Consider the following 55,587-nt stretch of genomic DNA (forward strand, 5'->3'; position numbering starts at 1 on the left):
TGCTATAACCGGACACTGATTATGTTGATAATATCTTTTATTGATGGAAGTTAGCGTGGAAGTTAGATAGGGTTTCTCTGTTCCTTATTAAATACGCAGTGAGATGATGCGAGCTAGAACTCTTCCTTTTTTGATTATAAGCGCCATTGCTGCTGCGGTTAGTTTGTATTTCATTACATACTCCTATTTTAAGGACGAAGAGTTTTCAAAAATCATGGGGCGCTTATCGCTTTATGAAAATACTTTGGTAAGTGAAATAGAACGGTTTTCGTATTTTCCTTATGTCCTGTCTCAGGATTCTTTTGTTATCAACTCTCTTGAAAATGGGAATTTAAACGGCCTAAATGAGCGTTTAGCGGCCTTTGTTGATAAATCCGGTTTGGCTTATATTTATCTGATGGATAAGAATGGCGTCACCGTTTCTGCATCGAATTATAAATCAAAAAACAGTTTTATTGGCCGGAGTTACAAATTTAGGCCCTATTTCAAACAGGCTATTCAGGGCAGCCGCGGGGAGTTTTACGGTATTGGTGTGACGACCTTTTTGCCGGGGTATTTTATTTCTGCCCCTGTGCGCAAGGTAAATGGGGAAATTATTGGTGTTGTCGCCATTAAAATCGACTTGCGCAAACTGGAAGAAATATGGGCAAGCGCTGGCGAAAATGTGTTGCTCACCAACCGGGACGGGATTGTCTTATTGTCGTCAAATAAGGCTTGGCGCTATCGCTCTTTATTTCCCATTTCCGATAAAAGGCGCATAGAAATACGAGAAGAACGTCAGTTTGCAAATCAACCCCTTAAGTCTTTAAATTGGAGGGTCTGGAACGAAACTGAAGCGGTGGTTGAAGGGCAACATTTTCTGATTGAACAAAAAGAGCTGCAACAACGAGAATGGACCTTGCATTATTTTGCCAGCGATCGCCCGGTTCAAGAAAAAACCTGGTTGGCATTGATCTCTATTATCGTTGTTCTGGTCATCATTTTTTCCTATCTCCAATTGCGTCGTTCCTTAAAAATTGGTCAGGCCTTACGAGACTCTCAAGCTGATTCAGCTGAATTGCGTGAAGCCAACCTGCGTCTTGCCCATGAGGTAGAAGAGCGAAAAGCAACCGAAGAAAGACTGAAAAAAACACGTAGTGAACTGTCACGTGCCAGCCGATTAGCCGCTCTTGGTCAGCTTTCTGTTTCTGTCACTCATGAACTGGGGCAACCCATTGCTGCCATGCGCAATTATTTGACCGCTGCTGAATTTGCACCCGTGCCACCTGAAGCCAGCTTTTTAGAAAAAATGACCAATTTGGCTTTGCGAATGGAAAATATCACCAAGCAGCTTAAGTTTTTCGCCCAACCTGGAGAGCTCCGGTTTGAACAAGTGAATATGCATGATGTGATTGCAGGTGCACAGGAACTCGTCATGCCAAATCTGGGGGCATCTTGTGCGCAATTAAAGAAAGAGTTGGTTGAGAGAGCTGTTTATGTAAGGGGAAATCAACTCCGCTTAGAACAGGTCCTAACGAATTTAATGCGAAATGCCCTAGATGCAATGGAGGGGACTGATCAGTCCTTTCTTATTATTCGAATGACATGCACCACAGACAAAGCCATTATTGAAGTGCTTGATACGGGCAGTGGATTAGAAGGTGCAACTTTGGAAAAACTGCAAGAACCTTTCGTAACATCAAAAGCGTCGGGTAAAGGGATGGGCCTTGGCCTTTCAATTTCAACTGAGATTGTCAAAGAGCATAATGGCGCGTTAAAAGCACGAAACAGAGACAAAGGCGGGGCGGCTTTTTCCATTGAACTCCCTTTAAGTGATGAGGAATAAGGCATGAGTACTGATAATAAGCCGACTTTCCGCGTGATTGTGATTGATGATGATAAAGAAATGCGAGAATCCCTCGTTCACCTGCTAGAAACAACAAGCTGGCAGGTTGATACCTTCACCCGCGCAGACAGCTTTCTGGAACGTATCGATAGTCTCGAGCCTGACGTGATCTTGTCAGACTATAGAATGCCCGGTATGGACGGCATGGAAATGTTGCGCCAATTAAAGCTCAAAAATGTCCGTGTTCCGGTTGTTCTGATTTCGGCCCATGGGGATATCCCCATGGCTGTGGAAGCTATGCAGATTGGGGCTTATACTTTTTTAGAAAAGCCGTTTGATCCGCGCCGATTGCTCAGTGTGTTGAAACATGCTGCTGAACAACATCGCTTAAATGAAGATGCTGAACGCCTAAAGGCTCGATTGGCACAATTGTCTGGTCTGGACCGCATCCTGATTGGTCAAACAGAGGAAATTAGCCGCTTGCGCGAAGATATCCTTAATTTTTCCGATGTGGATGCGCCGATCATGCTTCTTGGTGAAACAGGGACCGGAAAAGAAGTCGTTGCGCGTGCCCTGCATGACCTTAGTAACCATGCCAATGGTCCATTTGTTGTTTTAAACTGCGCAACCATTCCTGCGGAGCGGTTTGAAATCAGCATGTTTGGTGAAGCTGCAACAAGCCCGGGTGTGCTGGCAAGTGCAGATGGGGGCACACTTTTCTTGGATGAAATTGGGGCGTGTCCTGCACCTGTGCAAGCAAAACTGTTAAGGGCGATTGAGACCCGCGAATATATACCTGTGGGCGGTGAAAAAGCTATTCCGACAAATATGCGCATCCTTTCAGCCACCAATGAAAATTTAGAGGCGGGGGTGGCAAATGGGGATTTTCGTGCCGATTTGCTTTATCGCTTAAATACGCTTGTGTTGAACCTTCCCACATTGCGCGAACGGCGCTCAGACGTCGTCTTGCTGTTCTCTCATTTTCTGGCTGAATATGGTGCTGTCTATGAAGTTGGCCCCCCAGAATTAAAACATGAGGATGTATCAGCACTGATGAGCCATGACTGGCCGGGAAATGTGCGCGAATTGCGCCATGTTGCAGAACGCCTTTTGCTGGCAGCACGACGCGGACGTGGCAGTGTGGCAGAAGCCATAAAGCCGGACCATGATCACGGCGATGTTCCCGACACTTTAAGAGAAGCTGTGGCTGCCTTTGAGCGTGAACTGATCGCAAAAGCCATTAAAACCCATCAAGGGAAAATGGACGCCGTGGCAGAAAGCTTAGGCATTGGACGGCGCACTTTAAACGAAAAAATCGTAAAATTGGGGCTGGATAAAAACGCCTTAATTTAGCCTTGCGGATTTCCGCTTGTTCTTTTTCAACGGGCCTGCGGTTTTCTTCATGAGTCTCCTTCAATGAAATCTGTAACCTTCTTGGTGAGGTTAAATTGAATTTTCATTCTGGGAGTTAAGTTAATGAAAAAGTTTCTTGGTAAAGCATGTTTGACGGCTATGGCACTCACATTTACAGGGGAGGCCGTTGCGGCAGATTGGAATGTTTCCCTATGGGGTAAACGTCGTGCATTTACTGAACATGTTGAAAAACTAGCTGAATTGGTTGAACAGAAAACCAAAGGCGAGTTTAAGCTGAATATTTCTTATGGTGGCCTGTCCAAAAACAAAGAGAACCTAGACGGCATTTCCATTGGTGCATTTGAAATGGCGCAATTCTGCGCAGGCTATCACCGTGATAAAAACCCGACCATCACTGTTGCTGAGCTACCATTCCTTGGTGTCTCCAGCCTAGTTGAAGAACGTAAAATTTCTCAAAAATTATATAAGCACCCCGCCGTTATCAAAGATCTTGCACGCTGGAATGCAACACTTTTGATGCCTTCGCCAATGCCACAATATAATATTGCGGGTATCGGTGATGCACCAAAATCTTTAGACGATTTTAAAGGCCTGTCTGTTCGTGCCACAGGTGGTATTGGTGCTGCGATGAAGGCCGTTGGGGCCGTTCCAACGTCCATGTCTGCTTCTGAAGTTCGCCAAGCACTCGATGGCGGTGTGATTAAAGCTGTTGCCTTTGCCCAACATGCCCATATGGCTTTTGGCACCGTTGAAAAAGCAACATGGTGGACGACAAATTTAAACCCGGGCACGGTAAACTGCCCAGTTGTTGTCAATACCGATGCCTTGGCTGACCTTAAACCAGCTCATCGTGATGCATTGCTTGGTTCTGTTGATGAAGCACTAGATCACTACATCGATAATTACAACAACAAAACCATGAAAAAATGGGGCCCAACCCTAAAAGAACGTGGCATTCAAGAAGTGACCTTTGGTGATGCAGCACTTACAGGCCTGAAAGCCAAAGTTGCAACCCCGGCTGCACAAAGCTGGATCAAGCAAAACACAGAAAAAGGCCTTCCGGCACAAGAACTCTATGACTTCTTTACCGGTATGATCGGCAAATAACCTTACCTGCAAAACAAGAGGGGTGTCAGCGAGGCACCCCTTTTTTGATAATTTAAAAAGGAAGAAAGTCATGGCTGGTAGTGCAAATGTGCTTACAGATGACAGCCTGTTAAGCCAACTGGATCAAAAGCTCAATGTCGTTGGGAAGTTTCTTGCCCTGATTAGTGGCCTTGCGGTTTTTTCACTGATGATCTTGGCGGTTATGTCGGTGGGGGGACGGAATTTTTTCAACCATCCACTCCCTGGCTATGTGGATTGGATTGAACAGGCCATGCCGCTAATTGCCTTTATGGGAGTGTCTTACGTTCAAAGAAATGGCGGCCACATCCGCATGGATATGGTGGTGAGCCGCCTTAAAGGGCGTTTTCTCTATGCTGCGGAACTTATTACCACTCTCGCCATTTTAATTGTGATGGTGCTGGTCGTGTGGGGCAGTTGGGAACATTTTCTGCGCAGCTTCGATTTTAGCGCCCCGCTGTGGAGCCGTGACAGCTCTATGGATATTGCATTGCCTCTCTGGCCTGCAAAGCTCTTAGCCCCTGTGGCCTTTGGTGTTTTATGCCTGCAACTGATTTTACAAGCTTGGGGTTACCTTTGGGCTTTAATTTCAGGAACCAACAGACCCGTTGGCGTGCCTTTGATTGAAGATGTTGCAACACAAGCCGCCAATGAAGCTGAACATGTCAGCGGACATGATACGTAAGGAATTGATTAATGGAACCTATTGAAATTGGATTGATCGTTTCCGGCGGTATGCTTGTTCTGGTCATTTTGGGAATGCGCGTGGCATTTGCTGCGGGTCTGGCGGGTGTTGTTGGCCTGATTTGGATTTTCTGGGCGAAAAAAGGCTATGACCCTGAAGCCTTTATATGGGCTGTTGGGATTGCAGCTAAAATTGCCGGACAGGTGCCCCATTCCAAGGTGGCAAATCAGGCGCTTTCGCTTATTCCAACCTTTATTCTCATTGGTTATCTTGCCTATTATGCCGGGCTAACCAAGGCCTTGTTTGAGGCTGCTAAACGTTGGATTGCTTGGGTGCCGGGTGGCTTAGCGGTTGCAACTGTCTTTGCCACAGCCGGATTTGCTGCCGTATCAGGTGCCTCCATTGCAACATCAGCTGTTTTTGCCCGTATCGCCATCCCGGAAATGTTGAAGATTGGTTATGATAAACGCTTTGCAGCCGGTGTGGTTGCCGCAGGGGGCACACTGGCTTCCTTGATCCCGCCATCTGCCATTTTGGTGATCTATGCGATTATCGTAGAACAGGATGTGGGGAAACTGTTATTAGCCGGCTTTATTCCCGGTGCGTTTTCTGCCTTAATTTATGGGGGCCTGATCATCGGTATGGCCATGACCATTAAGAATTTTGGCCCACCGGTAAAGGGATATAGCTGGAAAGATCGTCTGGTTTCCTTGCCACCTGCTTTGCCGATTTTCTTTGTTGTTTTCATCATTATTGTCTTTATCTACAACCCGTTTGGCGGGGATGCTTGGGGAACGCCAACCGAAGGTGGGGCGTTAGGCGCGTTTGTCGTGTTCTGTATGGCGGCCTATAAGGGGATGCGCTGGGCAGAACTCAAAGATGCTTTGCTGGAAACCGCAAAACTATCGGTCATGATCTTTACCATCATCTGGGGTGTGCTTATTTATGTGCGCTTCCTTGGGTTTGCAAAACTGCCCAATGCATTTTCTGACTGGATTACATCACTGGATTATTCCCCCATGTTGATCCTCATCATGATCCTGCTGGCCTATGCCGTCTTGGGTATGTTTATGGATGCCATTGGCATGTTACTTTTAACCCTGCCTGTGGTTTATCCTGCCGTCATGGCGCTCAATGGTGGTGAAGCGGTAAGTGCCGCACAAAGCACCTTTGGCATGAGTGGGGCCATGTGTGCCGTCTGGTTTGGAATTTTGGTGGTGAAAATGGCAGAGTTCTGTCTCATCACCCCACCCATTGGATTAAACTGCTTTGTCGTTGCCGGTGTGCGTGATGACCTAAGTGTTCAAGATGTTTTTAGAGGCGTTACTCCCTTCTTCATCGCGGATGCTATTACCATTGCACTCTTGATCGCATTTCCTGCGATTGTCATCTGGTTGCCAAGCATGGCAGGATAAAGTGGAGCTGAGGGAGAGGTTTACTCTTCCTCAGTTTTTTTATGAGAGGAGGCCTCCAATACTTGATGTCATAAAACTTCTATCTTTTCGCCATCAAACCTTTATCTGCCTGAAACATTACTGCACGACAAATTGTTTAAATTCGCAATATTGATAACGTACAGTGAAGATAGAGATGACAAACGATCAAGAAGGTAACCTCGAAATCCGTTTGGCAAAAACAGCCGAAGATATTCTTGCAGCACAACGCCTACGCTATCGTGTCTTTTTTGAAGGCATGGGAGCTGTTGCGAATGAAGATGTTGCACGTTCCAAACGCGATTTTGACCAGTTCGACGCTTATTGTGACCACTTGCTGGTTATTGACCCTAATAGAACGGGTGATCAAGCCATCGTTGGCACTTATCGTCTCTTGCGTCGCAGCGTTGCACAGAAACATCAAGGTTTCTATTCTGCCAATGAGTTCGACCTTTCCTATCTTGAAAACTATCCCGGTGAAATCGTTGAATTGGGGCGTTCCTGCGTTGATCCAAACTATCGTGGGAAGGCGGTGATGCAACTGCTATGGCGCGGAATTGCAGAATATATAGCTGAGCATAAAATTTCACTCATGTTCGGTTGTGCCAGTTTCCCTGGTACAGACCCGGACTCTATGAAAAGCGCCCTTTCCTATCTGCATCACTACCACAAAGCACCCTCACAATGGGCACCCAAAGCTATAGAGGGCCGATTTGTGGACCTTAAACTATTGAAGAAAAAGCAAATTGACACCCGCCAAGCTTTGCGTGAAATGCCACCATTGATCAAAGGTTACTTGCGTGTTGGTGGTGTAATTGGCAAAGGTGGTGTGATTGACCATGAATTCAACACTCTGGATGTCTGCCTGTTAGTCGAAACAGGCAATGTAACGGGGCGCTATCGTCGTCACTATTTACAAAGCAATGAATCCTCTTCAACCGAGGTTGCGACTCAATGATGTCTCTTCTGAGAGGTTCGCTGCGGACTATTCTTTTCCTAATCTGGACAGCTCTATTGCTGGTGCCTTATCTGTTGGTGTTTCCCTTGGGCTGGCGCTTTAGACGTGGATTTGTCAGCCTATGGCACAAAGGGGTCTGCGCACTTCTCTTTATTAAAATTCATCAACAGGGTCTTCCCGTAAAAGACCAACGTGTTTTATTGGCTGGAAACCATCTTTCTTATTTGGATATCCCCATCATAGCTTCCTGTTTAGATGTAACCTTTGTTGCCAAATCAGATGTGGCAAGCTGGCCCCTTTTTGGGTTTCTTGCACGGATTTCCCAAACGGCATTTATTGATCGCAAGCCTTCCATGGCGCGCCTTCAGAAAAATGAGTTGAAGGAACGTTTGATCAAAGGGGAACGCATTTTGATCTTTCCCGAAGGGACGAGTACAAACGGTAAAAACGTTAAGCCCTTTAAAACGTCACTGTTTGAAATTGCGATGGATGAAGAGATACGTGAACACTGTATGGTGCAGCCCATCACGATCAGCCCAAGCGCTAATAAAGACGGTTCTGCCTTAAGCAGTGAACAAAGGGATCAATATGCTTGGTATGGGGATATGACACTTCTGCCGCATCTTTGGAAAGTTTTTTGTCAAAAGGCAATGAATGTAGATGTTATCTTTCATGCACCCCTCTTGGCCAGTGAGTTTCCCGACCGTAAGCTTTTGGCTAACTGGGCTGAATGTCGTTCAAGAGCTGGATTAGAGAAAGTTTCTAACCCTATGAAGCAGTCCTCGTTCACAACTGACGAGACAACACAGGCCTATCTTTCATAGTCAGAGATTAAATTGCACCCGTTATTATTGGTTTAACAGAGGCCTGCTCCGTTATCGTTTCACTTAGAAAAGCAAGATAACGGCTTAATAGTCGTGTACTTCCTATAAGGATGGGCCTCTTTTGGAATCGACCATCGGAAATAGAATACACCGTGTCGTGACTGTGTAAGGTATGTAGGATTATGCATAACATATGTCTCACCTTGGTGTCCCACCAACAGAGTTACATGTCTAAAGCATTGATATAAAAGGAAGTGGTAGGGCAGACAGGACTCGAACCTGTGACCAGACCGTTATGAGCGGTCGGCTCTAACCAACTGAGCTACTGCCCCACACCAAAGAGAAGTGGCGTGAATTTACTGGAAACTCACGCCACGTCAAGTCTATAGATTTGGATTAATAATCCAAGAAGCTGCGCAGTTTACGTGAGCGGCTTGGGTGTTTGAGTTTACGCAAGGCTTTGGCTTCAATCTGACGAATACGTTCACGTGTTACGGAGAACTGTTGGCCGACTTCTTCCAAAGTGTGGTCTGTGTTCATGCCGATCCCAAAACGCATGCGCAGGACACGTTCTTCACGTGGTGTCAGGGAGGACAGCACACGTGTTGTGGTGTTGCGCAGGTTGGACTGAATGGCCGCATCCAAAGGCTGAACCGCGTTTTTATCTTCGATGAAATCACCCAAGTGACTATCTTCTTCGTCACCAATTGGGGTTTCAAGAGAAATTGGCTCTTTCGCAATTTTAAGGACCTTGCGGACCTTTTCTTGCGGCATAGAGAGCTTTTCAGCCAGTTCTTCTGGTGTGGGCTCGCGACCGATCTCATGCAACATCTGACGGCTTGTACGCACCAGCTTGTTGATGGTTTCGATCATATGCACCGGAATACGGATCGTGCGGGCCTGATCGGCGATAGAGCGCGTAATGGCCTGGCGAATCCACCATGTGGCATAGGTCGAGAATTTATAACCGCGACGATATTCAAACTTATCAACCGCCTTCATCAGGCCGATGTTACCTTCCTGAATAAGGTCAAGGAACTGTAGGCCACGGTTGGTGTATTTTTTCGCAATGGAAATTACCAAACGCAGGTTGGCCTCGATCATTTCTTTTTTCGCACGGTTTGCTTCGCGTTCACCTTTTTGAACGGTGGAAACAATACGGCGATATTCTGCAATCGGCAGGCCGACTTCTGTAGCGACTTCTGTAATACGGTTGCGCAGTTTTACAATTTCGTCATGGTGACGCTCAGCAAAACGCTGCCAGCCTTTGGCCGGAAGTGCTGAGACACGCTCAAGCCAGTTGGGGTCGAGCTCGTGACCATAATATTGTTTAAGGAAATCAGCACGAGAGACGCGACAGCCCGTTGCCAAGCGCAACATACGGCCTTCGCAGTTCATCAAGGCTTTGTTCAACCCATAAAGGTGATCCATCAACTCTTCGATACGACCATTGTTGAGGTGAACTTCTTCCATAAGCACAACAAGTTCATGGCGCAGTTTTTCAATGCGGCGCTCAATCGTTGCGGAAACTTTTTCGCCCTTACCCAATGTGGCAAGGCGCTGCTCCTGTGACTTATGCATTTTGTCATAAGTCTTGGCGATTTTCTCAAAGGTTTCAATCACTTGTGGCAGAAGCTGTTCTTCCATAGCTGCCAAAGAGACATTGTTCTCTTCTGCGCTATCATCACTGGATTCAGTTGTGGCTTCACCTTCAGTACCTTCAGTTGTTTCTTCGAGGTTCTCTTCCCCTTCAGAACCAGCATCCACACCTTCAGGGGCTTCAATCTCTGCATCGTCTTCATCATCATCGGATGCATTGTCTATATCGGCACTTAAGGTGCTTTCATCAACTTCTTCTTCCACTTCTTTGGCGGCAGCTTCAACTTCTTCTGTGTTGGGGCCACCACCGTATGTGGTTTCCAGATCGATAATATCGCGCAGTAAAATATCGCCATTGATCAAGGCATCATGCCATTCAACGATGGAGCGAATGGTAATCGGGCTTTCGCAGATGCCGCCGATCATCATTTCACGGCCGGCCTCAATACGTTTGGCAATGGAAATTTCGCCTTCGCGTGAGAGTAGCTCAACACTACCCATTTCGCGCAGGTACATACGTACAGGGTCATCTGTGCGTCCGGTATCATTTTCATCAATGTTACCAGCGGCTTTTTCTTCTGTAGCATTGTCGTTGCTATCATCGTCGGATTCTTCATTCTCAACGACGTTGATACCCATTTCTGACAAGGCAGACATGGTGTCTTCAATCTGTTCTGAAGACATTTTGTCCGGCGGTAGAGCCGTATTTAATTCATCATATGTAATGAAGCCGCGCTCTTTGCCTTTGGCGAGCATTTTTTTAACGGCAGCACCAAGGGAATCAAGAAGTGGGCCGTCACCGCCTTCTTCTTGTTTGGTTTTTGCTTCGGTTGTATTTGCAGCTTTCGCAGACATGCGATTCCCCAATGAAACTCTAAAAATCTTTTTCGCGCACTGTCCTTAACTAAAGAAAGGACAGACTCCTTTAGTTAATATGCGCGACAAATATGTAAAGACCGTTAATCAAACAAATCTTGTTCATCATTTTTGTAAGAATATCCACTTGCCTCATCTTCATCGGCGTCAATAATCCCCATCAGCTTTTGGTGAGCCTGAAATTGACTCAGAGCCTGAGGGGTCATTTCTTCCTTAAGGCGGCGTTTCAATTCTTTGAACTCCGCAGCGAGGTCCCGTTCCATCATATAGAGCTTGAACGTATGTTCCCAACCACGTAGCACATCTTCAATTGGGCGATCAGGATGCAAAAAAGTCTCATGCCCAATAAACTTCCCGCCGTTTGGGGCGTGAAATTGGCTAAGCAGAGATTTTAGCGGGCCTGAAAACCCATTTTTTTCGAGGTGACTTTGAAGCGCGCGCGAATCAAGGCCTAAATCCCCATCGACGGTCTTTAAAACTTCCTGACGAAGTTTGTCAAGCGACTCGGAGGTGAAAATCAACAAGCCAAGCCGCTCTCCAACCTCGTCAATCAGTTCTGGATGTAAGATCACGGCGGCGATAAGCAAGGTCTCGCGCCATTTTTCAGCATTAATTTTTGTATTTAAACTGCTTTTGGCTTCCAAATGAGTGTGATGATTTTTTTTCTCATTTTTCCAATCACGGCGCGGCTGGAAGGGTTTTGTCTCTTTTTTAGCGCGGATTTCTTTCCACATACGGTCTTTTAAGGCCGATAAAAAGTGATGTTTTACCGATTCGTCTTCAATTTGAAAGGCATGTTTTTTTAAACTGTCTTCCAACAGGGCGCGATCTTCAGCCGTTTCAAAATTCTTGCCTTCACTTTCCATGCGCCAAAGAAGTTCTGATAAAGGAATGGCTTCATCCAGCACCGTCTGCATGGCGGCTGCGCCTTCTTCTTTAATCAGGCTGTCGGGGTCTTCACCTGCGGGTAGATGGACGAAATGGAGAGAATATCCGGGTTTAAGGTGGGGCAGGGCGCGCTCAGCCCCGCGTGCAGAGGCACGTTGACCCGCCGCATCGCCATCAAAGCATAGCAGCGGTGTTTTACACATTTTCCACAAAAGCTGGATTTGTTCTTCCGTTAAGGCCGTGCCAAGCGGCGCAACCGCATTGCAAAAGCCGCCTTGGGCAAGGCCGATCACATCCATATAGCCTTCGGTGACAATGATCTGATCACGCTTATAGGCTTCTTCGCGCGCTTGGGCGAGGCCGTAAAGGATCGTGCCTTTATGAAATAGCGGTGTTTCTGGTGAGTTGAGATATTTCGGTTTGCCATCACCGAGAATTCGCCCCCCAAAGGCAATGACCTTGCCGCGCCGATCGGTGATGGGAAACATCACACGTTCACGAAAACGCTCATAAGGTTTTCGATTGGGATCATCAGGTTGAATGAGCAGACCCGCTTCAATCATTAAATGATCTTCAATGCCGTCACGTTTAAGTGCGGCTTTAAGCCCGCCTTGAATGTTGGGTGAATAACCAAGGCGAAAACGCTTGATAATCTCTTCACTTAGGCCGCGCTCACGCAGGTAAGAAAGACCGATTTGCCCCTCAGGCATGCGAAGTACACGCTCATAATACGCGCAGGCCGCTTCCATCACATCATAAAGCGTGTTGCGTTTTTCAATGCGTTCGCGCTGTTGCGGGGTGTCTTGGGGGACTTCCATACCAGCTTGTACAGCCAAGCGTTCAACCGCTTCGGGGAAGTTGAGCCCTTCGGTATTCATGACGAAATCCAGCGCACTACCATGGGCACCACAGCCAAAGCAGTGATAGAAACCTTTATCGTCATTTACGGTAAAGGACGGCGTTTTTTCGTTATGAAAGGGGCAAAGGCCGGAATGTTCTCGCCCCTTTTTGATAAGCTTTACCCGTTTGCCGACAATCTCTGAAACAGAGGTTCGGTTTCTTAATTCATCAACAAATCCGGGAGGTATAGCCATTTATTTACTTGCCATCTTCACATAAAAGCAAAGACCTGTAGAAATGAGGTCCCCGCACACAGGTTGGGCGAGGACGACATTACATATTAAACCAGACGTGCCTTGATAATAGCACTGGCCTTGCCGAAATCCATTTGGCCGGCATAACGATCTCGCAGTGCTTTCATGGTGGGGCCCATGTCTTTTAGGCCCGTTGCGCCAAGTTCCGTAATCAGGGCTTCAACCACTTCACCGATTTCTTCCTCGCTCATTTGTTTGGGGAGGAATTCTTCGATGATGGTGATTTCTGAGGCTTCCTGTTCAGCCAGCTCTAAGCGACCACCATTTTCATACATGGTAATACTGTCACGGCGTTGTTTCACCATGGACTGTAACAAAGAGAGAATCTCTTCATCAGAAATGCCATCAGGCTTATCTTGGGTGCGCGCCGCAATGTCACGGTCTTTCAAAGCCGCCATAATCAGGCGAAGTGTCGATACTTTATGGCTGTTTTTAGCCACCATTGCCTCTTTTAAGGCGGATTTAATCTGCTCGCGAAGCATAATTTTGACATCAGTTGTTTTTAGGGAAGCAAGAAACTTATACCAAATGGAACCAAAAAGCAATAAATTACTGTTTTGTAACGCCTTGAAATATAAGGAAAAATTTTATTTTAGACTCCCTCTTGACGAAGGGTTAAGATTTCTTTATCAACGCGCCAATTTGCCTGAACGCACTAGCGTGAATTTAAGCAAATAGACTTTTTATATATAGCTCTTTGTAGATGAAGGACACGTCGATATGTCGCAGACACAAGCACCGGTCGCGCCCATGCCGCCCAAAGCCCGTCCCAAAAACGCCAATGCCGCATTGGTTCTGACGGATGGAACTGTTTTTTGGGGGAAGGGAGTCGGTGTTGAAGGTGTCGCCATTGGCGAAGTATGCTTCAACACATCCATTACTGGTTATCAGGAAATAATGACAGACCCGTCTTATGCCGGGCAGATCATTACCTTTACATTCCCCCATATCGGGAATACAGGCACAAACGCAGAAGATATTGAAACTGCCAAGCCCGCAGCTCGCGGGTGCATTTTGCGCGCCGATATTACAGAGCCTGCCAACTGGCGTGCAGCTGAACATTTCGATGCTTGGATGAAAGCCTCCAACCTTGTGGGAATTTCCGGTATTGATACACGTAAGCTGACCCGTTACATCCGTGATAACGGGGCACCGGGCGGTACGGTCATTCACCTGCCAAAAGGTCAGGATATTGATCTGGATGCGCTTAACACCATGTCAAACTCCTTCCCCGGCCTTGAGGGTATGGATCTGGCAAAAGACGTCATGTGTGAGGCCCCTTATGAATGGGATGAGGCCGCTTGGACCATGGGTGAAGGCTATGCCACACAGGCGGACCCTAAATACCATGTGGTCGCGGTTGATTTTGGTGCCAAACGCAACATCCTGCGCTGTTTGGCGGCAAGCGGGTGTCGCGTAACTGTAGTGCCGGGTAAAACCTCAGCTGAAGAAATTCTAGCTTATAACCCTGATGGGGTGTTCCTTTCTAACGGTCCGGGTGATCCGGCTGCAACTGGTGAATATGCCGTGCCGATGATCCAGAAAGTCATGGAAAGCGGCAAGCCGATGTTTGGGATTTGCCTTGGTCACCAGATGACGTGCTTGGCACTGGGGGCGAAAACCTTCAAGATGCATTTGGGCCATCGTGGTGGTAACCATCCGGTGAAGGATTTGGAAACAAGCAAGGTTGAAATCACCTCTCAAAACCATGGTTTTGTGGTGGATGAAGACACATTGCCTGCCAATGCCAAAATCACGCACCGTTCACTCTTTGATAAAACGATTGAAGGTATTGCACTTGAAGACAAGCCAGTCTTTTCTGTGCAGCACCATCCTGAAGCCTCACCGGGGCCGCAGGATAGCCACTATCTGTTTGATCGTTTCGTTGAGTTGATGGCGAAGGCAAAATAAGATTATGTCTCTTTCCCAAGATGCGAACAAACTGCTTAATGCCATGGCTGAAGATGATCAGCTCCCGGGCGGGGCGTTTCGCGATGTGGAAGGGATTTGTGAAGAATTTAGGGTGAGCTTTGAAACTCAGGATGAGCTTGCCAAATGGATTGAAGAACTTGCCCAAGCTGGCGCAGTTATTTTAGAAGATCATGAATTGCACGTGTCCCCGACACCGCCCTTCATGGCCTCCATCACATTGCACGGGCTGGATATGGCAGGCTATTTGAGCCGATAGGAAATACCGTCATCCTCGTGTAAACGGGGATCAGGTGGAATGAGGTCCCCACATTCGTGAGGACGACAAATTTGATAGGACGATAAGGTTAGTCATGCCAAAACGTACAGATATTAAATCAATTATGATTATTGGTGCCGGCCCGATTGTAATCGGTCAGGCTTGTGAATTTGATTATTCAGGGGCTCAAGCTTGTAAGGCGCTACGTGAGGAAGGCTATCGTGTCATTCTGGTAAACTCCAATCCTGCAACGATTATGACTGATCCGAGCATGGCGGATGCGACCTATATTGAACCGATCACACCGGATGTTGTGGCTAAAATCCTTGAAAAAGAAAAGCCAGACGCCTTGTTGCCAACAATGGGTGGTCAGACAGCGCTGAACACAGCTTTGGCTCTTTATGAAAATGGCACATTAGAACGCCTTGGTATCGAGATGATCGGTGCAACGGCTGATGCCATTGATAAGGCAGAAAACCGGGAGCGTTTCCGCGAAGCCATGACCAAAATCGGTCTTGAGAATGCGCGCTCATATGTGTGTCACACACGTGCTGAGGCAAATGTTGCGCTTGAGGCCATGGGCTTCCCGGTTATCATCCGTCCATCCTTTACATTGGGTGGCACAGGCGGTGGTGTTGCCTATAACAAAGAAGAGTTTGAGCAAATCGTCGCTTCCGGTCTGGCTGCGTCTCCAACTTCAGAGGTTCTGGTTGAAGAATCGCTTCTGGGCTGGAAAGAATATGAGATGGAAGTTGTCCGCGACAAAAAAGACAACTGTATCATCATCTGTTCTATTGAGAACGTAGACCCGATGGGCGTGCATACAGGTGATTCTATCACGGTTGCACCCGCAATGACGCTGACTGATAAAGAATATCAGATCATGCGTAATGCCTCTTTGGCCGTGTTGCGTGAAATTGGTGTGGATACGGGCGGATCAAACGTACAGTTTACCGTAAACCCAAAAGATGGTCGTGTGATCGTTATTGAGATGAACCCACGTGTGTCGCGTTCTTCTGCATTGGCGTCTAAAGCAACGGGTTTCCCGATTGCAAAGATCGCAGCCAAGCTGGCGGTGGGCTACACGCTGGATGAGCTTGATAACGATATTACGGGCTGCACGCCTGCATCGTTTGAGCCTTCAATCGATTATGTCGTGACAAAAATTCCACGTTTCACTTTTGAGAAATTTGCCGGCACGGATGATACGCTTTCAACAGCGATGAAATCTGTGGGCGAGGCCATGGCAATCGGTCGTACTTTCCAAGAATCGCTGCAAAAAGGTTTGCGCTCTATGGAAACAGGCCTGACGGGCCTAAATGAGATCGAGATTGAAGGCGCAGATGGCCCTGATGGCAAGATGGCTGTAATCAAAGAGCTCGGCAAGCCAACGTCTGAGCGCTTGTTGGTGATTGCACAGGCTTTCCGCCATGGCCTAAGCGTAGATGAAGTTAAGGCTGCAAGTAAGTATGAGCCATGGTTCCTCAATCAAATCAAAGGCATTGTGGATGCGGAGCAAGAGCTGATTGAAAAAGGCCTGCCCGGTGAAGCCGATGACTTACAACGTATCAAGAAAATGGGTTTCTCTGATGAGCGCATTTCCGAGCTGACAGGCAAGGACCTTGAAGTTGTTTCTTATCGCCGTCACGTGCTGAATATTCACCCGACTTATAAGCGTGTGGATACTTGTGCTGCAGAATTCCCGTCTAAAACATCTTACATGTATTCAGCTTATGAAGGCGATGGCATTACGGTTCCAGAATGTGAATCTGAGCCTTCTGATCGTGAAAAAGTTGTGATCCTTGGCGGTGGCCCAAACCGTATCGGTCAGGGTATTGAGTTTGATTATTGCTGTGTTCATGCCTCATACGCCTTGAAAGAAGCGGGTTATGAAACCATCATGGTCAACTGTAACCCTGAAACGGTTTCAACGGATTATGACACCTCAGACCGTTTGTATTTTGAGCCCCTGACACAAGAAGATGTGATCGAGCTCATCCGTGTTGAACAAAGTAACGGTAAAGTAAAAGGTGTGATCGTACAATATGGCGGTCAGACACCATTGAAGCTGGCCCATGCTCTGGAAAAAGCGGGTATTCCAATTTTGGGAACCTCTGTTGATGCCATTGATTTGGCAGAAGACCGTGAGCGTTTCCAACAGCTTTTAGCCGAGCTTGGTCTTAAGCAGCCTTCAAACGGCTTGGCCCGTACGGAAGAAGAAGCTTTTGCGGTTGCTGAAAGCATTGGCTTCCCGCTTGTCATTCGTCCCTCATATGTTTTGGGTGGTCGCGCCATGGAAATCGTTCATTCCATGGATCGCTTGAAGCGTTATATGAAAGAGGCGGTTCAGGTTTCTGGTGACAGCCCTGTTCTTCTTGATAGCTTCTTGCAAGATGCCATTGAGATTGATGTGGATGCGGTTGGTGATGTGGACGGCAATGTCTATATCGCGGGTATCATGCAACATATTGAGGAAGCCGGTATTCACTCTGGTGACTCCGCTTGTTCTTTGCCACCTTATTCCCTAAGCGAGAAAATCATCGATCAATTGACGGATCAGGCGGTTTCTTTGGCAAAAGCCTTGAAGGTTGTCGGTTTGATGAACGTTCAGTTCGCTGTCAAAGATGATGTGATCTATATTATTGAGGTGAACCCACGGGCATCACGTACAGTGCCGTTTGTGGCAAAAGCAACAGGCATTCCAGTTGCAAAAGTTGGTGCACGTGTGATGGCGGGTGAGAAGCTGGCAGACTTTGGTTTGAAAGGCCGTATGCCAGAGCTGGACCATGTTGCGGTGAAAGAAGCCGTCTTCCCATTTGCCCGATTCCCTGGCGTTGATGTCCTGTTGGGCCCAGAAATGAAGTCCACGGGCGAAGTTATGGGTTTGGATAAAGATTTCCCAACCGCCTTCTTAAAAGCACAAATGGGCGCGGGTTCACACTTGCCAACACAAGGTTGTGCGTTTGTTTCTGTGAAAGAGCGCGATAAAGACAAGATTGTGCCCATTGCGCAGAAACTTGTGGATATGGGCTTTAGCATTTTGGCAACAAGCGGTACCTCTAAGTTATTGGAAGAAAAAGGTATTTCTTCTAAGCCTGTGAATAAAGTGATTGAAGGTCGCCCCCATTGTGTGGATGCGATTTTGAACGATGAAGTTCAACTGGTCATTAATACAACGGAAGGTCTACAAGCGATTGAGGATAGTTATTCTATCCGTCGCGAGACCCTGACACAGGGTGTTCCGTACTACACGACAATGGCGGGGGCGACGGCAGCAGCTGATGCAATTGCAGCTTTGCGTGCAGAAACGCTTGAAGTTGGATCGCTTCAGTCGTATTTTAAATCATCCTTCTAATACAGAAGGAAGTGAATTAATCGTCACGCCCTCACTTGATGTGGGGGCGTGTCGTATTTTTTATTGTTCGTTTTTTGGAAAAAGTTATGGATCGTATCCCTATGACGGCTGAGGGTTGTGCTCAGCTAGAAGAAGAGTTGAAGAATCTGAAATCTGTTGAGCGCCCAAATGTGATTGCGGCGATTGCAGAGGCACGTGAGCATGGCGACCTTTCAGAGAATGCTGAATATCATGCCGCGCGTGAAAAACAGGGTTTCATTGAAGGCCGCATTAAAGAGCTGGAAGCTGTGATTAGTGTGGCTGAGGTGATTGACCCCAAGGCACTGTCTGGTGATGTGGTGCGTTTTGGCGCAACGCTTTTGGTTGTTGATGAAGACACTGATGAAGAGACTGAATATCAGATTGTTGGTCAGTATGAAGCCAGCCTTGAAGAAGGTAAAATTTCCGTCGGCTCACCGCTTGCACGTGGTTTGATTGGCAAGACACTGGGTGACAGCGTTGAAGTGCGCACCCCAGCTGGAAGTAAGTCTTATGAGATTTTAGAAGTCGAATATAAGTGATGTATCTCTGATACATATATCCTCAGTCATGAGGATGATAAGCACAAAAAAACCGCCTCATGATAGGGCGGTTTTTTTGTTTTATTCTTCATCCTCATCGGGCACATCAACCTTGATGGGCACGCCGGGGGTGGTTTTGGCACTGCGAATGGTCATGGAGGATTTAACATGGGCCACATTGGGTGCCGCTGTCAGATTTTTAGTGAGAAACTGTTGGTAAGAATCCCAATCTTTTTCAACAATTTTCAGCAGGAAATCCGTTTCACCAGCCAGCATATGACATTCACGTACCTCAGGCCATGAACCAACCAGCTCTTCAAAGGCGTTCAGGTCTGCTTCTGCCTGACTGTTTAGACCAACATGGGCAAAAACCGTTACGTTAAAGCCAAGGGCAGAAGGGTCAAGCTCAGCATGGTATCCACGCACAAAACCTGCTTCTTCCAAGGCGCGCACCCGGCGTAAACACGGAGGAGCCGAAATACCAGCACGACGCGCAAGTTCCACATTTGTCATGCGACCATCATCTTGCAGGTCAGCAAGGATGCGGCGGTCGATTCGGTCAAGTTTGACCTTTTGCATAATAATTCTACTCCAAAAATTCCCTGTTTGACGCAATGATATTACAATGTTGTGCCTCTTAAGCCAAGAGAAGCTTATCAATTTTTTGAAATAAAGTTTCGCTTTTTGTTGTTTATCTTAAAAGATAGAAAATAAAAGTAATTGAGTTATGAGTGTTTAGCGCGTTGTTTAGAAAATTCATTCCGTTTCTGTAATTACCTATGATGCAGTTTTGAGTGATTTTAATCAAACAAGCTATGGCCTTGATAAATAAAAGACGTTAGAGTTCACATACTTACAGATATTCATTTCCGTTCTTGCAAACAGGGGGGAAGGGAGTATAGTCTGTAGCTAGTTTTGAATTATTCTAATCTAAAGGAAGAAATAATGTCTCAAGTTCTCGTGGGCCAAGAAGCACCAGACTTCACTGCACCAGCTGTAATGGGTGATAACTCTATCGAAGGTGAGTTTAACCTGAAATCTTACCTGGACGGCTCTTACGGCGTACTGTTCTTCTATCCGTTGGACTTCACATTCGTATGTCCTTCTGAAATCATCGCTTTTGACCACCGTGTAAAAGCATTTGAAGAGCGCGGCGCTAAAGTAATCGCTTGTTCTATCGATTCGCACTTCACACACTTGGCATGGAAAAACACACCGGTAAATGAAGGTGGTTTGGGTCAAGTTCAGTTCCCGATGGTTGCTGATATTACTAAAGACATCGTTACTGATTATGGTGTGAAAACGGGTCCTGGTATTGCCTTCCGCGGTACATTCATCATCGACAAAAATGGTCTTGTTCGCCACCAGTTGGTAAACGACCTACCATTGGGCCGTAACGTTGATGAAACATTGCGTACACTTGACGCTTTGATGTTCCATGAAGAGCATGGCGAAGTTTGTCCAGCAGGCTGGAACAAAGGCGATTCTGGCATGACAGCTACTCCAGACGGTGTTGCTGCTTACCTGTCTGAAAATGCTGAAGAACTTTAAGACTGTTAAGTCTTTAAGAATAAAGGGAAAAGGGAGGCTTCGGCTTCCCTTTTTTCTTAACAGCTTGCACGATGGTGTCGAGCTGCCTAGATTATGCGCCCAAAGAAATTTCTCCCCATATAAAAGATAAGGATGTCTTCAATGTCCGAACAGCACCATTCAAAAGTCCTCATTCTGGGTTCCGGCCCTGCTGGTTATACGACTGCAATTTATGCAGCGCGTGCAAACCTGAAACCAATTTTGGTGAAAGGCCTGCAACCGGGTGGACAGCTGACCATTACAACGGATGTTGAAAACTATCCCGGTTTTGCTGACCCGGTTCAGGGCCCTTGGTTGATGGACCAGTTCCATGCTCAAGCTGAAAATGTCGGCACAACCATGTTTGATGACACCATTATTGAGGCTGACCTTTCATCGCGCCCCTTTAAGCTGACAGGGGACTCCGGTACTGTTTATACGGGTGATACACTTGTAATCTGTACAGGCGCTTCTGCGCGTTGGTTAGGCCTTGATTCAGAACAGAAATACCAAGGTTTTGGTGTGTCAGCTTGTGCCACATGTGATGGTTTCTTCTATCGTGATAAAGAAGTTGCTGTTGTGGGTGGCGGTAATACAGCGGTTGAAGAAGCGCTCTATCTGACCAATTTTGCTTCAAAAGTTTATCTCATTCACCGTCGTGATGAGCTGCGCTCTGAAAAAATCCTGCAAGACCGTCTTCTCAAGCATGAGAAAGTCGAAATGGTCTGGGATAGTGTTGTTGATGAGATCGTTGGTGCTGATGACCCATTTGGTGTCACAGGTGTTAAGGTCAAAAACGTAAAAACCGATGAGACAAAAGTCATTCCGGTTCACGGCACTTTCATTGCCATTGGTCATGATCCAAACACAGGCTTGTTTAAAGGCCAGCTAGACATGGATGATGAAAACTACATCATCACCAAATCAGATAGCACACAGACCAGCATTCCCGGTGTTTATGCCGCAGGGGATGTACAAGATAAGACGTATCAGCAAGCGGTCACAGCAGCGGGTACGGGCTGTATGGCGGCATTGGAAGCCGAGCGTTTTATCGGTGAGAACGAAGGTTGATCTTCAGTTTTTGAAGTGAAGCGTTAATTCTTAAGGCGAAAGGGCATTTTTCCCTTTCGCCTTTTTTATCTATGCGCTATATGCATACCATCTATGCGCTGGATGAATGGAAAATAAAAATGCATTGGGATAAATTACGTGTGTTTCATGCTGTGGCAGAAGCGGGAAGCTTCACACATGCAGGGGAAAACCTCAATTTAAGCCAATCGGCCGTGAGCCGCCAAATCAGCGCCTTAGAAGATAGCTTACAGGTCAGCCTGTTTCACCGTCATGCCCGTGGCCTGATCCTGACGGAACAGGGCGAAATGCTCTATAAAACCGCCCATGATGTATTTGCCAAACTGGCCATGGTTGAAAGCCAGCTTGTTGAAAGTAAGGAAAAGCCCCAAGGTACGCTCAAGATCACCACGACGGTTGCTTTTGGCTCAACATGGTTAACGCCAAAACTGCGTGAGTTCCTCGAGCTTTATCCTGAAATTGAAGTGAGTGTGGTTCTAACCGATACCGAGCTTGACCTTTCCATGCGCGAAGCTGACGTTGCCATTCGCATGAGCCCGCCCAAACAGCCTGACCTGATCCAGCGTCATTTATGGAGCATGCCGTATCATATTTATGGGGCGCCAGAGTATTTGAAGAAATATGGCATGCCAACAAATGCACAGGATTTGGATAATCACCGTATTATTGTTTATGGGGATGATGTCAAACAACCAGTACAAGGCTTAAACTGGCTGCTTTCAGCAGGGCGCAGTGATGGCACCAAACGTACAGCTGCTTTGCGGGTTAATAACGTTTATGGCATTTATCGCGCAGTACAAAGTGGAATCGGTCTTGGTGCTTTGCCCGAATATATGAGCCGGGAAGTGGGCAATCTTGTGGAGATTCTCCCAGAAATGCGGGGTCCGGTGATTGATACCTATTTTGTTTACCCTGAGGAGTTGAGAAACTCGAAAAGAATTACTCTTTTTAGAGACTTTATAGTCCGCAAAATGGGACAGGCCCTTTAATCTAAAATTGACTAGAGAGACAATAATCGGCTGAAAGCTGTTGTTTTCTCACCGGTATGCAAAAAACGCATGTCTGCTTTGAGAAAATAATAATGGTCATTGTTGTTTGGAAATTATACAAAGGCTTTATCGCTTTGTTGCGTTGCAGCAAAGCATCTTCCCCTCAGGGTTTCCCTGAGTGTGAGGGTCCCCTCTAAGGGTTGACCCTACGTCTCCCAGACGTGAAGCCTCCCTGTTAAAACTTGCCGGATCCTTTTGGATCCGGTTTTTTTTTGGTCTTTTGGCGTAATTCTTTAGTATAAGATTGTTTTATATCAATATGTTATATGCATGTCATGCGTCTAGTGCATGGTGGGGTTGTGAAAAAAAGACTAGATAAAATTTTATAAAAATAATATACATAATTCATCAAATGCTGCAGCGCAGTATTTAACGAGTTTCCGAGGGTCTTTCCTCGGTTCCTGAGGGCCATCTTTTTGGTCCTACGTCTCCCAGACGTAAAGCCTCCCTGTTATAAACTTGCCGGATCATTCGTGATCCGGCTATTTTTTTGCCCAGTCGAAATAAAGCTCGCGCAAATGCATGGTGATTTCCCCAATCGCAAACTCCTGATTCTCTAATTTGGTAAGTGGGCCGACTTTAAAATAATTACCCGTCCCAAATATCTCATCGGCTTCAAACAGCTCGTCAAACTCAATCGCTTTTTCAATCACATCTAAGCCATCATGTTTGGCAAGCTTGATAACGCGCTGGCGCGTGATGCCATTGAGGAAAGTTCCGTTGGCTTGTGGCGTAAAAATTCGTCCATCTTTCACATAGAAGAGATTGGTATAGGCAAATTCAGCAACATTGCCCACAGGATCAAGAACAACCGCAGTATCAAAGCCCTTTTCGTTGGCTTCAGCAACGCATCGCCCCACATTTGGGTAAAGGCAGGAGGCTTTGGCATCTGTTGGCGCCATGTCGCGCGCAGGGCGACGAAAACTTGATTTGCATGCACTAAACCCATTGGGTTGGGGAAGGGGGGCTTCAAATACAGACAGGACAAAACGTGTGCTGGCTGGGTCTGGTGTGATAAACCCCGTTTCGCCATAAAACATGGGACAGACATAAAGCTCACTGCCTGAGGGGAATTTTGTCACACCCTCCCAGGAAAGATCAGCAATTTCTAAGGCGCTTAACATGGGAGCCATGCCAAGGATACGTGCAGAATTAATCGCACGTTGGCAATGTAAGTCGAGATCAGGGATCACCCCGTCAAAGGCCCGCGCGCCATCAAATACAGTTGAAGAGAGCCAGACCCCATGGGTTCGTGGCCCCATAATATGTGGGTTTCCCTTTGTCCATGCGCCATCAAAGTAGGTCCATGTGAGCCCACTGCCAATGTTTCCCATTATATGCTCCCTGTTTTATATGCTTCTTTATTTATGTTGGGGGCGCATTGGGGTTTTTGAAGGGGTTTTTATGGCTTTGCGTTTTTTAAGGCGATTAAAGATGAGCTGATCCATCAGCAGTCTTTGCTGAAAAGGGCGCTGTGGAACAGGTGCAAGCAGATGCTTTGCAATAGGTCCATTGAAACGCAATTCTAATGAGGTCATTTCTTTTCCTTTTTTAGGGCTTAGGAAAATAGACCTAGTATGGATTTTTCAAATGTAAAGGGCTGATGGCTTATTGAGAGGCCCAAATGATGCGATGAATCCAGACAATCTCGTCCATTTCAAAGAAACGGTCTTCATAATCTGGGTTTAAAGATTGTAGCTCGATCTTGCGCGCAGAGCGTCGGCGAAGCTGTTTTGCCATGACTTCGCCCTCAATGGTTTTTACAACTACACGATCGCCTCGGCGGATATTGGCATTGGGAGAGACCAACACAAGGTCCCCATCACGATAAACCGGCTCCATACTCGCCCCGGTGATTTCAAGTGCATAGGCATTGGAATCGGGCACATCGGGAAAGGGGATTTCATCCCAGCTTCCCCCGGTTGGATAACCTGCATCATCAAAGAAACCTTGAGATCCCGCTTGGGCAAGACCAATAAGGGGAACGTTGCGAATCACCCCGCGTGCGCCTTCACCTTGAACATAATTGATAAATTCATTCAGGTTAGAGCCCGTGGCTTCTAAAACTTTTGCGATGCTTTCCGTGCTGGGCCAGCGGGCTTTGCCCTCGCGGGTTACACGTTTGCTTTTATTAAATGTGGTCGGGTCCAATCCGGCCTTTTTAGCAAGGCCAGAAGCGGATAAACCATATTCCTGAGCAAGGCGATCAAGCGCGCGCCATATATCTGCATGTTTTAACATGGGAGCATTATCCTAGATGTAGGATGGGAATGCTATAGGAATTTATTGAAAACTTTAAGTTGACATGGGAATGTTTTGCTGTAAATAAATGTTCCTGTTGTGTTCTTATTTTAAATGCACCAGATAGTTTCAAGAAAGAAGGATTTGATATGTCAACCACGAGAAGAATTGTATTGCCCCCCACCCATGATGTTGAAACCGTTCCTTTTGCAGACGGGGAAGAAGCTTGGTTCTGGTTTTCGCGCTGCCAGTTGATGCGCCATGATGGGGCGCGTTTTGTTGCTGGCATGGTGGAAACACCGCGCCCCTGTGACCCTGATGATGTTTATCGTGCGGTCATGGATATTTATCGCCAACGTCTTATTGAAAACCCGCATTTGCAGGTTTTGGGCAGTTATGGCGAAAAACTAACCCCACCGGATCAATATGCCCGTGAAGAAAAGCGCGATGTCCCTTTATGGGAAGAAGCACTGGGCCAACTGGCTGACGCCTTGCGCAAGAAAGGGATAGTGAGATGAGCCGGGCCTTAATTGTATATAGTGATAATACGGGTGTCTGGTGGTTGCGTTTTTTGCGCGCTGGGTTTCGCCATTGTTTTATCATTTTGGAAACCGACCGGGGAACCATCTGGGTGGACCCGTTAAGTAATAACTTAACCTTGAAAATTCTGGAAGGTTATGAGCTGGCAGGCCTGATCCGTTGGTATCGCGATATGGGCATGCATGTTCAGTCGGTTTGCCTCGATGATAATAAGGTGAAGAGTTTTCCATGGGCACCTATGACATGTGTGGAAGTGGTTAAGCGTCTTGTGGGTATTCGCAATCCTTTCATTATCACGCCCTATCAGCTTTATTTATCTATAAAAGGAACAAAAAGTGAAAATATAGGAAAAAATATATTGACATTAGGGTGAGAGGCTGCTACATATAGCCTCAGTCAACAGGAGAAGTGTGACCAAAGCCCTTTGAGGAAACTCAAGAGGGCTTTTTTATTGGGCGAATTCTGCCCGCATATCTTTGAAAATTTAAGAGGAGAGTCTCATGGGAGGAATGTTTTCTAGCCCGGAACCACCTGCGCCCTTGCCAGAACCACCTGCACCGCCTGATCCGGCTGAAGCAGAACGTGAAGAACGACTGAAAAATATGGAACGTCGTCGTCGTGGTCGCCAAGGCACCGTCCAAACTTCGTGGCGCGGTCTGGAACAAAGCGATCAAGCCCCGCAAACGGGCAAGCAGTTATTAGGAGATTAATATGAGCGAACTCACACCGAAAGATGTGCTGGAACGCTATCAAAAAGCAAAGAAAGACGCGGTGTCTGGGAAGGTCACTGGCAGGAATGCTATGATTATGCCTTACCCCATCGAAGTGGCTTTTTTAGTGGGGGCACCGCTGGTGAAAAACGCGCAGATAAGCTGTTTGATGGCACTGCACCAGATGCGGTGGACCAGCTTGCCGCCAGCATGTTGGCCCATCTCACCCCGCCATGGGCGCGCTGGTTTGGCCTAACGGCTGGCCCAGATGTGGAAGAAGGCGAAATCGAAAGTCTTAATCAAGACCTTGATAAAGCCTCAGCTATGTTACAAACCCATTTTGAGCGCTCCAACTTTTCAATTGAAATGCATCAATGTTTCCTTGATTTGGTCACGGTTGGTAGTGCGTGTTTATTGTTTGAAGAAGCCCCACCAGGTGAGGCATCTGCCTTTCGTTTTACAGCCGTTCCCTTATCCCAAGTGATGATGGAAGAAGGCGTAAACGGTATGTTGAGCGATACCTTTAGGCGTAGTGAAATGAGCCTTGATCATTTACGTGCGCGTTTTGCTGAAAGCAAATTGCCACATGATATGGTTGCGCGGGCTGAAAAAAATAAGGATGAGCTTTTCAGCGTTGTTGAAGCCGTCATCGAAAATGGCCCACGCTTTGAATATATGGCTGTTTTAGAACATGGTCATGGGGGCTTGGGTGAACCAACCTTGTTGCGCCGTGGTGTGTTTAGCCATTCTCCCTTTATTGGGTTTCGCTGGCTTAAAGCACCGGGGGAAAGTTATGGTCGCTCCCCTGTGATGAAGGCATTGCCGGATATCAAGACAGCCAATAAAGTTGTTGAGCTGGCGTTGAAAAATGCCTCTATTGCAGTGACGGGGATTTGGCAGGCTGATGATGACGGGGTGTTAAACCCGGCAACCATCAAGCTTGTGCCGGGAACAATTATTCCTAAGGCCGTGGGCTCAGCAGGGCTCACACCTTTGCAAAGCCCGGGAAGTTTCGATCTGTCACAAGTGGTGCTGGAAGAATTGCGCAAACGTATCCGCCATGCCTTATTAGCTGATAAGTTAGGCGCAACTGAATCCAAGCAAATGACAGCCACTGAAGTGCTGGAACGCTCTGCTGAAATGGCGCGTATTTTAGGTGCGACCTATGGGCGTTTACAGGCTGAATTGCTCACCCCACTTGTGGTGCGGGCCTTGGCGGTCCTTAATCGCCGTGGTGAGATCAATGGCCTGCGCATTGATGGGCGCTATATCGACCTTCAATATAAATCTCCATTGGCACGTCAACAGACTCGCAAAGAAGCCCAAGACATTCTGGCATGGATCCAATCCTTAAACAGTTTGGGGCCAGAAGCCATGGGGTTGATTGACCCGCTAAAGGCCGCACGTTTTCTTGCCAAGGCCTATGGTGTGCCCGGTGAGATTTTAAGAAGTGAAGAAGACATGCAACAGGCTGGCCAAGGTCAACTGCCCGGTATGCCTGCCAATATGGATATGGGGCAAATTGGCGAGATGGCGCAAGAGCTCATGCAAAACCCTGAACAAATGCAAGAAATGATGAAGGAGTTAAATAATGTCCAACAGCAGTGACCCGGGATGGGGCTGGTTTGAAAAAGCCATGAGTGAGGAGATCACAGGGGAGGCGGGGGAAGATGTGCCTGCACGTTTTGCCCGATGTTTTTCCGGTGTGGATGGGGAGGCAGCACTTTCTCATCTAGCTGAAATGACCTTGGCACGCCCGCTTGGGGCAAATGCCCATAACGGGATTTTGCGCCATCTTGAAGGCCAGCGTTATCTGGTGTCCTACATCATGGGTTTGGTGCGCCAAGGCCGTGAAGGTAAATAAATAGAACAAAAGGTGAATTATGAATAAAGAAATTGAAATGGAAGTTAAACAATCCTGTGACTGCCCGTCTTATCTGCCCAAGAAATTCTGGGATGAGCAAAAGGGGGAAGCCCGCCTTGAACCGATGGCACGTTCTTATCGTGAGATGGAGCGCAAAGTCGGGGCAGGCTTGCATAAACAGGCACCAAACCATCATTCTGAATATTGTGTGGAATGTAAGAGCGATCTGTTTGGTGCAAATGAGCAGGTCAATATGCGTATGCATCAGGCAGGCTTTTCAAATGAGCAAGTTCAGCTTGTTTATGACCTTGCCCATGAAGCCCTAGAGCCAATGGTTGCTGAGATTTTTGCCCATGTGCATGGTCAGTATCAGGTAGATCGTCTGTGTGACAAATTTGGCGGGGAAGACCGCTGGATGGAAACCGCACGTCAGTTGCAAACATGGGGCAAACAAAAATTTGGCCCCGATGCGCTGGAGGCTATGTCGAGTAGTTATGACGGGGTGATGAGCCTGTATGACATGATGACAAAACAAGAAGGCGAACCTGAAATGGGCCGCTTGCATGACCATCAAGGCATGCGCAGTGAAGAAGATGTGCGCAAATTGATGCGTGATCCAAAATACTGGCGCGATCGTGACCCCGCAACGGTTGAACGTGTGTGCCAAGGTTTCAAATCCCTCTATCCCGGTTAATAAGGAAGACCAAGTGCCTCTCTCGAGATCGCTCGGGGGAGGTCCTTTTAAAAAAGGAGAAATAAAATGAACGGACGCGAACTGGAAGTCGTCTTTAGCGGGGTTTACACCTTGCCAGATATTTATCGTGAAACATTGTCTAAAGCCATGTCGTGGGAGGCCATTTGTTATTTGCTTAACGGGCTGTCCATTGATTTGGAAGGTCTGGTGAGTTTAGATGAAATGGAGGCTGACGGTGTGGGCTAAGCGGGCTATAGTAAGGTGATGACAGGACCTGTTTTATATAGTTTTCGCCGCTGCCCCTATGCCATGCGCGCACGCTTGGCGATTTATGCCAGTGGCGTGAGTGTTGAGCTGCGTGAAGTGGTTCTGCGCGATAAGCCTGCCCAAATGCTACAAGCCTCACCAAAGGGCACGGTACCTGTGTTGGTGTTGCCCGATGGGCAGGTGATTGAGGAAAGTCTTGAGATCATGCAATGGGCCTTGGCGCAAAATGACCCTGAGGGATGGCTTAAAGGCGATGAAGGTGAAGTGCTGGGCTTGATTACACGCAATGATCAGGAGTTTAAAAGTTATCTTGATCGCTATAAATATTCAGCCGGTTATGAGGATATGGACCCGATTGAACAACGCAATCGGGCCCTGCCTATCTTGCAGGATTTAAACCAGCGTTTAGATGCAACAGCTTACTTGTGCGGTGAGGCCCCAAGCCTTGCAGACTACGCCATTTTCCCCTTCATCCGCCAATTTGCCCATGTTGATTTGGACTGGTTTTGTACGACAGAGTTTAACGCCCTACAAAACTGGTTTGAGACGCTCAAAAACGGGGTTTTGTTCAAAGCGATTATGAAGAAATATCCGCAATGGAAAGCGGGTGATGAAAAACTGATTTTTAGAAAATAAGTGGAAATTAATCAATAAAACCACTTTCTCTGTGAAGTCGTTTTAAGCGCTGTTCGATTTCATTTTCTCGTATTCTTAGACTGTTTAGATACTCGGTTTCTTCTGGTGAGAACTTAGGCGGTTCTTGTGGGTGGGGAATAAAACACTTTGCTTTGTGCCTGTTAGGGCATCGGTATAGAGCGCTTTCATAAAAGGACTGAGCGACAGAGAGCCAATGGCGATGTTTTTTCTGATTAGCAGGAAAGAAAAGGCCAGATTTATAATGGCTCGCGATTTCACGGGCCTGTACAGAAAGAGTGTAAAATGAGTCGTTCTGTATGTTTAGAATTTTATGTATAGCCATATTTTCTTGAGATCGAGCGACCATAAGCTCTTTTGGAGATGCCGCAGAATATTGAGAGATATTTGCAGAATATAAGAGAAAAAAAGGGTTCTGATTCGTCTTGAGTAATTTCTTATATAACGCTTCAACTTCGTTGAGTTTACAGGGCTTCTTAGGGCAATTTATCTCGTTCATAATCTTGACAAGAAGCTTGGTCGTTTCTGTGGTTTGCGGGGCAAGAGTGACCTCGTCCTTACTCCCAAGGGAGGGGGCGGCGAGAGCTGTGGAGACGCTCGTAAATAGATAGAGAGCAATGAAAATGAAAGAAGGCATTCTCTTATGCATTGGCTTTACTCGTCTCCTGTTAATTCTGCCAAATAACGATCCCTTTGGCAGATATGCGTATTTGAAGTCTGCAGTTTTTCAATTTCTCGTAAAAGCTGTGAGATGGCTCTAATTGGCTCTTTTATTGAAGAGAGGGTGTTTTTTGCCTTTAAGATATCGCACTTAGTACCGCGCCCCAGCAGATAAGAGAGGGATAAGAAATATTTCGTGCGATCATTTGCGGATGAGTTTGTACCAAAGGCCTTTGTCGCGATTGTTATTTCTTCTGAATCCGAAGAGAAAAGCCAGTTTTGTTCATGACGCCTGATGTCGTTGGTCTCGTGGTTTTTCGGTGTTTCCTTTTGAGTGCCATGAACGCACAGAAGCGGATAAAGTATGTTTGCAGGAAAACTCTTATAGTCCTTTGGCAATAAGATAAATGAGCGATGGAGCAGTCTTATTGCTTCCTGAAAATCAGGAATGTTTCTTTTATTTTGAAGTTCAAGAAAGCCATGAGTGTATTTGTCCATGGCAGCTTGATCCTTTGTGTTGGCCTGAAAGCTCAACAAAGGGTGGTCTGAAAAAGGCGCAAGTTTGGCACATAACAGTTCATTGCTCATAGCGTTCACAGGTTCTCTTAAATGATTGGAGAAATTATCATCCGGGTATGAGCTGCAGCTGCAAAGTGTTGCGACTGTCAAAGCAATGGTTAATTTTCTCATGGCGTTTCCTATCTCTATTGCATGAGCCATCGTTTAAAGAGAATTTCTCGCGCACATGTCGTTTTAGGTGATAGGTCCGAAATCAAATCAAGGCTTCGATGAGCGCTGTCTAATCTCTTGGCAGAAAGCTCAAGGTGTTTTTTAGCAAGGGTAAAGTTGCAAACTTCTCCATGGCCTAAAAGGTGAGATACTCCGCGATAATATGACTTTATATGATCTGGAATCTTCGCAGTGTAAATAAAGTGATTGGCATGTGAAATCTCTTCTGCAAAACTACTTGTTGCCCAAGCTTTATAAGCATCTTGTACGGTTTTGATTTGAGTTTCTGATGAGAAATTTGGCTGTTTTTTTTGGGGGCAGAGGAAGGGTAAAAGAAAAAGGGCTGGATATTTTTTCAGCTCATGGTCGAACTGGTTAAAGTTCTGCATAAGGCCTTTAAAGCCGCCAAGTATATCGGGTTCATCTGTGGCTCCGATTAAAGATAAAAAGTTTTTATTGAATTTAAGATACGCGTTTTTTTGTTCTTTTGTGAAATCAGAAGGATGAATACCCATCGTTTGTTGTGAGGATAAACGAAGGCTCTCGCATGTGCTTTTGAGTAAGGAAGCATGTGCTGGAAAGCTGATCATAATGCTCAGCGCTATGAAGAATGTGGATTTGATCATTTAGGGGCCTATTTTAGCACTTTTAGTTAAAACGACAGGCTTGGTTGAGATGGTAGGTTAATAAACTGTCTTGATGACGGTGTTCCTCTTTTTGTTTGTGCACCTCTCTTCGAAGATAGCTTGCTTCTTCAGCAGACAGGTCTTCAACATATTCAGCAAGAGTTTCTAATCCCCAGACACCTTTGGCTTGAGCTTGAAGAACACTGAGGTCTAAAGCCTGACCACCATCGGAATAAACCGGGTCAATAAGGGCTTGGGCAAAGGCTCCCGCTCTTGCACAGCCTGCATGTGCAGCCTTGAGAAAATAGTGCAGTGCCTTGTCATTGTCTTTTTTATGATGATGAAACAGGAGGCCCGTATAAAGCATGGCAACTGGTAGATTTGCATTGGCCCCAAGCTCAAAATTTTTGAGCGCCTGATCATTATTGATCTCATAATTGAGTAAGCCAGCTAGGAATGCAGATTGCGGGTTTGAAGATATAAACGGGCCTACAAGCGCTAATGCATTCTGCCTTAGTTTTTGGACTTTTTTAGAATGCCAATTCACGTTGTTTTTTTCCAAGCCTTGTAACTCAAGGCGCACGAGAAGGTTTGCGGCTTGAGCGCTGTTATGTTCCTCAAGGGCAATTTGAAGATATTTTTTGGCAAGCGGAACATTGCCATAGGTAAAGATTTGATTTCTTGCAGATTGTAAAAGCCAATCTGTCGAGTTTTCGCGCATGTCCTGTGGAAAACTGCAGGCATTCATCAACAACAGAAGGAATATCATTTTCTTCATCAACACTCTCCTTTGACCGTCTTATGGAAGGAGGAGGGAAACTTTTTGAAAGGATAGCAAAAATGGCTAGCAAAAACGAAAATAGGAAAACAGAGAACATTAAAAATCTAATGAAGCAGATAAGAAATAATAATACACTCAAACCGCCAAAAGACTGGACTGAGGCTGAACTTAAGGAGGCGATGAAGGAGCGGGAGAAGGTTTCTGGGCCTGACGTGCGTGATATGATGCTGCGTGAGCGTGAATGGTTTGATCATTATTATGGCAACACGCCCGTAGAGTTTGATGAAACCGGTAAGATGGTTCAGCCCAAGCCCGTGCGTCGTGTGCCTACTCAACCAGTACCAATCCGCACAGCAGATGGAAAGGAGATCGATGCTGCGATTGAGGAGATCATCGCACGTTTGCCACAAAGTGACGGCGATGAGGGTGATGTACGTATCAGCCCGATTGAAGGCGGGGTTGACTTGCCCATCCATCCACCAAAGTCTGGCCTGCCAGAACAGCCGGGTATTCAGCCTGTACCGGGTATGCCTGATATGAAGAAACCAATCCCGGGTGATGATAATCCAACCCACACAATTTTGCCCATTAAAGAGGAAGGCGAAATTATTAAGGGGATACAATCCGGTCTTAATTTCTTATCAGGTAAGAAAAACAACACGCCACTGCCAAATGTGTCCAAAACCGTAAAACTGAAAGAAGATGGTGTTATTGGGCCAAAGACGTCGTTTGGTCTCAAGAAAGCCTTGGTGGATAATGGCACAAATAAAGTGTCAGAAGCCATTGCCCTTGGTCAGTTTAAAGAAACCGTGAAAAAAGCCAAAAAGCAGGGGCCGCAAAATCTTGCAGGTGAATTGGGCGCGACATTTAAGCCGTTGCTTGGCACACAAAAACCCCCCAAAGAAGGCTTCCAGCCAGAAGGGCTTGCTTTGCAAGATACTCTAAATGACCTTGGTGCCAACTTAAAAGATGACGGTATTGTCGGGCCCAAGACCGAAGAAGCCTTTGGGCAAATCGTTAAAGCCAAGGATGAAGACGAGATTATGGATAAGTTCGGCTTCAATTTAGGCTTTGATTTCTAGGGTTTAACCAAGTTAAGCCAAAAAAATACAAGAAATATGAATTTAGGCACTGACTTTGTTCTCTAAATGTTCTAACTTCATCCTCAGTCAACAGGAGAAGTGTGACCGGAGTGTTCTTCGCTCTCTCTCTGGCTGTTGAAACTTTTGCTTTAGACCTCATTCGTGAAGGAACTTCACGCCTTTTGGGGCTAAGCGATCAATCCTTTACATATTCTGCCTGACGGATAACCGGATGTTCTTTGCACTGCACATCTTGGCCCGCTGGCCTTTGCCTGAGCGTTTGGCGGACTGTCGTCCATAACCAAGCCTGTTTCGGGTTCTTTTCTCTCTGACAATTTAACTAAATAGGAGTGATGTAATGTCTACATCAATCGAACAGTCGTTTATTGGCCATTACGTGGCCGAAGTACACCTTCAGTACCAGCAAATGGGCTCAAAACTGCGCAATACAGTGCGCACCAAAGATAGTGTGGAAGGCGCGACAACCACTTTCCAGAAAATCGGTAAAGGCACGGCTTCCACAAAAGGCCGACATGGTAAAGTGCCGATCATGAATATTGATCACGAACCTGTGGAATGTAAGCTTTATGATTACTATGCGGGTGACTGGATTGATAAGTTTGATGAAATCAAGACCAACATCAATGAAATGCAAGTGGTCAGTAAAGCTGGTGCCTATGCCTTGGGCCGCAAAACTGATGAGCTTGTGATTAACGAGCTGGATAAATCCACCAACTTTGCGGGCGCTGGCACAGACGGTTTGACCAAGACCAAAGTGTTGGAAGCTTTTGAAATGATGGGTGAAGCCGATGTGCCTGATGATGGCGATCGTTATGCCATCGTGGGCTGGAAACAATGGTCTGATCTCTTGCAAATTGATGAGTTCACCAAAGCCGATTATGTCGGTGAAGAAGACCTGCCATGGAAGGGCACGCAAGCCAAAAAATGGTTGGGTACGCTTTGGATGCCACATTCAAGCCTAACGAAAACAGGTGATGTGCGTTATTGCTACTGGTATCACAAAACAGCCATTGGTCATGCGGTGGGTCACGATATCAAGTCTGATGTGTCGTGGCATGGCGATCGTGCTGCGCACTTCGTTAACAACATGATGAGCCAAGGTTCAAGCCTGATTGACCCATCCGGCGTTGTCTCGCTTCGTTGTTTGGAAGCTGCGGCATAAGCTCGCATAACCTTCTTTTAAATCACTGAACTGTTATGGCCCCGGCAGGTTGTTCTGTCGGGGCTTTTTTTATATGTAAAAAGGACTTCGATTATGGCTTTTGAATCTAAAAACTTGAGCGTTCTGGCTTATTCAAACGGCTTTACCCTATGGCATTACGCAACGGTGGATGTTGCTGCGGATGTGGATACAAGCGGTTATTTTAATGAGGCCGCTGATATGTTGCGCACCGGTGACATGGTGATGGCAAATGTTGATACGGACGGCACGCCTGCTGCGGGTATCTTCCTTGTATCATCCAGCACAGGATCGGCTGTTGATCTGGCTGATATCACTGCTGTGGGTGCGGTTAATACCGACTAGCTGTTCTTGTGGGGCTTTGGACAGAAGGTTTGAAGCCCCGCAAATCTATCGGAAGGGCTGAGGTCAGACGCGAAATTCGAGGTCTTCTTCTTCGTCATCAAGGTTGTCAAAGCTAAAGAGCTGAGGTGCTTTTTCGATCACCACATTGAGGATTTCTTCTACTTTTCTTTGGTCATCAAGGGCGGCTTGATCCACCTTGCCTTGAAGACGTTCGTTATCAAGGGTCTTTTTCATACGGTGTAAGTCTTGAAGCTCGCGGATAAACACATCGCGTGAGCCAATCGGCAGGTTCTTTTCAGCGATATAACGCAAGAATTTAAGCGAAGCATGGATTGCCAAGGTTAATTGGCGTGCACTTAATTCATCAAGTTGGTCTTGAAGGTCCGGGTTATCGCTGGGTTTATCGTCTGTTGTTAAACGGCGCTGGATAATTTCATTGAAGCTCTCGCATTCAATAACGAGGTCGCGAAACTCAAGGTAGGTGCCAAAGCCTTCACCTGTTAAGGAAGCTTCAGCATGACGTGCCCATCCATTCAGTTCTTCAGTTTTCTCTTTAAGAGAACCAATGAACTGGGTGATCTGCTCACGCTGCTTGTTCTTGTTACTATGGTTGCTATCAACCAACATTGAGGCTCCGTACACCAGATAAATGCATGGTTAACTTAAAATATGCATTTTCATTTCTAGAGAATCATACCTTGACCTTATGGGCAAGTAGCTTTTCATAAAAAAATCATTCTCATTTAAAAACAAGACTTTGATGCCCTTGTGGCGCGCATTTCATTTGCGTCATTCGCCTCTATTATAAAACACATTGGTCTTGTTAAAAATACGTAAATACACCTATTAAATGGAGGGATATTCATGTCCTTAACCAAAATTGGATTATGTTCGCGCGCCCTTTTGAAAATTGGCGCCAATACCATATCCTCCTTTGATGATGGCTCTGCTGAATCAGAGGTGGCACAAAACCTATATCCAGGGGTGAGAGATAGCCTGCTGTCTTCTTATCCCTGGAGCTTTGCAACAGCCCAGATCCGTCTGGCAAGACTGACAGCGACACCGATTGCAGACTTTTCCTATGCTTATCAATTACCCGCTGATTTCTTGCGCGCCCTTTCTGTGGGGACGGGTGATCAGGGGCGCGGGGTGACATACCGTATTCAGGAAAAACGCTTGCATACGGATATGGATGATGTGGTGCTGACTTATATTTTCAGGCCCGAACCAACAGAATTCCCACCTTATTTCACTCAAGGCCTGATCACGCATTTAGCTGCTGAATTTTGCCTGCCCTTAACGGAAAGCGCCTCGCGGGGTGAAGCCTTTATGCGCATTGGGGAAAAAGAGCTGCAAAAAGCGCGCAATATCGATGCGCAACAACAGACACCGCAAACCATTTCCCTAGATGGCTTGGTGGGAGTGAGATACTGATGGCACGCACACGCATAGCAAAAAACAGTTTTTCAGGCGGTGAAATTTCACCTTACCTGATTGGACGGGGTGATTTAAAAGCCTATGAAAACGGTATGGCAAGCATGCGCAACCTGATCATTTATTCAACGGGGGGCTTGCGTAGGCGCGCAGGCCTGCGCCATGTGGATACGGCGTTAGGTCCTTCACGTCTGGTCGCTTTTGAATTTAATATCGAACAGGCCTATCTGCTGGTTTTCAGTGATTTAAAAATGCAGGTTTACCGCGATGGGGTGAAAGAGATCGAGATCGATACGCCTTGGAGTGAAAGCCAGTTGCCTTTGCTTGTCTGGACACAAAGTGCGGATACTTTATTGGTGGTCCATCCTGATATTGAGCCACAAAAAATCACCCGAACATCTCATACGGATTGGACGATTGTACCGTGGAGCTTTTATGAGGATGATGAAACGGGGCGGCGGTATGCACCTTTTTACAAATTCAGCGTAGATGATGTAACGCTTCAAGCCAGTGCGACCACAGGCACGGTTACCTTAACAGCCAGTGCGGATGTATTTGTGGATGATCATATCAACACACGTATGCGCCTTGCCAAAAAAGAAGTGGAAATTACGGCTGTCACCTCACCTACTCAAGCAACGGCCATGGTGAAGGAAAAAGACGGGCTGGTTGATATTGAGGCTACAAAAGATTGGGAAGAACAGTCGTTTTCCAAAGTTCATGGCTGGCCTGTCAGCGTTGTCTTTCATCAAGACCGTTTGGTCATTGGCGGCACGCGTGATTTACCCAACCGCTTATGGATGTCTAAATCCTCTGATCTGTTTAACTTTGATCTGGGGGAAGGGCTGGATGATGAAGCCATTGAGTTTGCGATTTTGTCAGATCAGGTCAATGCTATTCGCTCGCTCTTTTCATCGCGTCATTTGCAGATTTTTACCTCAGGTGCAGAATGGATGGTCTCAGGTGATCCTTTAACGCCGGAAACCATCCAGCTTAAACGCCAAACCCGTGTGGGCACCCCAATTGATCGTTATGTCCCGCCGCGCAATGTGGATGGGGCGACTTTGTTTGTTAGTCGTGATGGTCAAGACCTGCGCGAGTTTATGTTTGCCGATATGGAACAGGCTTATCAATCAAATGATCTGGCCATGTTGAGCAAGCATATTATGAATGAGCCCCAAGACCAAGATTACGATAGTTATCGTCGCCAGTTCTATATGGTTATGGGTGATGGCACCATGGGGGCTTTAAGTGTTTATCGCGCTGAAAAAATATCGGCATGGTCGGTGTTTGAAACCCAAGGGAGCTTTAAAAATATCTGTGTGGTTGCTCAGGATGCTTATGTTTTGGTTGAAAGAAACGGGCAAGACTACATTGAAGTCTTTGATGATCGTCTTTCAACAGATGGAGCCCTTTATGGTGAAGATGAAGACGGCTCCCTCATTTGGTCCGGTCTTGATCATATTGAGGGGCAAAATGTAAAGGTTATTGCTGATGGTGCGGTGGCGCAAGACCAGCAAGTCACAAATGGGCAGCTGATTTTAAACCGTGAGGCCAATGCATTAGAAGCAGGCCTTGCCTATACCCATGTGTTAGAACCTTTGCCGCCCTCGCCCCAAACAACGGGCAATGCGGCACAAGGCGGGCGTATCCGTTTGGTTTCTTTAACCTTTCGTCTCAAAGAAACCATGGCTTTTAAACTGGATGTGGGGCGCGGGCCAAAAGACGTGCCGTTTAAACGGTTTGGGGCCAGTGGGGTGCTTGATAGTGCGCCACAATCTTTTACCGGTGATATTACGGTGAGGGCCTTGGGCTGGCGTCGCAATGGTACAGAAAGCCTTTGGCGCATCGAGCAAGATACGCCACTTCCTTTTAGCGTGATGTCGGTTTTAGTAGAACTAACCGCCAACGCTTAATTTAAAGACAGATAATTTAGAAAAAGGAGAAACACGATGAGTGAAAACATCGTGATTGGAGACGTACGCCCGCGCATTCAAGCGTTGGGTGACGGTGTCCAATCTGAATTTATTTATCCCTTTCCCATTTTTAAGGAAACGGATTTAGAGGTCTATCTGGATGAGACTTTGCAATCAGCAGGGTTTAGCATTTCAGGAGTGGGCCAAAGTGAAGGAGGAAGTGTTGTTTTTGATCTTCCTCCTGCCAATAATGTGGTGGTGACTTTACGGCGCTATCTGGTGATTGAACGCACCAGCGATTTTGCTGAAGGCGGGGCATTTCACGCTTCTGTCATTAATAAGGAGCTTGATTATCTCACGGCTGTTTCACAGCAAAATGCAGAAGATTTGCAACGCGCTGTGATGCTGAACCCAACCGATGGGGATGCGGCACTGGTGCTGCCTTCAAAGGTTGATCGTGCTGATGGCACTTTGGCATTTGATGGTGATGGTCTTCCTATTGTTGGCCCCGGTGTGGCTGAGATCACTTCAGCCCAAACTAATGCGCAGGCTGCAACGCAAGCAGCCATTGATGCAATGGCAGCGCAAGTCGCAGCAGAAGCTGCGCGTGATGAAGCCCAGACTTTTGATCCTAATGACTATCGCGCAGTTATTGACCTCATTGAAACGGCTGATGTGGCAGATGGGGCGATTACTCAAGACAAGATTGATCCCAATGTCTCACTTGGCGGGCCTACGCTGAATGAGATGTATGACAACGCCGATACCATCACAATAGACACAACAATCCCAGCAGGACGAAATGCTTTTATGGCGGGTCCTGTCACGATTGCCAATGGTGTTACTGTGACGGTTAACGGCACATTTACGGTGGTGTAATATGGCAAGTTTATTCAAAGTAGATGCCTTGCAAAAGGCAGACGGCTCCCCTGTTGATTTAACAGGTCAGAGCGCAGCTAAGGTTCTCTGTCACTACAACCAGATCACTCCGACCATCAAAGGCAGTGTGAATATCTCCTCAGTTACCGACGAAGGCACGGGCATAACTCGTTATAACTTCACCAACAGCATGGCTTCAGCTAACGAGATGTATCCAGCTTTTGGCTCAGGTGCTAACGAGTCTAACTTTAGTAGCGACTTTGCTGTGTCAAACGTGCAGGTCAAAACTAAGGATAGCTCCGGCACTTCCCAAGACCAGCATCGGCACTCATTCCTATGTGCAGGAGACCTAGCATGACCTTAAAAACAAATCGAATTGAAAAGGTTGATGGCTCAGCAGGTGTTGATACGGACTACCTATCCAATGACATGGTGTCTGGTGTGGCTAAAGCTTGGGCGCATTACGATCAATCTGGTGCGAATACTATCGTGCAGTCTTTCAACGTTAGTTCGATGGTGGATAATGGTACAGGTAATGCCTCGCTTTACTACACTAGCCCCTTAGCACAAAGCGACAATGTTGGAACGTCTTCTTGTACGGGACGCACTCATATGTACTGTAGCGCAGCTCGTTATGATTACATGCGTTTTTACGTGATGAATAACTCACACGCCTATGCAGATACAAATTCATGCATGGGGATGATTCATGGAGATTTAGCATGAGCAATTTAATCGTAACGAATGTCAATGGCGAAGTTGTTTACGACCCCTCTAGTGACCTTGGACGAGCTAAGGGCTATAGCGTTATAGACGGGCGAGATACCTTTGCCTTACTCGATAGCTACAATGTAAGCTCAATTGTTGATAACGGAGTTTCGCTTTACACGACGAACCTGACTAACGCGATGGCGAATATTCACTATCCCATCACGATCACAGGTGATTGGCCGACCTCTATGTACGCAGCAGCAGGAAGTGTCACAAGTGCTGGAGGCAATACTGTATCAACTACCTCATTTCAGTGTCGTTGGGTTGAGGTTAGTAACGGTGCCACTTACGATATTAACCGAGCAACTTCTGTTGTTGATGGAGCTTTAGCATGACCGAGTTGGCTGAGCTTCCTTTATGGCAGCGCATCGAGCTGGCAAAGGCGCAACTTGAACCCGTTCAGTCCGACTATCGTGTTGTTTTTGACGCTGATATTGACCAACCTTCAAGTGTTCTTGTGCCTGACCCTAACTGGATGGCGATGGCCCTGCATGGAGGTGTTTTACCGCCCGTGAGTGTTTATCATGAGTTGGAACATGACGAAGAGGGCAAAATCACCAACGCTCATATCCTTCATGAGACAGCTCCCCTTGGACCTATGAGTGAGGAAGAGGCTATTGAATATCTGGTGAAAAAAGATACGCCAGAACATGTTTGGAAAGCTGTGAAAAATGGCAATTCCATCAAGCTTGTAATTTGTAAAAAAGATCAACTACCTGCATCGCGTGAATGGCGCAATGCATGGAAAAATAATCAGGAGAAAGTAAATGACGATTACCTATATTCAAACTGAACAAGGCCAAGTCCAAGCCGATGAGGTGACCAAACCAGATCAGCGCACCTTTCGTGAGGCATGGCAGCTTAACGGGGCTGTGATTGAGGTCGATATGGAAAAAGCCCGCACCATTTGGCGCGATAAAATCCGCCAAGCTCGCATGCCTGAGCTGGACCGTCTTGATGCACAATATATGAAAGCGCTGGAAGCTGGTGATGGGACTTTGCAACAATCTATTGCCACGCAAAAACAGGCTTTGCGCGATGCTACGGCTGATCCGGCGATTGAAAGTGCAACCACACCGCAAGAACTTGAGGCCATTCAGCCCGCAGGTTTAAGTGTAAGCTGATTTTCAACTCCTTTTATCTGAAGTTTATGGCTGTTTTCATGTTGTGAAAGCGGCTTTTTTTATGTTCGGGAGAAGAGATTGGAAGAACAGAAACCTCTTGCGCAAAGGAGACGGCGGGCCAAGAAGGTCAAGTCGGTCGATGAGGTACAATCCTTATTGGCTGGCTTGCTTCCCAGCCTGATCCAAAGCGCAACTATCAGCTATGAAGCCTTTTCAAAAGCAGAAATTCCTGTTGATGCAAAAGGCTTTGCGGCTCATCACGCGGCCTGTAAGTCTGCTCTGTCCCATGTGGAATTGCTCACCAAACTTGCGAGGTGGGCGGAAAAAACCGAAGAAAGCGCCCCGCCAAGCCTGAGTGAAGATGACGAAATCGCGGGGCTCTTGGCAGGTGCGCGTGCGGCCTTGCAGGAGTTGGATAGTTCTTAAACTCAGTGATGAAGAAGTCAGGGAATGCCCCGTACATTGTGCGGGGCTTTTTCCATGTCTAACCGCCAATTTATAAGGAGGAAAAAATAATGAAAAAACGTGTGGCTTTTCCCGAGTTTGTCATGCTGTGGGATCAGCTTCAGGGATTGTCCATGCCTCAACATCATTTAAAGATTTGTCGCTGGCTGGATGAGGCCTGGACAACGGGACGTCGTGAACTTTTGCTGATGGCATTTCGCAACAGTGGAAAAAGCACATTGGTCGGCCTGTTTTGTGCGTGGCTGCTATATCAGGATGCGGATCGACGCATCATGGTGATGGCGGCTGATTTTGCCTTGGCAAAAAAGATGGTGCGCAATGTTAAACGCATTATTGAACGCCATCCCCTGACCAAACCTTTAAAACCCAAGAGAAAGGAGCAATGGGCTTCTGACCAGTTTACGGTTAATCGCCCTTCTGAATTGCGTGACCCTTCCATGTTGGCAAAAGGTATTGGGGCTAATATTACAGGCTCGCGCGCTGATGTGGTGATCTGTGATGATGTAGAGGTTCCCAACACCTGTGATAGTGCGCCCAAACGAATTGATCTGCGCGCACGTTTGCAGGAAATTGATTATGTCTTGGTCCCCGGTGGCTTGCAGCTTTATGTGGGCACACCTCACACCTATTACACCATTTATACGGATAAAAAACATGGTGAAGGAGGGGAGGATGAGCCTTTCCTTTTAGGGTTTGAACGTTTCAAACTGCCCTTGCTTGATGATAACGGCAATAGCCAATGGGCTGAGCGTTTCCCCGATAGCAATATTGAGTCTATTCGACGCAGAACTGGTAAAAACAAGTTTGAAAGCCAGATGATGCTGCGTCCGGTCAATATTTCAGAAAGCCGCTTGGACCCGGACCTTATGCAGCTTTATAAAAGCGAGCTTGATTATAATGAGCATAACCAGATGGCCTCACTTTCATTAGAGGGTCATAAGCTTATATCGTCCAGTTGCTGGTGGGATCCGTCCTTTGGTTCGCCCCATAAGGGGGATGCCAGTGTGATTGCCGCAGTTTATAGCGATGATGAAGGAGGCTATTGGCTGCATGGGCTGCGTTATATGACCCATGACCCAAAGAAGTTGAAAGAGGCTGATGAAGCCACCCAGCTTTGCCGCCAAGTGGTGGCCTTTGTGAAAGAGTTTTATCTGCCTTCGGTCTGTTTGGAAACAAATGGGGTGGGGAAGTTCCTCCCCGGTTTGTTGCGAAGAGAGCTGGAAAAAGAAGGGGTGTCTTGTGCGGTGATTGAAAAACATTCACGCACCAACAAGGCCGAACGCATTTTATCAGCTTTTGATGTGGTCTTGGCCTCACGGGCCTTAAAGGTGCATCGCAATGTCTGGAGAACATCCTTTCCCACAGAAATGCGTGAATGGGTGCCCAGTGTGTCGGCAAAAGATGATGCCTTGGATGCGGTGGCGGGCTGTTTACTTTCAGAACCCGTGCGCCTGCCTAGAACACCTGTCCATATATTGGATGGTAAAAAGATCAAACAATGGGGCGGATATGGCAGTGCCCATACAGCTCAGAGTGATTTTGATGTCTAAAAAAATCCTTGCGAGTGGTCATACCAATTCCCATATTTGTTTTAGATGTAAGTGAAAAGATGGAGGATGTTATGAAACGTATATTAAGCGGTCTTTTGACGCTGATCACCGTAATGTCCTTCGCCTTTCCTGTAGCTGCGCAAAACCTGTGCGGTGAGCGCGTGGACATTATTGATACATTGAAAGAACGCTATCGTGAAGTTCCGGTCTCTATGGGATTGGCGGGGAACGGTGGTGTTGTTGAAATTTTTGCCTCCAATAAAGGCAGTTGGACCATTTTGGTTACACGCCCAACGGGGGTGGCTTGTGTAGTCTCTGCTGGTGAAGCTTGGGAAAGCATCAAAGGTATGGGGGATAACGACCAAGGTGTCTAAGTAAAAGAGGGTTTCTTGGAACCAAGAGCTCTTTAAATAAAATAACGAATTGAAAACGCTTCTGCATTTGGTGCAGGGGCGTTTTCTTTTTTTCAGGAGAAAGTAAATGAAAGCGAGCTGGAGTATCGACCTTATCTGGTGGATTATAGCTATAATGCTAAGTATATTGAAAATTAACAATAAAATTAAATTTGTATGACTACAATATAGCTACAAAAACTGTATATTTTGTCACTCATATCCTATATAATTACAGTTTAGGTGTTAATCTATTGAGTAATAGTTATTTTCCTTAAGAGCAGATAGCTACAAAATTTACTCCTGCTTTTAGCGTTAAAAGCAATAGCTACAAATAAGCTACAAACTCTTTACATGAGGATTGATGGCATGAGCATGAAAAAAAATGGTGAAGTTACAGGAGTAGTGGAAAACGATCCGAATGGGTATGCGGTTATTTTCAAAAGAGAGGAAAAGCTTAGCAGTAATTATTACTATGAGATAAAACTTCATGGTCATAAGCCAATCGCTCGCAGCTGTAAAACAGATCAGAAATCAAAAGCATTTAATATCGCAAACAGAGAATATTACGAGATATTAAATCGTTTGGAAAATGAGCAAAATTTAGTAATCCCGACTACAGAAAAACTCGTAGATTTATTCGATGAACATTTGAAAAGTCGAGTTGTTGAAAAACAATTATCTGATCAAAATTACAAGGCTAAATATTATCGTTTACTTTATATTCGGAAGTTCTTCGGCAAAACAGCGCTCGATAAATTGCGAACGGTGGATATTGAAAAATTCATAAATTATCTACACACTTCTCACAAAGAAATTGGTTATGAAGACAAAAGTGGCAAGCGTTATACGACTATTAGATACGTAAACAAGAAAGGCAAAAAAGTTACCTCTAAACGACCAATTAGACCTTTAAGCCCCACAACAATAAAATTTATTTTGGGAACCTTAGATCAGCTGTTTGATTATGCTATTCGAAACTCATACGTGAATAAAAGGGATGTTCCCGAATTTGACTATAAGTCTGAAATTATCGCACGCGTTCCGTTTACTCGAAAAGAAATTGAAGTTATCGAAAAGCATTTGGATACTTGGATTGCCAACAGTCGTGATCGAAATACCAGCATCTCTCGTGAGGTGTTTGCTGCTTACGTAATGCTTTTACGTTATTCGGGAATTCGTGTAGGTGAAGCACGATATCTTAAATGGAGGCATTACCAACCAAAGTTAGACAAAGAGAATTACCTTTTGGAAGTGGCATTGCATATTCCAAAATCGAAAGTCAAAAAAGCTAAAGGGCGAACCGTTTCTATTCACCCAGATGTTCATAAGTATATGGCAAAGCTTCAAAAAGTTCATGCTCGTATACTTGGAAGAGAGCCTCATGAAGATGATTATTTATGGATTAGTTGGCGTAAGAAGCACGTATATTCCTATAAACAACAATTCAAAAAATATCTTGAATTTATCGATGTAACTCATAGTGAAGAAATCGAAAATGAAGATCCAATTCCGTATACGATCTATTGCTTACGTCACTCTTATGCAACGCATTTAATTGAAGACGGCGGTGATAGTTATTTTATCGCTAAGAATATGGGAACTTCACAACGAATGCTTATTGAACATTATGATAAGAGTGAAGCAGTTCGTCATGGAGAAAAAATTCATGGATCAAATGCCGAAACTCAAAAAGCGAAAAAGAAACAGGATAATATTGATAATAATGTTATCGCGCCTCTTCCCTCATTTAGCGATATGAAAATTAAAGATGTTGAAGGTGAATTGTTTTTCGTTAGCGAAGAAAAGCGTTTATTAATTGAATAGTATTATCGGGTATGACCGGCCTTAAGGCGTGTGTGCGGCGTGTTAAAATAGATCTGTGCGCTTATATAGTCCCGCATAGTCAAGCTCGTTGCACACAACGTCATATTCTCGTTCGCTGTCACAGATAATCATCAATTTCCAAAAATCGGCATTGGATGAAAATCGCATTGTGATTGTTTGATCTTCATTCGAATATAAATCTGTGCTGTTTATTGTTTCTGTTCCGAACGCGTGTTTCATACGTGCGATAATCGCTGAATAATCAATGTCGTGATCTCGGTTATTAAATTCCAAAGTCTTCATTAAAATCTCTCCCATGGAGAAATTATAAAGTCAGAAATTGATCAGGTGTAGGAACGGATGACTATAGTGGTCGTTTAACACAGATACTTAACACCTTTCATTCCTTTTCCTTTGAACCAATGAAGTTACACTAACGGTTGGAATTGAAATGGAGTTAGATATGACAAAACTTAAATCACTGAATTTCGTAGAACCACAAGCACCAGCTAAATCAAACCCGTTTGATAATGCAAAACGCAATTTAGTCACGAACTTAAATCGCCAGCTTGCAGCTGCCAATGCCATGGTAAAAGGTGAGACATATACGGAAGCAAGAAGCGAATATGTCGAAGGTTCCGATGGACAACGCACTAAACAAGAAATCCAAAAGCCTATCCGCAAATGGTATTGGCGTGATTACGATGGCAAGGTGCGTTTTAGCTTACGTGTTCGCAATAAAGCCGTAGAAATCGAAAAAGGCAAAACCGACATTTTGATTGGTGAAGACAAACAACTTCCAAATGCCATCACATTGCTCATAGAAGCAGTTAGCGCTGGTGAATTAGATACACAAATCAAAAACCACATAGCGAAATAACCACATATATAACTTACAGCTTGGTATTAACTGAGCTGTTTCTATGAATATTTAAGTGAGTTATAAATTGTCCTGCTTTCAGCACGACAACGCTTATTGAAAGTCGAACTTCATTTCATTCCGTTCTTTTTTCAATAAGCAATTTATTTGAAAAGATTAAGTAAGAAGAAAACATCTCATTTATATGAATTAATATTATCAAGATGTTAGATTTTATTACCCCCCCCCCTGTAACAGCTAAAATACAATTACAGAGGGGAAATAAACACATTATCTGAGTGTTGAGTGTTTTCGAAACAGGGGTAATTAACAGCAAGCAGTCCGTGTGTTTCTTGCCATCCCCTAATCCCCAAGCTTACGCTTTCGGACGGTGTCATCAAGGTGCAGATCGAATTACACAAAGATGCTGAGCTACAGCAGTAATCAACCACCAGCTCTTCTTTTCAAACAAACCATGTTAGCGAAGATGCTGTCATCTTCCAAAGCTTGCGGGCATTTTTATTTTACTTGGCTTCGTGCAATTGCGGGTAAACAATCGGTCCCTTCCAAGGCGCTTGCGTTAAGCTTATATCCAGATAATTTATATATCCTCTCCGGTCTAAGTCCCGGGGACAGTGTGAGTGAGAACGCTATAATTTTATTTATGCTAACGGCTTTGCAGCTTCGTCTATGAGCATAATTTAACTATAAACATTATAACAATTCAGCACTCACAAATGCAAAATTCAAATGTCGTGCGTGTTGTTTTCGAGTTGATTTTTCAGCTTAAATTTCTCACTAATTCTTAATAAATAGAGATCAAACCTTCTTAAGTTTTCAGGAGTAACTTCTCCATATACCTCTTGGCAAAGCTGAGTAACAATCCGCACAACATCTACGACTTTCTTTGCGCTTTGTAGGTTATCAGATTTATCAACAGGAAATAGCCCAATATATTTTAGCGTTCTGATCATATGTAAATCAGGTTTAACCGATAAACCACAATCGGTAAGGAAGTGACATACAGTTATTGGACCCCATAGAAACCCAAACTCTTTAGAAAAGTTTCTTACTATTTTCATAAAACCATCGCTTGCGATGAAGGCAGCAACATCATCTCTCATCACAAGCTCTGGAAAGGGGTTCGCTCCGTGTTTGTCATGCCTTTTCTTGAAGCAAATACCTGCATTGAAAATCGCCAAAAATCTATGCTTTGCAATTGTCGGATTAGACGCATATTCCTTCGCTTTATCACCTGCAAATATGAAATTCTTCTTATTAGAATATGACCCTACTCGCTTTTCTTTATCGACACGGATAATTTCATAAGGACTATTGTCGGGTGTCATATCCTTCCAAATACCTTCAAAACGACCACTATTCTTCTCAACAATTTTTTCGCCTTGCTTTAGCTTTGCAGACGAACGAATTGGTTTCTGCCAAAAGTTTAGCCAAATCTGTTCCGTAGTCGAAGTATCGCAAGGAAACAGAGTGGTTTGCAATTGATCATCTGTTTTCATGCAGTCTGGAAATTCCGCACGAAGTTTATCGTGCAATCTCACATATTCTTTCGCGGCTTTGGCTAAATCGGTCATCTATTCCCCCTCCTGTTTTTCTGTATTCAGAAGCATTTATTCAATTTTGACAAGAAAATTAAGTTGCTTAAGCAACACTTTTTTTTCATCATCAAAGAAAATCTGGGGAGAAAATCATCATGGCAACAGCTATTTCTGCAATCACTAAAGGCGACATACGAGAGCTTGGACAACGGGCAATGGTTGTTCTTCAAAGCAATTCTCAGTTCGAAACCGCCCATATAAACAAACTCTCCGCAGACAAAGCACTAGCCCTATCTCTCTTCGATGTTACGTCAAATAGTAATATGGTAGAAGCAGATCAAACGCTTACCTCTCTGGGCTTGAATAGTAACAGCGGCACATCGCTCGAATACAAAATAACACGTATCGCATTTCATAGAGCAAACGAGCTATTAAGCAAAAACGACGAAAATCGCCCACTTATATCCAAATACGCAAAGGTCATTGAAGGTGCGAGAAATCAAAACCTATCGCGTGCAGAATTTGAAAAGAAACTGAGTAATGGGTTTGACCGTGCAGTAACGTTTTTTCGAAAAACACTCTATGGTGACGATCTTGATGAAGCTACTAAAGAACAAAAAGCACTCGAACACCTAAGTGCTGATTTTGAAGAAATCGAACTCGATACGAATATCACAGGTATTGAAGATGGTAGTTATGTCGAACTCGTAGCACGTATTGTAAATGGTAAACCTGTCATATATGGCATACTTCCTAAGAAATCCGATGCTGTTAAAGACACAATCATTTCGAGTTGGGAAAAAGCACAGCCTAAACCACGTAAGACAGATGCAATTTTTCAAGAAGCTGGTGCATTGGCAAGCGTCTTGGTCGCTGATGGCGAAGCAACTCATGCGCTCATCGACACAAAAGCAGGCATTACGTTTGAAGCAATTTCAGCTCGTGCATTTGCCACTATTCAATCTGTTAAAACCGAAGCTGGTTTTGATAAACAAAAGCTGAGTTTCAATGGCGATGATCTGGTTGCCATTAGCAAAGATTTACAACACGTCTTTCGCAAGGAAGCTATTGAATTAAGCGTTAAAGGCAAAATACTCTTTGCCAAACCCATAGATAAAGACATTAGAGAAATCGTCGTATCAAACAAAATGCCGCAACATGGCGAGGTTGATCAAGACGTCGTTGTTTTCAAAATTGAAAAATCCTCTGCAATTAAAAACAGCGTTTGGCATACAGGAAAAGAACACAAAGCTAATTTGAGCAAAGAGCAGATTGATCATCTATCAAAGCTGAAAATCAAAAACGCCTCTATTGATGTTATCGAAGGTAAACCAATCAAGCTTGATAAAGATACAGTTCGTATCGTTAAACGCGCTGTAAAGGAACTAAACAAGCTTGGCGACAAAAACATAACCTTTACAGTTTCAGATCAATGCCTGTCATTCAACACACAAAAAGATGATGTTTCATACGCAGTCTTAATTGCAATAAAGGCATAAGCAATGCGTTATGATGACAGACGAATACACAGCTACTTGCCTTCACTTCAACCGCAATGGATTGAAGCTGTGCAAAAGCATGTTCTTGATTTCCGAAAAAAGGTTCCTTACGGCACTTTCAAATCAACGAAAGAATTTAACTGGTATAGCGAGCTTAACGATGCCCGCTTTACCCATCCATACGCGCTGTTTTCCGCAGGGCATGCGGAACTTGATTTAGATAAAGCCCGAAACAAATCACCTATGCTGTTTAATCGGGATCGCCATAATACGTTTCTTCTAACAGATAGTGGTGGATATCAAATCGGATCAAAAGCATGGAAACTCAAAGAGCTTGATACACCCGAGCAGTTTTCCTTTGAGCCTTTAATCAAAAAACGCGAACAGGTCTTGCGTTGGCAGGAAGCCGTAGCTGATCTTGCCGTCGTGCTTGAAGTGCCTGCTTGGATGGATGGCATAAGTTACGACAATGCGTTGCGCTTGACACAAGATAATCTCAAATACTATGCGGAAAATGCAACAGGCGAAGTTCCGTTCCTAAACGTTTTGCATGGCAGCACGTTTGAAGAAGTAGTGCATTGGTTTGAAGAAACGAAATGGTTTAACGATCAGGGACATGGTGTTGGATGGTGTTTTCCGGGGCTTATGAGCGGAAACTTTTATCTCGCCCTGCAGATGATTTTATATATGCACAGCAGAAAACATTATCCGAAGTTCTTGCATTTCCTAGGAAATGGCACAGCACAGACAACAGCGATGCTTTATACGTTGAAAAAAGTAATTCGCAGAACTTACCCAGAAAGAAATTGCGTTGTTAATATCACCCAAGATGCGTCTTCTGAATTCCAAATATCAGGTATGCGCGGGGAAGTATATGAACGCATCAAAGGTCGTGAAGATAATCGCGCCTCCTATTCACCTTATATAATCAAGAAAGATAAGTTTGAGAGTAAAGACTTAAACTTCATCCGTCATGATCAACATTACCCGAACGTCGATGGACCGGTATTATCAAAGCCAAAAGGCGTTGTGTTTGGCGACATAATCGCACCGAAGAAAGTTCGCCCGAAAAGCTACAAGGGAGAAAGTAAATATAACAAAGATGGCTTGAGCGATTTGATTTTGATCGCACATAATGTGTGGACAAAACTAAATGCGATTGAAGAAACGCAGGATATGGAGCGAACACTAAGACGCTTGCATTATGCTGCGGCACGAGTAGAGACAAAGGAATTTGCCGGGGAATTAAAGCGGATTATGAAACGACGTAGCAGTCATACAATGGGCGAAGATTTAGTCGCCGTTACCGTCGGCTTGTGGAAACTGTTTTATGATAACTATGAAGACACGATGACATTTGATGAACGAATGGAAATTCTCGATACTTTCCAAGAACAAGCAATCCATCTGTTCGGCAAAGTCCCCAAAAATTATTTACCGGAAGCTCCGACAGAAATTTAGATCACCTCGACAGCTTCACGCATCATCTCGTCGTTAACATCAATATAACGTTGTGTCGTCGTCAGGTGCTGATGCCCCGCAAGCGTCATAATCACCTTCGGGCTAATACCGCTATGTGCAAGCTTGGTGATAAACGATCGACGACCGCTATGGCTCGTTGCTCCATCAATACCAGCATCACCGTATAGTTTGCCAAAGAGCTGACAAAGCGTGTTGGGAGAAAATGGTGTGTTTCTTTGAGTGAGAAGAAACGGTCTATCTGCATTGATCACTGACAGCGTTTTCAAATAGCTTTTGATTTCACGCTTAAGCTTATCGCTAACGAATGCAACGCGGGCTTTATTCCCTTTTGTATAAGCAGCTTTAAGCTGGATTTGATCTTTGACGTTTAACTCACTGCCAAACACATCAGAAATTTTCAACGCTGCAATTTCTCCCACACGTAACCCCGCGTAATAAGACAGCATAATCGCGACACGGTTACGTGCAGGATGCTTTCCCGCATCAACAACAGCTAACAAACGCCTCATTTCTGTTGGGGATATAACCTTTGCCTGTTTCATCACATACCTCATTAAAAGTTGCACATTTAAGATAAAATTATGCTTCCGTTGAGGTTCATCCACAAGGGCTCATTGAATGTCAGCATTTCTGCGGGATTGAGCCTATGCTTAACAAAATGTGCATTTTATTAGGTATTCTTTATTTCTGCTAAAGTACGAATTCCAGACATAAACACAGAGGTACGACATAGGCAGCTTTTAGCCATATACGGATGTTTTGAGGGCTGATGTGTTATTTACGATTAAGCTAATTATTAAACCTCAAATTATTTTCGATATTAAATCTATAAGCTTATTAGTAGAAACGGGTTTGGGGACAAAAGCTTCAAACCCCGACAAAACTAATTGTTGTCCTTCACGTTCATTACAATGGGATGAGACTACGATTACAGGAATTTCGTTTGTCCTTGGGTCGTTCTTCAACACTTTATTCACCTCAACACCACTCATACCAGGCAATTTGTAATCCAAGATTATCAATTCAGGTCTGTGTTGAAAGGCTAACTCAAGAGCCTCCTCACCGGTTGAAGTATTGATCGTTTCATGACCAACCGATGAAACAAGATCATTTAATAACTTCATGCACATAGGACTGTCTTCAACAATTAAGATAGTTTTTCCCATAGTCCATCCTATAAAAAAATCAGATTAACCTGAATTATATACTCAACTTACCTCGAGGCTTTCCTTACGGAAAACACGAGAAAATGCACCAATCATATCTTTGGAAAGCTTTTTGGTCAGCAGTACCCCAAGCACGACCAATGTGCTGATCGCAATCCAAGTGGGGATCAACTCTGTATCCCCTGACATTTGAACCAAGACGTCATACCCCATTTTCTGGGCTACATAATCAGTCGCCAACCCTGCAAGTATGCTGGTGACAATGATACCAGAAAGATACAGACCTAAAGCCGCATTCCCCATTTCTTTGCGGACAATGCCCATAGTAGCGACATTTGTAGCTGGACCTGCAAGCATGAAGACCATTGCCGCTCCCGGCGACACACCAGCCAAGATAAGGCTAACAGCCACAGGGGTTGATGCTGTGGCGCAGATATACATTGGAATACCAATGATAACCATAATAACCATACCCATGATACCCGTCGCGTATTCGGCAAAGGCCATTGGCGGGACCCAGGTCATAACGGCGGTGGCAAGAACAAGGCCAAACACAAGCCAGCCAGCTATGTCGTCAAATATGTCTCCAAATGCATAGTGTAGTCCGTTCAGGGTATTTTGGCTGAACGAAGGTTTTGTAACCTCTACTGGTTTTTCATCACCACCTGAGCAGCCACATGATGAACCACCGCAGGAACTGGTTGTGGCGGCCTCTTTGACTGCTTCTTTTTGTTCTGCGGGTAGAAATGCCATTAACAAGCCTGTTGTAATAGCACTAAAAAGAGCGGCAATAGGACGGGCGACAGCCATAAACGGGCCAAACATCCCATAAGAAATAGCTACGCTATCAACGCCTGTTTCTGGTGTTGATACTAAGAACGATGTTGTCGCTTCTCTTGAAGCCCCGGCACGTCGCATACCAATAACAACGGGCAAGACGCCGCAGGAACAAATTGGAAGCGGAGCGCCTACAACAGCCCCCATGATGACGGGTTTTAATCCCTTACCGCTGAGCAGTCGAGCAAGACCGTCTTGTGGCACCCACGCTTTGATAAGGCCTGCAAGAAACAATCCTAACACCAGCCAAGGAGCAGCATCTAAGCCAAGGGTATAAAGGTTTTCAATAAAAGCGTTCATCGCCACCTCCTAAAACAGGGTCGATAATTTTGTTCTTGGATAATCTGGCAACTATTCTAATATCTACAGTGACTGTAGCTTCAAGAGGTTTTTTTTATGGGTGTTTCATACACAATTGGGAAGGTCGCAAAAGCGACGGGGTGTAAGGTCCCAACGATTAGATATTACGAAGAGATAGGTATTTTGGCACCTGCCGAACGCACAGCAGGAAACCAGAGGGTCTTTAGTCAAAAGCACCTTGATCGTCTTCTGTTTATCCGTCATGCCCGAGACTTAGGATTTTCACTTGAGGCGATCCGCCAATTACTGAGGCTTTCAGATGATCCCGACCAATCATGTGAGGCCGCCGATGCCATTGCCAGAGAACAGTTGGGTGAAGTGGATAAAAGAATATCTAAGCTCAAGGCCCTAAAGAAAGAACTCCAGCATATGATTACCCAATGCAAAGGTGGTCGGATCAGTGATTGTAGAATTATTGAGGTTATCAGCACCCATCAGAGTTGATGCCATACCACATAGTTGGCTGCTTTGGGTCAAACCCAGTCTTCTTATAGCAAGATATTTTTAGTCCGCTTCTATTTGGGAAGCAGAAATGGCATTGCTAAATAGCTATAGGAGGATTTAGCAATGCGTGCATATGAACTTGCGAAAAATAGACAAAAAAGAAAAAAACATCTCCGCCAAGAAGCTGATCAAAATGCAGCCCTATGGCGTTTGATGTATGCCGATTTTGATTACATAAATCGGAACCAATCCCATCTTCTTTCAGAAATCGAAGCAAAAATAGCTGAGCTTGAGCGATTGAAAGATGAATTCATGCTTGAAATTGAAAAAGCAGAATTAGATTTTCAAACAAAGCAACATATCAAAGATATGGCACAAAAACGCATTAAGAAAATAATGCGAAATTAATTTCGGCAGCTTTTGCGAATCATAAAGCGAATTAACATTCTCCACTCATTCTTAGACATTTTATTCAATTCATAAATCTTCATATCGATCTCCTTACAATCGTTTAGCACTAAATATATTTAGCAACGAAACAGGAGAAACATTGATGCAAATCGTCAAAGAAATTTATGAATTTACCCGCGCAAACAATTTAGCAGACAACGAAAGCGATTTTTCGCTTAAGTGGCTGAATAAATCTGCACGCTATTACAATATGCTGAAATTAACGGGACGTGATGCGAGTTTTGATGCATTGATACGTCTATCTACAAACCTACAGCTTCGAAAAACGGCATATAAACAGAGCCGAATTAAAGAAATGCAGGATATTGGAAACAGTATCGAAGCATTTGATCAAAAGCTCCACAACGTCATCAAAGCACGAACAATTGCAGAGGCTGTTTTCTTAAGTTGAAATTTCAACTTTTCATTTTCTGGAATTTGACCGAATTTACGGTCGTATTTTTCTTATCCTTGAATAGATGCGGAGCTATAATATAATACGAATAGTGACTGAATCTTCATACCTCCAGGTGTTGGATTTTATTGATTTGATGGATTGAACAAGTAAATCCATGACGTTTAACGTTAATCAAAGCAGATATGGTGCGTTAGCTACAAAATGGCTACAAAATTATAATAATTTAATTACACCTATAGAATCAATTAGATAGAATAAATGCGTAAACTGGTGGATCACGGCCTTTGAACTGCCCGCTATGGCGAGCTTGTTCTGGATGATTTGGCGCAACCGCCATGACTTTGAAGATGATGTCTCACAATTGCGCGAGAATATGGATGCAGCCTTTGCCAATACGCGCGAAAGCCTATCGGCCTATAAGCTGGAAGTGGCAAAAAGCTATGCCTCTATTGCTTATATGAAAGATGTAGAGCGTCGCTTAACCGGGCATCTCGTGCGCATAGAAAATAAGTTGGATCAAACAGGAAGGAGAAAATCAGATGGCTAATTGCCGATATTCAAAATGTCCCGAAGATGCGATTGATACAATGGCACGTACCCTTTACGGGGAAGCGCGGGGTGAAAAAGTTCGCGGGCTGGAAGCGATTGCCTGTGTGATTATCAACCGTGTGGAAAAGGCCCTTGAAAAGGGCGGCTACTGGTGGGGCAGTGATGTTGAAAATGTCTGTTTGCGCCCGTGGCAGTTTTCTTGCTGGAACCCGAATGACCCAAATCGTGAGAAAGTTCTGGTGGTGCAGAAAAGCAATAAAATCTTTGCAACGTGCCTGCGTGTGGCGCGTCGTGCCCTTTATGGCGGGGTAAAAGACCCCACAGGTGGCGCAACCCATTATCATCGCCATGGTCTGTTACCAGCATGGGCGGGTAAGCAAATTCCTTGTGCAGAAGTGGGTAACCATGTGTTTTACAAGGATATTCCATGAAGCTGAGGATTGTTTAGCGTGTGAAAGATAAGGTGAAAGGCAATGTGGAAAAAGCGGGATGAGAGAAAAAACGTATTTCCATATTGCTTAAAAGGGGCTGATTGGGTAATGTGCGCGAACTTTTTGATAAAGACGATGCACGTTTGTCGCTGCTCCGTTATATTGAACGCTTATGCGCGAAAACGTTAATTCATAAGGATAGATGATGAGTGTAGATTGGACGCCGGAAC

At 45.3% G+C, this 55,587-nt stretch carries 62 protein-coding genes, 1 tRNA gene and 1 pseudogene (1 of these 64 only partly in view); 46 read left to right on the plus strand and 18 right to left on the minus strand.

Features of this window, described 5'->3' with window-relative positions:
• The first annotated feature begins 214 nt into the window (after positions 1-214).
• From MTBPR1_RS03035 to MTBPR1_RS03065, 7 genes are all read left to right on the plus strand, one after another.
• Complete coding sequence (locus tag MTBPR1_RS03035) at positions 215-1,825, plus strand: sensor histidine kinase (RefSeq protein WP_165602604.1); 1,611 nt, start codon at positions 215-217, stop codon at positions 1,823-1,825.
• Positions 1,826-1,828: 3 nt separating this feature from the next.
• The gene (locus tag MTBPR1_RS03040; protein WP_069186088.1) at positions 1,829-3,178 is read left to right on the plus strand and encodes a sigma-54-dependent transcriptional regulator; all 1,350 of its coding nucleotides are present in this window, start codon (positions 1,829-1,831) and stop codon (positions 3,176-3,178) included.
• A 123-nt stretch (positions 3,179-3,301) separates the two neighbouring features.
• Positions 3,302-4,306, plus strand: a complete 1,005-nt coding sequence (locus MTBPR1_RS03045; RefSeq protein ID WP_069186089.1) for a C4-dicarboxylate TRAP transporter substrate-binding protein — start codon at positions 3,302-3,304, stop codon at positions 4,304-4,306.
• Positions 4,307-4,376: 70 nt separating this feature from the next.
• Positions 4,377-5,009: a TRAP transporter small permease subunit gene (locus tag MTBPR1_RS03050; RefSeq protein WP_069186090.1), complete on the plus strand. Its 633-nt coding sequence runs from the start codon at positions 4,377-4,379 to the stop codon at positions 5,007-5,009.
• A gap of 11 nt (positions 5,010-5,020) precedes the next feature.
• A complete protein-coding gene (locus tag MTBPR1_RS03055) occupies positions 5,021-6,424 on the plus strand; it encodes a TRAP transporter large permease (RefSeq protein ID WP_069186091.1) in 1,404 nt (467 codons plus the stop codon).
• Positions 6,425-6,599: 175 nt separating this feature from the next.
• Positions 6,600-7,400, plus strand: a complete 801-nt coding sequence (locus MTBPR1_RS03060; RefSeq protein ID WP_069186092.1) for a GNAT family N-acetyltransferase — start codon at positions 6,600-6,602, stop codon at positions 7,398-7,400.
• A 62-nt stretch (positions 7,401-7,462) separates the two neighbouring features.
• Positions 7,463-8,224: a lysophospholipid acyltransferase family protein gene (locus MTBPR1_RS03065; RefSeq protein WP_240492856.1), complete on the plus strand. Its 762-nt coding sequence runs from the start codon at positions 7,463-7,465 to the stop codon at positions 8,222-8,224.
• Between the two features lie 255 nt (positions 8,225-8,479).
• Here the strand turns inward: MTBPR1_RS03065 and MTBPR1_RS03070 are convergent.
• The 4 genes from MTBPR1_RS03070 to MTBPR1_RS03085 form a co-directional block, all read right to left on the minus strand.
• Positions 8,480-8,556, minus strand: a tRNA-Ile gene (locus tag MTBPR1_RS03070).
• A 64-nt stretch (positions 8,557-8,620) separates the two neighbouring features.
• Positions 8,621-10,678 (minus strand): RNA polymerase sigma factor RpoD, encoded by a 2,058-nt coding sequence (rpoD, locus tag MTBPR1_RS03075; protein WP_069186094.1) that lies wholly within the window; start codon positions 10,676-10,678, stop codon positions 8,621-8,623.
• Positions 10,679-10,782: 104 nt separating this feature from the next.
• The gene (dnaG, locus tag MTBPR1_RS03080) at positions 10,783-12,681 is read right to left on the minus strand and encodes a DNA primase (RefSeq protein ID WP_069186095.1); all 1,899 of its coding nucleotides are present in this window, start codon (positions 12,679-12,681) and stop codon (positions 10,783-10,785) included.
• Positions 12,682-12,767: 86 nt separating this feature from the next.
• Positions 12,768-13,223, minus strand: coding sequence for a GatB/YqeY domain-containing protein (locus MTBPR1_RS03085; RefSeq protein ID WP_069186269.1), 456 nt, complete (start codon positions 13,221-13,223; stop codon positions 12,768-12,770).
• A 238-nt stretch (positions 13,224-13,461) separates the two neighbouring features.
• On the opposite strand from MTBPR1_RS03085, the gene carA reads away from it, so the two are divergent.
• The 4 genes from carA to greA all read left to right on the plus strand — a co-directional run bounded on the left by carA (position 13,462) and on the right by greA (position 18,844).
• The gene (gene carA, locus MTBPR1_RS03090; RefSeq protein WP_083222858.1) at positions 13,462-14,652 is read left to right on the plus strand and encodes a glutamine-hydrolyzing carbamoyl-phosphate synthase small subunit; all 1,191 of its coding nucleotides are present in this window, start codon (positions 13,462-13,464) and stop codon (positions 14,650-14,652) included.
• 4 nt (positions 14,653-14,656) lie between these two features.
• Positions 14,657-14,929: a hypothetical protein gene (locus tag MTBPR1_RS03095; protein ID WP_069186096.1), complete on the plus strand. Its 273-nt coding sequence runs from the start codon at positions 14,657-14,659 to the stop codon at positions 14,927-14,929.
• Positions 14,930-15,023: 94 nt separating this feature from the next.
• The gene (carB, locus tag MTBPR1_RS03100; protein WP_069186097.1) at positions 15,024-18,284 is read left to right on the plus strand and encodes a carbamoyl-phosphate synthase large subunit; all 3,261 of its coding nucleotides are present in this window, start codon (positions 15,024-15,026) and stop codon (positions 18,282-18,284) included.
• An 86-nt stretch (positions 18,285-18,370) separates the two neighbouring features.
• Complete coding sequence (gene greA / locus MTBPR1_RS03105) at positions 18,371-18,844, plus strand: transcription elongation factor GreA (RefSeq protein ID WP_069186271.1); 474 nt, start codon at positions 18,371-18,373, stop codon at positions 18,842-18,844.
• Positions 18,845-18,925: 81 nt separating this feature from the next.
• Here the strand turns inward: greA and MTBPR1_RS03110 are convergent, their stop codons facing one another.
• Positions 18,926-19,423 carry an Lrp/AsnC family transcriptional regulator gene (locus MTBPR1_RS03110; RefSeq protein WP_069186098.1) on the minus strand — a complete coding sequence of 166 codons (498 nt, stop codon included), beginning with the start codon at positions 19,421-19,423 and terminating at the stop codon, positions 18,926-18,928.
• Between the two features lie 366 nt (positions 19,424-19,789).
• On the opposite strand from MTBPR1_RS03110, the gene MTBPR1_RS03115 reads away from it, so the two are divergent.
• From MTBPR1_RS03115 to MTBPR1_RS03125, 3 genes are all read left to right on the plus strand, one after another.
• Positions 19,790-20,395 (plus strand): peroxiredoxin, encoded by a 606-nt coding sequence (locus MTBPR1_RS03115; protein ID WP_069186099.1) that lies wholly within the window; start codon positions 19,790-19,792, stop codon positions 20,393-20,395.
• Between the two features lie 141 nt (positions 20,396-20,536).
• Entirely contained in the window at positions 20,537-21,484 is a 948-nt protein-coding gene (gene trxB / locus MTBPR1_RS03120) for a thioredoxin-disulfide reductase (protein WP_069186100.1), read from the plus strand.
• Between the two features lie 119 nt (positions 21,485-21,603).
• A complete protein-coding gene (locus MTBPR1_RS03125) occupies positions 21,604-22,491 on the plus strand; it encodes a LysR family transcriptional regulator (protein WP_069186272.1) in 888 nt (295 codons plus the stop codon).
• Between the two features lie 542 nt (positions 22,492-23,033).
• Here the strand turns inward: MTBPR1_RS03125 and MTBPR1_RS03130 are convergent.
• The 4 genes from MTBPR1_RS03130 to MTBPR1_RS18425 all read right to left on the minus strand — a co-directional run bounded on the left by MTBPR1_RS03130 (position 23,034) and on the right by MTBPR1_RS18425 (position 24,976).
• Positions 23,034-23,885: a branched-chain amino acid aminotransferase gene (locus MTBPR1_RS03130; protein ID WP_069186101.1), complete on the minus strand. Its 852-nt coding sequence runs from the start codon at positions 23,883-23,885 to the stop codon at positions 23,034-23,036.
• A 27-nt stretch (positions 23,886-23,912) separates the two neighbouring features.
• Positions 23,913-24,089: a hypothetical protein gene (locus tag MTBPR1_RS18050; protein WP_165602605.1), complete on the minus strand. Its 177-nt coding sequence runs from the start codon at positions 24,087-24,089 to the stop codon at positions 23,913-23,915.
• Between the two features lie 70 nt (positions 24,090-24,159).
• Complete coding sequence (locus tag MTBPR1_RS03135; RefSeq protein ID WP_069186102.1) at positions 24,160-24,792, minus strand: S24 family peptidase; 633 nt, start codon at positions 24,790-24,792, stop codon at positions 24,160-24,162.
• Positions 24,793-24,799: 7 nt separating this feature from the next.
• Positions 24,800-24,976, minus strand: coding sequence for a hypothetical protein (locus MTBPR1_RS18425; RefSeq protein ID WP_420808121.1), 177 nt, complete (start codon positions 24,974-24,976; stop codon positions 24,800-24,802).
• Here MTBPR1_RS18425 and MTBPR1_RS03140 point away from each other — a divergent pair.
• The 8 genes and pseudogenes from MTBPR1_RS03140 to MTBPR1_RS03180 all read left to right on the plus strand — a co-directional run bounded on the left by MTBPR1_RS03140 (position 24,942) and on the right by MTBPR1_RS03180 (position 29,503).
• Positions 24,942-25,310: a hypothetical protein gene (locus MTBPR1_RS03140; protein ID WP_069186273.1), complete on the plus strand. Its 369-nt coding sequence runs from the start codon at positions 24,942-24,944 to the stop codon at positions 25,308-25,310. The two genes, MTBPR1_RS18425 and MTBPR1_RS03140, sit on opposite strands and share 35 nt — an antisense overlap.
• Positions 25,307-25,705 carry a hypothetical protein gene (locus MTBPR1_RS03145; protein ID WP_069186103.1) on the plus strand — a complete coding sequence of 133 codons (399 nt, stop codon included), beginning with the start codon at positions 25,307-25,309 and terminating at the stop codon, positions 25,703-25,705. The genes MTBPR1_RS03140 and MTBPR1_RS03145 overlap by 4 nt, the downstream gene beginning before the upstream one ends.
• A 127-nt stretch (positions 25,706-25,832) precedes the next feature.
• Positions 25,833-26,042: a hypothetical protein gene (locus MTBPR1_RS03150; protein WP_069186104.1), complete on the plus strand. Its 210-nt coding sequence runs from the start codon at positions 25,833-25,835 to the stop codon at positions 26,040-26,042.
• An 81-nt stretch (positions 26,043-26,123) separates the two neighbouring features.
• Positions 26,124-27,650 (plus strand): annotated as a pseudogene (locus MTBPR1_RS03160) (portal protein); the annotation flags it as partial.
• Positions 27,634-27,906 (plus strand): Bbp19 family protein, encoded by a 273-nt coding sequence (locus tag MTBPR1_RS03165; protein ID WP_069186107.1) that lies wholly within the window; start codon positions 27,634-27,636, stop codon positions 27,904-27,906. The pseudogene MTBPR1_RS03160 and the gene MTBPR1_RS03165, both read left to right, overlap by 17 nt.
• Positions 27,907-27,925: 19 nt before the next feature.
• Positions 27,926-28,600, plus strand: a complete 675-nt coding sequence (locus MTBPR1_RS03170) for a capsid assembly protein (protein ID WP_083222860.1) — start codon at positions 27,926-27,928, stop codon at positions 28,598-28,600.
• A gap of 66 nt (positions 28,601-28,666) precedes the next feature.
• Positions 28,667-28,846 carry a hypothetical protein gene (locus tag MTBPR1_RS03175; protein WP_069186108.1) on the plus strand — a complete coding sequence of 60 codons (180 nt, stop codon included), beginning with the start codon at positions 28,667-28,669 and terminating at the stop codon, positions 28,844-28,846.
• Positions 28,847-28,864: 18 nt separating this feature from the next.
• Positions 28,865-29,503 (plus strand): glutathione S-transferase, encoded by a 639-nt coding sequence (locus tag MTBPR1_RS03180; protein WP_069186109.1) that lies wholly within the window; start codon positions 28,865-28,867, stop codon positions 29,501-29,503.
• Between the two features lie 7 nt (positions 29,504-29,510).
• Here MTBPR1_RS03180 and MTBPR1_RS03185 read toward each other — a convergent pair whose 3' ends face one another.
• Genes MTBPR1_RS03185 through MTBPR1_RS03200 form a run of 4 tightly spaced genes read right to left on the minus strand, consistent with a single transcriptional unit; the run spans position 29,511 to position 32,314 of the window.
• Positions 29,511-30,158: a hypothetical protein gene (locus tag MTBPR1_RS03185; RefSeq protein ID WP_126464987.1), complete on the minus strand. Its 648-nt coding sequence runs from the start codon at positions 30,156-30,158 to the stop codon at positions 29,511-29,513.
• 17 nt (positions 30,159-30,175) lie between these two features.
• Complete coding sequence (locus MTBPR1_RS03190; protein WP_069186111.1) at positions 30,176-30,871, minus strand: basic helix-loop-helix domain-containing protein; 696 nt, start codon at positions 30,869-30,871, stop codon at positions 30,176-30,178.
• 14 nt (positions 30,872-30,885) lie between these two features.
• Positions 30,886-31,536, minus strand: coding sequence for a hypothetical protein (locus MTBPR1_RS03195; protein WP_069186112.1), 651 nt, complete (start codon positions 31,534-31,536; stop codon positions 30,886-30,888).
• A 22-nt stretch (positions 31,537-31,558) separates the two neighbouring features.
• Positions 31,559-32,314 (minus strand): SEL1-like repeat protein, encoded by a 756-nt coding sequence (locus MTBPR1_RS03200; RefSeq protein WP_069186113.1) that lies wholly within the window; start codon positions 32,312-32,314, stop codon positions 31,559-31,561.
• 110 nt (positions 32,315-32,424) lie between these two features.
• On the opposite strand from MTBPR1_RS03200, the gene MTBPR1_RS03205 reads away from it, so the two are divergent.
• The 3 genes from MTBPR1_RS03205 (at position 32,425) to MTBPR1_RS03215 (ending at position 34,945) form a co-directional block, all read left to right on the plus strand.
• Positions 32,425-33,399, plus strand: coding sequence for a hypothetical protein (locus MTBPR1_RS03205; protein WP_165602607.1), 975 nt, complete (start codon positions 32,425-32,427; stop codon positions 33,397-33,399).
• A 358-nt stretch (positions 33,400-33,757) separates the two neighbouring features.
• Positions 33,758-34,582, plus strand: coding sequence for a phage capsid protein (locus MTBPR1_RS03210; RefSeq protein WP_069186115.1), 825 nt, complete (start codon positions 33,758-33,760; stop codon positions 34,580-34,582).
• A 93-nt stretch (positions 34,583-34,675) separates the two neighbouring features.
• Positions 34,676-34,945: a hypothetical protein gene (locus MTBPR1_RS03215; protein ID WP_069186116.1), complete on the plus strand. Its 270-nt coding sequence runs from the start codon at positions 34,676-34,678 to the stop codon at positions 34,943-34,945.
• A 63-nt stretch (positions 34,946-35,008) separates the two neighbouring features.
• Here the strand turns inward: MTBPR1_RS03215 and MTBPR1_RS03220 are convergent, their stop codons facing one another.
• Positions 35,009-35,572, minus strand: a complete 564-nt coding sequence (locus MTBPR1_RS03220; RefSeq protein WP_069186117.1) for a hypothetical protein — start codon at positions 35,570-35,572, stop codon at positions 35,009-35,011.
• Between the two features lie 237 nt (positions 35,573-35,809).
• Between MTBPR1_RS03220 and MTBPR1_RS03225 the strand changes: the two genes are divergently transcribed.
• The 13 genes from MTBPR1_RS03225 to MTBPR1_RS03290 all read left to right on the plus strand — a co-directional run bounded on the left by MTBPR1_RS03225 (position 35,810) and on the right by MTBPR1_RS03290 (position 46,183).
• Positions 35,810-36,379, plus strand: a complete 570-nt coding sequence (locus tag MTBPR1_RS03225; protein WP_069186118.1) for a phage connector family protein — start codon at positions 35,810-35,812, stop codon at positions 36,377-36,379.
• Positions 36,379-38,295, plus strand: coding sequence for a phage tail protein (locus MTBPR1_RS03230; protein WP_069186119.1), 1,917 nt, complete (start codon positions 36,379-36,381; stop codon positions 38,293-38,295). The genes MTBPR1_RS03225 and MTBPR1_RS03230 overlap by 1 nt, the downstream gene beginning before the upstream one ends.
• Positions 38,296-38,331: 36 nt before the next feature.
• The gene (locus tag MTBPR1_RS03235; RefSeq protein ID WP_069186120.1) at positions 38,332-39,174 is read left to right on the plus strand and encodes a hypothetical protein; all 843 of its coding nucleotides are present in this window, start codon (positions 38,332-38,334) and stop codon (positions 39,172-39,174) included.
• 1 nt (position 39,175) lies between these two features.
• Positions 39,176-39,532, plus strand: coding sequence for a hypothetical protein (locus MTBPR1_RS03240; protein ID WP_069186121.1), 357 nt, complete (start codon positions 39,176-39,178; stop codon positions 39,530-39,532).
• Positions 39,529-39,900: a hypothetical protein gene (locus MTBPR1_RS03245; RefSeq protein ID WP_069186122.1), complete on the plus strand. Its 372-nt coding sequence runs from the start codon at positions 39,529-39,531 to the stop codon at positions 39,898-39,900. Before MTBPR1_RS03240 ends, MTBPR1_RS03245 begins: the two co-directional genes overlap by 4 nt.
• A complete protein-coding gene (locus MTBPR1_RS03250; RefSeq protein WP_069186123.1) occupies positions 39,897-40,280 on the plus strand; it encodes a hypothetical protein in 384 nt (127 codons plus the stop codon). The genes MTBPR1_RS03245 and MTBPR1_RS03250 overlap by 4 nt, the downstream gene beginning before the upstream one ends.
• A complete protein-coding gene (locus tag MTBPR1_RS03255) occupies positions 40,277-40,738 on the plus strand; it encodes a hypothetical protein (RefSeq protein ID WP_069186124.1) in 462 nt (153 codons plus the stop codon). Before MTBPR1_RS03250 ends, MTBPR1_RS03255 begins: the two co-directional genes overlap by 4 nt.
• On the plus strand, positions 40,713-41,069 hold the full coding sequence (locus tag MTBPR1_RS03260; protein WP_069186125.1) for a hypothetical protein: 357 nt from the start codon (positions 40,713-40,715) through the stop codon (positions 41,067-41,069). Before MTBPR1_RS03255 ends, MTBPR1_RS03260 begins: the two co-directional genes overlap by 26 nt.
• 78 nt (positions 41,070-41,147) lie before the next feature.
• Entirely contained in the window at positions 41,148-41,495 is a 348-nt protein-coding gene (locus tag MTBPR1_RS03265; RefSeq protein ID WP_069186126.1) for a hypothetical protein, read from the plus strand.
• 89 nt (positions 41,496-41,584) lie between these two features.
• A complete protein-coding gene (gene terL / locus MTBPR1_RS03270) occupies positions 41,585-43,084 on the plus strand; it encodes a phage terminase large subunit (protein ID WP_069186127.1) in 1,500 nt (499 codons plus the stop codon).
• A gap of 71 nt (positions 43,085-43,155) precedes the next feature.
• Positions 43,156-43,458 (plus strand): hypothetical protein, encoded by a 303-nt coding sequence (locus MTBPR1_RS03275; RefSeq protein ID WP_069186128.1) that lies wholly within the window; start codon positions 43,156-43,158, stop codon positions 43,456-43,458.
• Between the two features lie 387 nt (positions 43,459-43,845).
• On the plus strand, positions 43,846-45,303 hold the full coding sequence (locus MTBPR1_RS03280) for a tyrosine-type recombinase/integrase (RefSeq protein WP_069186129.1): 1,458 nt from the start codon (positions 43,846-43,848) through the stop codon (positions 45,301-45,303).
• A 463-nt stretch (positions 45,304-45,766) separates the two neighbouring features.
• Positions 45,767-46,183 carry a hypothetical protein gene (locus MTBPR1_RS03290; protein ID WP_069186131.1) on the plus strand — a complete coding sequence of 139 codons (417 nt, stop codon included), beginning with the start codon at positions 45,767-45,769 and terminating at the stop codon, positions 46,181-46,183.
• Positions 46,184-46,908: 725 nt separating this feature from the next.
• On the opposite strand, the gene MTBPR1_RS03300 is transcribed toward MTBPR1_RS03290, so the two are convergent.
• Positions 46,909-47,757 (minus strand): hypothetical protein, encoded by an 849-nt coding sequence (locus MTBPR1_RS03300; protein WP_069186133.1) that lies wholly within the window; start codon positions 47,755-47,757, stop codon positions 46,909-46,911.
• Positions 47,758-47,876: 119 nt separating this feature from the next.
• Between MTBPR1_RS03300 and MTBPR1_RS03305 the strand changes: the two genes are divergently transcribed.
• Positions 47,877-49,220 (plus strand): hypothetical protein, encoded by a 1,344-nt coding sequence (locus tag MTBPR1_RS03305; RefSeq protein WP_126464988.1) that lies wholly within the window; start codon positions 47,877-47,879, stop codon positions 49,218-49,220.
• Between the two features lie 3 nt (positions 49,221-49,223).
• Positions 49,224-50,681: a hypothetical protein gene (locus MTBPR1_RS03310; protein WP_069186135.1), complete on the plus strand. Its 1,458-nt coding sequence runs from the start codon at positions 49,224-49,226 to the stop codon at positions 50,679-50,681.
• On the opposite strand, the gene MTBPR1_RS03315 is transcribed toward MTBPR1_RS03310, so the two are convergent.
• From MTBPR1_RS03315 to MTBPR1_RS03325, 3 genes are all read right to left on the minus strand, one after another.
• Positions 50,678-51,244 carry a tyrosine-type recombinase/integrase gene (locus MTBPR1_RS03315; RefSeq protein ID WP_069186136.1) on the minus strand — a complete coding sequence of 189 codons (567 nt, stop codon included), beginning with the start codon at positions 51,242-51,244 and terminating at the stop codon, positions 50,678-50,680. The genes MTBPR1_RS03310 and MTBPR1_RS03315 overlap by 4 nt on opposite strands.
• Before the next feature lie 261 nt (positions 51,245-51,505).
• Positions 51,506-51,868 carry a response regulator gene (locus tag MTBPR1_RS03320; protein ID WP_069186137.1) on the minus strand — a complete coding sequence of 121 codons (363 nt, stop codon included), beginning with the start codon at positions 51,866-51,868 and terminating at the stop codon, positions 51,506-51,508.
• A 42-nt stretch (positions 51,869-51,910) separates the two neighbouring features.
• On the minus strand, positions 51,911-53,005 hold the full coding sequence (locus MTBPR1_RS03325; RefSeq protein ID WP_069186138.1) for an SO_0444 family Cu/Zn efflux transporter: 1,095 nt from the start codon (positions 53,003-53,005) through the stop codon (positions 51,911-51,913).
• A 96-nt stretch (positions 53,006-53,101) separates the two neighbouring features.
• On the opposite strand from MTBPR1_RS03325, the gene MTBPR1_RS03330 reads away from it, so the two are divergent.
• The 6 genes from MTBPR1_RS03330 to MTBPR1_RS03355 form a co-directional block, all read left to right on the plus strand.
• On the plus strand, positions 53,102-53,509 hold the full coding sequence (locus MTBPR1_RS03330) for a MerR family transcriptional regulator (protein ID WP_069186139.1): 408 nt from the start codon (positions 53,102-53,104) through the stop codon (positions 53,507-53,509).
• Positions 53,510-53,632: 123 nt separating this feature from the next.
• Positions 53,633-53,917 (plus strand): hypothetical protein, encoded by a 285-nt coding sequence (locus MTBPR1_RS03335; RefSeq protein ID WP_069186140.1) that lies wholly within the window; start codon positions 53,633-53,635, stop codon positions 53,915-53,917.
• Between the two features lie 145 nt (positions 53,918-54,062).
• Positions 54,063-54,371: a DUF6626 family protein gene (locus MTBPR1_RS03340; RefSeq protein WP_069186141.1), complete on the plus strand. Its 309-nt coding sequence runs from the start codon at positions 54,063-54,065 to the stop codon at positions 54,369-54,371.
• 304 nt (positions 54,372-54,675) lie between these two features.
• Complete coding sequence (locus MTBPR1_RS03345) at positions 54,676-54,924, plus strand: hypothetical protein (protein WP_240492850.1); 249 nt, start codon at positions 54,676-54,678, stop codon at positions 54,922-54,924.
• Positions 54,917-55,357 (plus strand): cell wall hydrolase, encoded by a 441-nt coding sequence (locus MTBPR1_RS03350; protein WP_069186143.1) that lies wholly within the window; start codon positions 54,917-54,919, stop codon positions 55,355-55,357. The genes MTBPR1_RS03345 and MTBPR1_RS03350 overlap by 8 nt, the downstream gene beginning before the upstream one ends.
• Before the next feature lie 202 nt (positions 55,358-55,559).
• Positions 55,560-55,587 carry the 5' portion of a GcrA family cell cycle regulator gene (locus MTBPR1_RS03355; RefSeq protein ID WP_240492851.1) on the plus strand. The gene runs 398 nt beyond the window's last position, so only the first 28 of its 426 coding nucleotides appear in the window; it begins with the start codon at positions 55,560-55,562; its stop codon lies beyond the right edge, outside the window.

Origin of the sequence: Candidatus Terasakiella magnetica, from assembly GCF_900093605.1 — a bacterium.
GTDB lineage: Bacteria > Pseudomonadota > Alphaproteobacteria > Rhodospirillales > Terasakiellaceae > Terasakiella > Terasakiella magnetica.

Bases quoted from the DNA above. Each gene is read 5' to 3' on its own strand.
- MTBPR1_RS03035 (WP_165602604.1), top strand. From the start codon at position 215: ATGGGGCGCTTATCGCTTTATGAAAATACTTTGGTAAGTGAAATAGAA.
- MTBPR1_RS03040 (WP_069186088.1), top strand. From the start codon at position 1,829: ATGAGTACTGATAATAAGCCGACTTTCCGCGTGATTGTGATTGATGAT.
- MTBPR1_RS03045 (WP_069186089.1), top strand. From the start codon at position 3,302: ATGAAAAAGTTTCTTGGTAAAGCATGTTTGACGGCTATGGCACTCACA.
- MTBPR1_RS03050 (WP_069186090.1), top strand. From the start codon at position 4,377: ATGGCTGGTAGTGCAAATGTGCTTACAGATGACAGCCTGTTAAGCCAA.
- MTBPR1_RS03055 (WP_069186091.1), top strand. From the start codon at position 5,021: ATGGAACCTATTGAAATTGGATTGATCGTTTCCGGCGGTATGCTTGTT.
- MTBPR1_RS03060 (WP_069186092.1), top strand. From the start codon at position 6,600: ATGACAAACGATCAAGAAGGTAACCTCGAAATCCGTTTGGCAAAAACA.
- rpoD (WP_069186094.1), bottom strand. From the start codon at position 10,678: ATGTCTGCGAAAGCTGCAAATACAACCGAAGCAAAAACCAAACAAGAA.
- dnaG (WP_069186095.1), bottom strand. From the start codon at position 12,681: ATGGCTATACCTCCCGGATTTGTTGATGAATTAAGAAACCGAACCTCT.
- MTBPR1_RS03085 (WP_069186269.1), bottom strand. From the start codon at position 13,223: ATGCTTCGCGAGCAGATTAAATCCGCCTTAAAAGAGGCAATGGTGGCT.
- carA (WP_083222858.1), top strand. From the start codon at position 13,462: ATGTCGCAGACACAAGCACCGGTCGCGCCCATGCCGCCCAAAGCCCGT.
- MTBPR1_RS03095 (WP_069186096.1), top strand. From the start codon at position 14,657: ATGTCTCTTTCCCAAGATGCGAACAAACTGCTTAATGCCATGGCTGAA.
- carB (WP_069186097.1), top strand. From the start codon at position 15,024: ATGCCAAAACGTACAGATATTAAATCAATTATGATTATTGGTGCCGGC.
- greA (WP_069186271.1), top strand. From the start codon at position 18,371: ATGGATCGTATCCCTATGACGGCTGAGGGTTGTGCTCAGCTAGAAGAA.
- MTBPR1_RS03110 (WP_069186098.1), bottom strand. From the start codon at position 19,423: ATGCAAAAGGTCAAACTTGACCGAATCGACCGCCGCATCCTTGCTGAC.
- MTBPR1_RS03115 (WP_069186099.1), top strand. From the start codon at position 19,790: ATGTCTCAAGTTCTCGTGGGCCAAGAAGCACCAGACTTCACTGCACCA.
- trxB (WP_069186100.1), top strand. From the start codon at position 20,537: ATGTCCGAACAGCACCATTCAAAAGTCCTCATTCTGGGTTCCGGCCCT.
- MTBPR1_RS03125 (WP_069186272.1), top strand. From the start codon at position 21,604: ATGCATTGGGATAAATTACGTGTGTTTCATGCTGTGGCAGAAGCGGGA.
- MTBPR1_RS03130 (WP_069186101.1), bottom strand. From the start codon at position 23,885: ATGGGAAACATTGGCAGTGGGCTCACATGGACCTACTTTGATGGCGCA.
- MTBPR1_RS18050 (WP_165602605.1), bottom strand. From the start codon at position 24,089: ATGACCTCATTAGAATTGCGTTTCAATGGACCTATTGCAAAGCATCTG.
- MTBPR1_RS03135 (WP_069186102.1), bottom strand. From the start codon at position 24,792: ATGTTAAAACATGCAGATATATGGCGCGCGCTTGATCGCCTTGCTCAG.
- MTBPR1_RS03140 (WP_069186273.1), top strand. From the start codon at position 24,942: ATGTCAACCACGAGAAGAATTGTATTGCCCCCCACCCATGATGTTGAA.
- MTBPR1_RS03145 (WP_069186103.1), top strand. From the start codon at position 25,307: ATGAGCCGGGCCTTAATTGTATATAGTGATAATACGGGTGTCTGGTGG.
- MTBPR1_RS03150 (WP_069186104.1), top strand. From the start codon at position 25,833: ATGGGAGGAATGTTTTCTAGCCCGGAACCACCTGCGCCCTTGCCAGAA.
- MTBPR1_RS03165 (WP_069186107.1), top strand. From the start codon at position 27,634: ATGTCCAACAGCAGTGACCCGGGATGGGGCTGGTTTGAAAAAGCCATG.
- MTBPR1_RS03170 (WP_083222860.1), top strand. From the start codon at position 27,926: ATGAATAAAGAAATTGAAATGGAAGTTAAACAATCCTGTGACTGCCCG.
- MTBPR1_RS03175 (WP_069186108.1), top strand. From the start codon at position 28,667: ATGAACGGACGCGAACTGGAAGTCGTCTTTAGCGGGGTTTACACCTTG.
- MTBPR1_RS03180 (WP_069186109.1), top strand. From the start codon at position 28,865: ATGACAGGACCTGTTTTATATAGTTTTCGCCGCTGCCCCTATGCCATG.
- MTBPR1_RS03185 (WP_126464987.1), bottom strand. From the start codon at position 30,158: ATGCCTTCTTTCATTTTCATTGCTCTCTATCTATTTACGAGCGTCTCC.
- MTBPR1_RS03190 (WP_069186111.1), bottom strand. From the start codon at position 30,871: ATGAGAAAATTAACCATTGCTTTGACAGTCGCAACACTTTGCAGCTGC.
- MTBPR1_RS03195 (WP_069186112.1), bottom strand. From the start codon at position 31,536: ATGATCAAATCCACATTCTTCATAGCGCTGAGCATTATGATCAGCTTT.
- MTBPR1_RS03200 (WP_069186113.1), bottom strand. From the start codon at position 32,314: ATGAAGAAAATGATATTCCTTCTGTTGTTGATGAATGCCTGCAGTTTT.
- MTBPR1_RS03205 (WP_165602607.1), top strand. From the start codon at position 32,425: ATGAAGCAGATAAGAAATAATAATACACTCAAACCGCCAAAAGACTGG.
- MTBPR1_RS03210 (WP_069186115.1), top strand. From the start codon at position 33,758: ATGTCTACATCAATCGAACAGTCGTTTATTGGCCATTACGTGGCCGAA.
- MTBPR1_RS03215 (WP_069186116.1), top strand. From the start codon at position 34,676: ATGGCTTTTGAATCTAAAAACTTGAGCGTTCTGGCTTATTCAAACGGC.
- MTBPR1_RS03220 (WP_069186117.1), bottom strand. From the start codon at position 35,572: ATGTTGGTTGATAGCAACCATAGTAACAAGAACAAGCAGCGTGAGCAG.
- MTBPR1_RS03225 (WP_069186118.1), top strand. From the start codon at position 35,810: ATGTCCTTAACCAAAATTGGATTATGTTCGCGCGCCCTTTTGAAAATT.
- MTBPR1_RS03230 (WP_069186119.1), top strand. From the start codon at position 36,379: ATGGCACGCACACGCATAGCAAAAAACAGTTTTTCAGGCGGTGAAATT.
- MTBPR1_RS03235 (WP_069186120.1), top strand. From the start codon at position 38,332: ATGAGTGAAAACATCGTGATTGGAGACGTACGCCCGCGCATTCAAGCG.
- MTBPR1_RS03240 (WP_069186121.1), top strand. From the start codon at position 39,176: ATGGCAAGTTTATTCAAAGTAGATGCCTTGCAAAAGGCAGACGGCTCC.
- MTBPR1_RS03245 (WP_069186122.1), top strand. From the start codon at position 39,529: ATGACCTTAAAAACAAATCGAATTGAAAAGGTTGATGGCTCAGCAGGT.
- MTBPR1_RS03250 (WP_069186123.1), top strand. From the start codon at position 39,897: ATGAGCAATTTAATCGTAACGAATGTCAATGGCGAAGTTGTTTACGAC.
- MTBPR1_RS03255 (WP_069186124.1), top strand. From the start codon at position 40,277: ATGACCGAGTTGGCTGAGCTTCCTTTATGGCAGCGCATCGAGCTGGCA.
- MTBPR1_RS03260 (WP_069186125.1), top strand. From the start codon at position 40,713: ATGACGATTACCTATATTCAAACTGAACAAGGCCAAGTCCAAGCCGAT.
- terL (WP_069186127.1), top strand. From the start codon at position 41,585: ATGAAAAAACGTGTGGCTTTTCCCGAGTTTGTCATGCTGTGGGATCAG.
- MTBPR1_RS03275 (WP_069186128.1), top strand. From the start codon at position 43,156: ATGAAACGTATATTAAGCGGTCTTTTGACGCTGATCACCGTAATGTCC.
- MTBPR1_RS03280 (WP_069186129.1), top strand. From the start codon at position 43,846: ATGAGCATGAAAAAAAATGGTGAAGTTACAGGAGTAGTGGAAAACGAT.
- MTBPR1_RS03290 (WP_069186131.1), top strand. From the start codon at position 45,767: ATGACAAAACTTAAATCACTGAATTTCGTAGAACCACAAGCACCAGCT.
- MTBPR1_RS03300 (WP_069186133.1), bottom strand. From the start codon at position 47,757: ATGACCGATTTAGCCAAAGCCGCGAAAGAATATGTGAGATTGCACGAT.
- MTBPR1_RS03305 (WP_126464988.1), top strand. From the start codon at position 47,877: ATGGCAACAGCTATTTCTGCAATCACTAAAGGCGACATACGAGAGCTT.
- MTBPR1_RS03310 (WP_069186135.1), top strand. From the start codon at position 49,224: ATGCGTTATGATGACAGACGAATACACAGCTACTTGCCTTCACTTCAA.
- MTBPR1_RS03315 (WP_069186136.1), bottom strand. From the start codon at position 51,244: ATGAAACAGGCAAAGGTTATATCCCCAACAGAAATGAGGCGTTTGTTA.
- MTBPR1_RS03320 (WP_069186137.1), bottom strand. From the start codon at position 51,868: ATGGGAAAAACTATCTTAATTGTTGAAGACAGTCCTATGTGCATGAAG.
- MTBPR1_RS03325 (WP_069186138.1), bottom strand. From the start codon at position 53,005: ATGAACGCTTTTATTGAAAACCTTTATACCCTTGGCTTAGATGCTGCT.
- MTBPR1_RS03330 (WP_069186139.1), top strand. From the start codon at position 53,102: ATGGGTGTTTCATACACAATTGGGAAGGTCGCAAAAGCGACGGGGTGT.
- MTBPR1_RS03335 (WP_069186140.1), top strand. From the start codon at position 53,633: ATGCGTGCATATGAACTTGCGAAAAATAGACAAAAAAGAAAAAAACAT.
- MTBPR1_RS03340 (WP_069186141.1), top strand. From the start codon at position 54,063: ATGCAAATCGTCAAAGAAATTTATGAATTTACCCGCGCAAACAATTTA.
- MTBPR1_RS03345 (WP_240492850.1), top strand. From the start codon at position 54,676: ATGGCGAGCTTGTTCTGGATGATTTGGCGCAACCGCCATGACTTTGAA.
- MTBPR1_RS03350 (WP_069186143.1), top strand. From the start codon at position 54,917: ATGGCTAATTGCCGATATTCAAAATGTCCCGAAGATGCGATTGATACA.